At 36.7% G+C, this 57,671-nt stretch carries 46 protein-coding genes (2 of these 46 only partly in view); 34 read left to right on the forward strand and 12 right to left on the reverse strand.

All coding sequences use genetic code 11. The features are described from left to right. Positions 1-2,116: the 5' portion of a DNA cytosine methyltransferase gene (locus tag NDQ75_RS09315; protein ID WP_317191276.1), read on the reverse strand. The gene continues 137 nt to the left of window position 1, outside the view; only the first 2,116 of its 2,253 coding nucleotides appear in the window; the start codon lies at positions 2,114-2,116; its stop codon lies off the left edge, out of view. A 332-nt stretch (positions 2,117-2,448) separates the two neighbouring features. Here NDQ75_RS09315 and NDQ75_RS09320 point away from each other — a divergent pair, with 332 nt between their 5' ends. The 11 genes from NDQ75_RS09320 (at position 2,449) to NDQ75_RS09370 (ending at position 17,678) form a co-directional block, all read left to right on the forward strand. Continuing rightward, positions 2,449-2,994: an RNA polymerase sigma factor gene (locus tag NDQ75_RS09320; RefSeq protein WP_202027205.1), complete on the forward strand. Its 546-nt coding sequence runs from the start codon at positions 2,449-2,451 to the stop codon at positions 2,992-2,994. A gap of 130 nt (positions 2,995-3,124) precedes the next feature. Further along, positions 3,125-4,282, forward strand: a complete 1,158-nt coding sequence (locus tag NDQ75_RS09325) for a FecR family protein (protein ID WP_202027206.1) — start codon at positions 3,125-3,127, stop codon at positions 4,280-4,282. Between the two features lie 169 nt (positions 4,283-4,451). Next, positions 4,452-7,820 carry a TonB-dependent receptor gene (locus tag NDQ75_RS09330; protein WP_202027207.1) on the forward strand — a complete coding sequence of 1,123 codons (3,369 nt, stop codon included), beginning with the start codon at positions 4,452-4,454 and terminating at the stop codon, positions 7,818-7,820. A gap of 12 nt (positions 7,821-7,832) precedes the next feature. Further along, positions 7,833-9,299 (forward strand): RagB/SusD family nutrient uptake outer membrane protein, encoded by a 1,467-nt coding sequence (locus NDQ75_RS09335; RefSeq protein ID WP_202027208.1) that lies wholly within the window; start codon positions 7,833-7,835, stop codon positions 9,297-9,299. Between the two features lie 425 nt (positions 9,300-9,724). Continuing rightward, positions 9,725-10,645, forward strand: a complete 921-nt coding sequence (locus tag NDQ75_RS09340) for a hypothetical protein (RefSeq protein WP_202027209.1) — start codon at positions 9,725-9,727, stop codon at positions 10,643-10,645. Then, positions 10,642-11,595 (forward strand): hypothetical protein, encoded by a 954-nt coding sequence (locus NDQ75_RS09345; RefSeq protein ID WP_202027210.1) that lies wholly within the window; start codon positions 10,642-10,644, stop codon positions 11,593-11,595. The genes NDQ75_RS09340 and NDQ75_RS09345 overlap by 4 nt, the downstream gene beginning before the upstream one ends. Before the next feature lie 4 nt (positions 11,596-11,599). Continuing rightward, on the forward strand, positions 11,600-12,862 hold the full coding sequence (locus NDQ75_RS09350) for a mandelate racemase/muconate lactonizing enzyme family protein (RefSeq protein WP_202027211.1): 1,263 nt from the start codon (positions 11,600-11,602) through the stop codon (positions 12,860-12,862). Between the two features lie 53 nt (positions 12,863-12,915). Further along, entirely contained in the window at positions 12,916-14,058 is a 1,143-nt protein-coding gene (locus NDQ75_RS09355; protein WP_202027212.1) for a CapA family protein, read from the forward strand. A 19-nt stretch (positions 14,059-14,077) separates the two neighbouring features. Then, complete coding sequence (locus tag NDQ75_RS09360; RefSeq protein WP_202027213.1) at positions 14,078-15,178, forward strand: WD40 repeat domain-containing protein; 1,101 nt, start codon at positions 14,078-14,080, stop codon at positions 15,176-15,178. 25 nt (positions 15,179-15,203) lie between these two features. Next, positions 15,204-16,208, forward strand: a complete 1,005-nt coding sequence (locus NDQ75_RS09365; RefSeq protein ID WP_202027214.1) for a peptidyl-alpha-hydroxyglycine alpha-amidating lyase family protein — start codon at positions 15,204-15,206, stop codon at positions 16,206-16,208. 36 nt (positions 16,209-16,244) lie between these two features. After that, positions 16,245-17,678 carry an SLC13 family permease gene (locus NDQ75_RS09370; RefSeq protein ID WP_202027215.1) on the forward strand — a complete coding sequence of 478 codons (1,434 nt, stop codon included), beginning with the start codon at positions 16,245-16,247 and terminating at the stop codon, positions 17,676-17,678. A gap of 57 nt (positions 17,679-17,735) precedes the next feature. On the opposite strand, the gene NDQ75_RS09375 is transcribed toward NDQ75_RS09370, so the two are convergent. Continuing rightward, positions 17,736-20,036 carry a hypothetical protein gene (locus tag NDQ75_RS09375; RefSeq protein ID WP_202027216.1) on the reverse strand — a complete coding sequence of 767 codons (2,301 nt, stop codon included), beginning with the start codon at positions 20,034-20,036 and terminating at the stop codon, positions 17,736-17,738. 354 nt (positions 20,037-20,390) lie between these two features. Here NDQ75_RS09375 and NDQ75_RS09380 point away from each other — a divergent pair, with 354 nt between their 5' ends. The 4 genes from NDQ75_RS09380 to NDQ75_RS09395 all read left to right on the forward strand — a co-directional run bounded on the left by NDQ75_RS09380 (position 20,391) and on the right by NDQ75_RS09395 (position 23,233). Then, positions 20,391-20,945, forward strand: coding sequence for a glutathione peroxidase (locus tag NDQ75_RS09380; RefSeq protein WP_202027217.1), 555 nt, complete (start codon positions 20,391-20,393; stop codon positions 20,943-20,945). A gap of 5 nt (positions 20,946-20,950) precedes the next feature. After that, positions 20,951-21,532 (forward strand): YdeI/OmpD-associated family protein, encoded by a 582-nt coding sequence (locus NDQ75_RS09385; RefSeq protein WP_202027218.1) that lies wholly within the window; start codon positions 20,951-20,953, stop codon positions 21,530-21,532. A gap of 49 nt (positions 21,533-21,581) precedes the next feature. Then, positions 21,582-21,764, forward strand: coding sequence for an adenylosuccinate synthetase (locus NDQ75_RS09390; RefSeq protein WP_202027219.1), 183 nt, complete (start codon positions 21,582-21,584; stop codon positions 21,762-21,764). Between the two features lie 128 nt (positions 21,765-21,892). Next, positions 21,893-23,233 (forward strand): fibronectin type III domain-containing protein, encoded by a 1,341-nt coding sequence (locus tag NDQ75_RS09395; protein ID WP_202027220.1) that lies wholly within the window; start codon positions 21,893-21,895, stop codon positions 23,231-23,233. Positions 23,234-23,250: 17 nt separating this feature from the next. On the opposite strand, the gene NDQ75_RS09400 is transcribed toward NDQ75_RS09395, so the two are convergent. The 5 genes from NDQ75_RS09400 to tsaE all read right to left on the reverse strand — a co-directional run bounded on the left by NDQ75_RS09400 (position 23,251) and on the right by tsaE (position 26,210). Then, positions 23,251-23,643 carry a DUF4258 domain-containing protein gene (locus NDQ75_RS09400; RefSeq protein WP_202027221.1) on the reverse strand — a complete coding sequence of 131 codons (393 nt, stop codon included), beginning with the start codon at positions 23,641-23,643 and terminating at the stop codon, positions 23,251-23,253. Between the two features lie 7 nt (positions 23,644-23,650). After that, positions 23,651-24,850 (reverse strand): alanine dehydrogenase, encoded by a 1,200-nt coding sequence (locus tag NDQ75_RS09405; protein WP_202027222.1) that lies wholly within the window; start codon positions 24,848-24,850, stop codon positions 23,651-23,653. 42 nt (positions 24,851-24,892) lie between these two features. Next, the gene (locus tag NDQ75_RS09410) at positions 24,893-25,135 is read right to left on the reverse strand and encodes a hypothetical protein (protein ID WP_242513612.1); all 243 of its coding nucleotides are present in this window, start codon (positions 25,133-25,135) and stop codon (positions 24,893-24,895) included. A gap of 365 nt (positions 25,136-25,500) precedes the next feature. Beyond that, a complete protein-coding gene (locus NDQ75_RS09415; protein WP_202027224.1) occupies positions 25,501-25,662 on the reverse strand; it encodes a hypothetical protein in 162 nt (53 codons plus the stop codon). Positions 25,663-25,805: 143 nt separating this feature from the next. Continuing rightward, positions 25,806-26,210 (reverse strand): tRNA (adenosine(37)-N6)-threonylcarbamoyltransferase complex ATPase subunit type 1 TsaE, encoded by a 405-nt coding sequence (gene tsaE, locus NDQ75_RS09420; protein ID WP_202027225.1) that lies wholly within the window; start codon positions 26,208-26,210, stop codon positions 25,806-25,808. A 474-nt stretch (positions 26,211-26,684) separates the two neighbouring features. Between tsaE and NDQ75_RS09425 the strand changes: the two genes are divergently transcribed. The 3 genes from NDQ75_RS09425 (at position 26,685) to NDQ75_RS09435 (ending at position 30,324) form a co-directional block, all read left to right on the forward strand. Next, complete coding sequence (locus NDQ75_RS09425) at positions 26,685-27,566, forward strand: hypothetical protein (RefSeq protein ID WP_202027226.1); 882 nt, start codon at positions 26,685-26,687, stop codon at positions 27,564-27,566. A gap of 207 nt (positions 27,567-27,773) precedes the next feature. Next, the gene (locus NDQ75_RS09430) at positions 27,774-29,006 is read left to right on the forward strand and encodes a hypothetical protein (RefSeq protein ID WP_202027227.1); all 1,233 of its coding nucleotides are present in this window, start codon (positions 27,774-27,776) and stop codon (positions 29,004-29,006) included. Positions 29,007-29,517: 511 nt separating this feature from the next. Continuing rightward, complete coding sequence (locus NDQ75_RS09435) at positions 29,518-30,324, forward strand: hypothetical protein (protein WP_202027228.1); 807 nt, start codon at positions 29,518-29,520, stop codon at positions 30,322-30,324. A 103-nt stretch (positions 30,325-30,427) separates the two neighbouring features. On the opposite strand, the gene NDQ75_RS09440 is transcribed toward NDQ75_RS09435, so the two are convergent. Both NDQ75_RS09440 and porX read right to left on the reverse strand, forming a co-directional pair. Then, positions 30,428-30,814 (reverse strand): hypothetical protein, encoded by a 387-nt coding sequence (locus tag NDQ75_RS09440; protein WP_202027229.1) that lies wholly within the window; start codon positions 30,812-30,814, stop codon positions 30,428-30,430. A gap of 165 nt (positions 30,815-30,979) precedes the next feature. Continuing rightward, positions 30,980-32,527, reverse strand: coding sequence for a T9SS response regulator signal transducer PorX (porX, locus tag NDQ75_RS09445; RefSeq protein ID WP_202027230.1), 1,548 nt, complete (start codon positions 32,525-32,527; stop codon positions 30,980-30,982). A gap of 44 nt (positions 32,528-32,571) precedes the next feature. Between porX and NDQ75_RS09450 the strand changes: the two genes are divergently transcribed. The 14 genes from NDQ75_RS09450 (at position 32,572) to NDQ75_RS09515 (ending at position 46,253) form a co-directional block, all read left to right on the forward strand. After that, entirely contained in the window at positions 32,572-33,795 is a 1,224-nt protein-coding gene (locus NDQ75_RS09450; protein WP_202027231.1) for an HD domain-containing protein, read from the forward strand. A 182-nt stretch (positions 33,796-33,977) separates the two neighbouring features. Continuing rightward, a complete protein-coding gene (lpxD, locus tag NDQ75_RS09455; protein ID WP_202027232.1) occupies positions 33,978-34,991 on the forward strand; it encodes a UDP-3-O-(3-hydroxymyristoyl)glucosamine N-acyltransferase in 1,014 nt (337 codons plus the stop codon). A 9-nt stretch (positions 34,992-35,000) separates the two neighbouring features. After that, positions 35,001-36,416, forward strand: a complete 1,416-nt coding sequence (locus NDQ75_RS09460; RefSeq protein ID WP_202027233.1) for a bifunctional UDP-3-O-[3-hydroxymyristoyl] N-acetylglucosamine deacetylase/3-hydroxyacyl-ACP dehydratase — start codon at positions 35,001-35,003, stop codon at positions 36,414-36,416. Then, positions 36,413-37,207 (forward strand): acyl-ACP--UDP-N-acetylglucosamine O-acyltransferase, encoded by a 795-nt coding sequence (gene lpxA, locus NDQ75_RS09465; protein ID WP_202027234.1) that lies wholly within the window; start codon positions 36,413-36,415, stop codon positions 37,205-37,207. The genes NDQ75_RS09460 and lpxA overlap by 4 nt, the downstream gene beginning before the upstream one ends. Before the next feature lie 7 nt (positions 37,208-37,214). After that, entirely contained in the window at positions 37,215-37,781 is a 567-nt protein-coding gene (gene efp, locus NDQ75_RS09470; protein ID WP_202027235.1) for an elongation factor P, read from the forward strand. Between the two features lie 51 nt (positions 37,782-37,832). Further along, positions 37,833-38,762 carry a UDP-3-O-(3-hydroxymyristoyl)glucosamine N-acyltransferase gene (locus NDQ75_RS09475; protein WP_202027236.1) on the forward strand — a complete coding sequence of 310 codons (930 nt, stop codon included), beginning with the start codon at positions 37,833-37,835 and terminating at the stop codon, positions 38,760-38,762. Between the two features lies 1 nt (position 38,763). Then, on the forward strand, positions 38,764-39,183 hold the full coding sequence (locus tag NDQ75_RS09480; protein ID WP_202027237.1) for a nuclear transport factor 2 family protein: 420 nt from the start codon (positions 38,764-38,766) through the stop codon (positions 39,181-39,183). A gap of 94 nt (positions 39,184-39,277) precedes the next feature. Beyond that, entirely contained in the window at positions 39,278-40,150 is an 873-nt protein-coding gene (gene sucD, locus NDQ75_RS09485; protein ID WP_202027238.1) for a succinate--CoA ligase subunit alpha, read from the forward strand. 126 nt (positions 40,151-40,276) lie between these two features. Then, entirely contained in the window at positions 40,277-41,023 is a 747-nt protein-coding gene (fabG, locus tag NDQ75_RS09490; protein WP_202027239.1) for a 3-oxoacyl-[acyl-carrier-protein] reductase, read from the forward strand. 125 nt (positions 41,024-41,148) lie between these two features. Continuing rightward, on the forward strand, positions 41,149-43,179 hold the full coding sequence (locus NDQ75_RS09495; RefSeq protein ID WP_202027240.1) for a vWA domain-containing protein: 2,031 nt from the start codon (positions 41,149-41,151) through the stop codon (positions 43,177-43,179). A 9-nt stretch (positions 43,180-43,188) separates the two neighbouring features. Further along, positions 43,189-43,989: an SDR family oxidoreductase gene (locus NDQ75_RS09500; RefSeq protein WP_202027241.1), complete on the forward strand. Its 801-nt coding sequence runs from the start codon at positions 43,189-43,191 to the stop codon at positions 43,987-43,989. 37 nt (positions 43,990-44,026) lie between these two features. Beyond that, positions 44,027-44,842 carry a prohibitin family protein gene (locus tag NDQ75_RS09505; RefSeq protein ID WP_202027242.1) on the forward strand — a complete coding sequence of 272 codons (816 nt, stop codon included), beginning with the start codon at positions 44,027-44,029 and terminating at the stop codon, positions 44,840-44,842. A gap of 132 nt (positions 44,843-44,974) precedes the next feature. Continuing rightward, positions 44,975-45,796, forward strand: a complete 822-nt coding sequence (locus tag NDQ75_RS09510) for a hypothetical protein (protein ID WP_202027243.1) — start codon at positions 44,975-44,977, stop codon at positions 45,794-45,796. 28 nt (positions 45,797-45,824) lie between these two features. Then, positions 45,825-46,253, forward strand: coding sequence for a MerC domain-containing protein (locus NDQ75_RS09515; RefSeq protein ID WP_207190414.1), 429 nt, complete (start codon positions 45,825-45,827; stop codon positions 46,251-46,253). A gap of 103 nt (positions 46,254-46,356) precedes the next feature. Here NDQ75_RS09515 and NDQ75_RS09520 read toward each other — a convergent pair whose 3' ends face one another. Beyond that, a complete protein-coding gene (locus NDQ75_RS09520) occupies positions 46,357-46,857 on the reverse strand; it encodes a hypothetical protein (RefSeq protein WP_202027244.1) in 501 nt (166 codons plus the stop codon). Positions 46,858-47,019: 162 nt separating this feature from the next. On the opposite strand from NDQ75_RS09520, the gene NDQ75_RS09525 reads away from it, so the two are divergent. Both NDQ75_RS09525 and NDQ75_RS09530 read left to right on the forward strand, forming a co-directional pair. Beyond that, positions 47,020-49,536, forward strand: coding sequence for a TonB-dependent receptor domain-containing protein (locus NDQ75_RS09525; protein WP_202027245.1), 2,517 nt, complete (start codon positions 47,020-47,022; stop codon positions 49,534-49,536). An 87-nt stretch (positions 49,537-49,623) separates the two neighbouring features. After that, positions 49,624-51,024 carry a hypothetical protein gene (locus NDQ75_RS09530; RefSeq protein ID WP_202027246.1) on the forward strand — a complete coding sequence of 467 codons (1,401 nt, stop codon included), beginning with the start codon at positions 49,624-49,626 and terminating at the stop codon, positions 51,022-51,024. Positions 51,025-51,204: 180 nt separating this feature from the next. Here the strand turns inward: NDQ75_RS09530 and NDQ75_RS09535 are convergent, their stop codons facing one another. Together NDQ75_RS09535 and NDQ75_RS09540 are read right to left on the reverse strand one after the other, a co-directional pair. After that, positions 51,205-52,062 carry an outer membrane beta-barrel protein gene (locus NDQ75_RS09535; RefSeq protein WP_202027247.1) on the reverse strand — a complete coding sequence of 286 codons (858 nt, stop codon included), beginning with the start codon at positions 52,060-52,062 and terminating at the stop codon, positions 51,205-51,207. Between the two features lie 27 nt (positions 52,063-52,089). Beyond that, positions 52,090-57,671: the 3' portion of an HYR domain-containing protein gene (locus NDQ75_RS09540; RefSeq protein ID WP_202027248.1), read on the reverse strand. Its footprint extends 4,576 nt past the window's final position; the window shows 5,582 of its 10,158 coding nt (coding positions 4,577-10,158); its start codon lies off the right edge, out of view — the gene reads right to left on this strand; the stop codon is at positions 52,090-52,092.

The raw sequence follows: 57,671 nt of genomic DNA on the forward strand, positions 1-57,671 counted from the left end.
AAGAGTCGTCAAAAGACTGTAAACGAGCCATTTCTCTAACAGTTAACGCTCTTGGTGTGTTATAATGAATATAATCATCAGGAATTGTCATAACTGTTGGACTTTGCTCATTGGGTTTCAAAACATTGTAGTTTCGTTTGTTGGAAGTTAAACCGCATTTATCCAATTCGCATTGGGCATCTTTATAACTGCCATTCTTCAGAATAACATCTAAACGCTTAATTACAGTTTCACTTTGATTGCTTGTTTTATGGTTATTCAGTAAGTCAAAGTATTTTTCTCCTGCTTCAAGTGCTTCTGAATTTTTTACGTAAAACGGTTTGGTTTGTGGTTGAAAACGCTCAATTAATCGACCATTTTTAGACCATTCTGAATAAGATTTTCCTCCTTTTGAAATCGGTTTGCCATCAACACTTCTTTTTTTGAGAAGACTCGCCATTTTTTTTGCTGTTCCGTTATATTGTTTTGAAATATCCACCAATTCATAACGGTGTGCTTCTTGGTTATTCCCTATAAAATCTAAATCGTAAAGTGCTTCAAAAATGGTTACTTTTTCATCTTCTGAAACTGTTGAGGGAATTTCTGAAATAAATTTTTGGTCTTTACGACAACCGATAAATAAAACACGTTCTCTGTTTTGAGGAACACCATAATTGGAAGCATTGGCTACAAAAGGCTTTTTTATTTTGTAGAGTCGAATTTTTTCTAAAATAGAATTCAATTCTTTTTTTTGAGAAACATTGGAACATGATTTTAAAACATTAATCGATTCATCAAAAGAGGTTGCGTAAATTTTTAATGCTGTAATAATGTCGTTGCAATCTTTTTTGAAAGTTGCTGGAATTTTTAATGATTTAAATGATGTTTCAATTTTTGAAATGATTGATTCAGGACTAATTTCGGTCAGAAAATCTGTAAAAGCATCCGCAAAATCATCACTATCAATGTTGCAATAGTCCTTTTCTTTGATGATGTCACGTTTTAATTTATCCCATTGTTTAGTTCTAGACAATAGTTTAAATCCGTGTCGAATGGTATTGATGTTTACATCAGTTTTACTCGTTTTGTAATCCGCAATTTTTGGCGTTATTTTTCTAAAACGATTATCAATAAAGTTTATGTATTCTTCTCTTCCAGAATCTTTGTCTTTTTCGAGCAACTTTTCAAGTTCCACCTTTTTAATTAAGCAATCGTATATAAACGAATTCGATTCTGTTCTGCTTTTCTTGATAAATGCGATTAAAAGAGGAATTTCATTAATATCAATGATTGAATTAATTTCATTAATTATTAACTCTTTTATTTTTCCGCCTTCTTTTGTTAGAATACCTTTCACGTTTTCCATTACAAAGTATTTTGGTTGCAATACTTTTATAACTTCTAAATAATGTGAAAACAGGTCGTCTTTTTTGTCAAATTTTTTACGCTTTCCAGCTAAACTGAAACTCTGACAAGGTGGACCACCACAGACAACATCAATAGTTTTTCCATCAATTTTTTCCAGTAAATTATCTAAAAAATCAGGTTCGGTGATATCTTGTGTTAAAAATTTAGCATCTAAACCTAATTGATGATTATACCTAACTATGTGAGTTAATTCACAATTTTCATTAATGTCATTTGCTACAATAAAATCGAAAAACTTGTTATTATGTTCTGCTTGTAAAAAGCCTTCACTAAAGCCTCCGGCTCCTGCAAATAAATCTACGAATGTAATTGGTTTTCCATACAGAGATATTTGCTCTTTGACCAAATTGACATTGTTGTTTTCTTTGTAGTTTTCTATATGCTCGTTTAAAAGAGCTTTTACTTCATTTTTATCAAATACTTTTTTATTTGAATGATGCAAAATTTCGTCTGCTCTTTCGTTTAGAAAGTTTAAGTAGTGATTTATTTCACGAGTTTCGTAGCTAGTTCCCGTTGCTCGTTGTTTGGTTTTATTGAAATTCTTTGATTTTATTTTTTGACCTGTCGCTAACTTTACTTGATTTCCATTGCAGTTAATTCTCAAATGGATAGGTGAAAGTCCTTTTTTGTCGGGTTTATCTAAATAGAAATTTATTGTTGCCATAATTTTAACGGACGTTTTTACGTACACGGACAAATTTACGGACATTTTTGAAAATTCCTAATTATTATCACCAAATTATTGATGGAAATAGGCAAGCTCTTTTCATTTCGTTAGTATGATCAATATAAAATGTGATTTAGTGTGCGGCTGATTTCAGTTTGCAGCTAGCTTTGAGTTGAAACATCTCAAATAGCTCTTAAAACCCAATTTTCTACCTAAACAAATTAATGGTTAGCATTTACTTTTTGATTACCGAAAGCAAAAACGTATTTGTAAATAGATAATTAATTAATATATTGCATGCATAATTATCAATAAAACACCATTTAAAAAGAGAAATAATCAATTATAATCTTTTTTAACTGCTATTATTCTAGATGACTTCAACCAACCAAGATAGAATAAAAAAGATTTTTGTTGCCAATTACCGGCAATGGTGCCTTTTGTCCTACAGTTATTTGGAGTGCATGCACGAAGCAGAAGATGCGGTGCAAGATGTGATGTATAAAATGCTACTTAAGGATAATTGGGATAAAATTTCGGACTTAGAAAGTTACATTTTTATAGCTGTTAAAAATACGAGCTTAAAAAGGCTTAAAAAGCTAGCCAAAACCAAACGGCTTCAGGAAAATCTCAAACAACCTGTTTTTGCAACACCATACTCTTCCGAAGAAAACAATACCCGTGTAATTGAAGAAAAAGCGTTACTTCAGGCTATTGACCAATTACCAGGACAGTGTAAAAAGGTTTTTGAACTTTGTGCACTAAACGGATTAAAATACGAAACGGCAGCAACTTCGCTCGATATTAGTACCAATACAGTTAAATATCACATGAAAAGCGCGTATCGCATTTTACGCAATTCATTATCAAATAAGGATTTTGGAATGCTAATAATTGTCATAAATTCTTTTTTTATCTGAAAAAAATAATTTTTTCTCATTTTAAGCCTACCCTATTTCATTTTTCAAGGTCTTTATCATAAATCCTCATATCAATTAATAAAATGATATCTATCTTTTTCTGATTTCTTTTGAGGACTAATGAAGATTTATGAGAACAATTTCTGAGACAAGAATTATCGTTAAAAGTTTACACACAGATCTTTCTGAAGAAGAACGAGTGATTTTAAATGCATGGCTATCCAAATCGTCAGATAATCAGTTTTTATACCAGCGGCTTTTGCAAATGAAGAAGAGAGGGGTAGCGATACCGGATTTAGAGGAAATTGATTCAGAAGAAGTTTGGGAAAAACTACTTACCAAAAAGAAAAATCACCAAAAATATACATTACGAAGAAAGCAAAGCCTTTTAGCCTATGCGGCGGTTTTTATAGGGGTCCTTTTTCTAGGAGGGACTTTGGTATTCCAAAACTTTGGAAAAGAGCAAAATGTAATTTCCAATCAGGATACCATTACGCTGGAATTGGATAACGGGGAAGTGAGAACCATTGTTAGCGGCCAATCTCAAGCGGTAAAAGATAAATCAGGAAAAGTGATTGGATTACAGCAGGGGCAATCAATCACCTATAAAAATGTAGAAGAGCCCAAGAAGCTTCTTTACAATACTTTACGGGTTCCATACGGTAAAAGGTTTGATGTAAAACTTTCAGACGGAACGGTGGTTCATTTAAATGCTGGAAGTAGTCTTAAATATCCAGTACAATTTCTAAAAGGCAAAAACCGACAGGTGTTTTTAACAGGGGAAGCTTTTTTTGATGTCACCACAAATAAAGAGAGTCCGTTTATCGTTACCAGTAAATCCATGGATGTACAAGTATTGGGGACAAAATTTAACGTAAATGCCTACGATGAGTTAACATCCATTCAGACCGTTTTGGTAGAGGGTTCTGTCAAGTTGACTTCCAAAGATGCTTCCTCCGGCGAAGGAGCGCTTTTGACTCCAGGGCACAAGGCATCTTGGAATACGGAGACTCATGAAGTAGGAATAGATAAAGTAGATACAAGCATTTATACCAGTTGGATAGACGGTAAATTAGTTTTCAAGCAAATGAAGTTTAAACATATAATGCTTCAATTGAAAAGACATTTTGATGTGGAAATTGAAAGTAATTATGAGCACTTAAACAATCAGGTTTTTACGGCAAGTTTCGATGAGGAAAGTTTAGAGGCAATTTTAAGTTCTTTTGCTTTGGAGACGCCGTTTGCTTTTGAGAGGAACAACAATAAAATTATAATTAATAACCCTTAAATTATATAGGTATGTAATACAGATCAAAAAAAAATCGGGAAATGCGGCAACATTTTCCCGATTGGGATTTAATCAACTAGACTCAGTTAACTAAAAACATTTCAAAATTATGAAAAAAACACCACGAATTAGCTTTTCGAGGCTTCTTTTATTCAAAACTAACCTAGCGATGAAATTGACCATAATTCTATTATTGGTTTCAATCTTTACAGTGCAGGCAAATTCATATTCACAGAAAACCAAGGTTACGTTAAACTTGGAGGATGTTAATCTGGAAAAGGCACTGGAGGAACTAGAATCACTTACCAAGTACAAGTTTTTGTACAATGTTAACAAGATCGATCCTTCCCAAAAAGTTACGATAAAGGCCAACAATACGCCTCTCGACAGGGTTTTGGATGGAATGTTTAAAAACACCAAGATTTATTATCAAGTAAAGTCTAAGCAAATTGTATTGCTTGTAAATGAAGAATTTAAGTCTTCTGCTATTGATAATATGAGTGGAATGCCAGCCAAAATGAGTTCCGTTCAACAAGTGGTAGAAGGAGTTGTAACAGACAACAAGAATGTTCCTTTACCTGGCGTAAGTGTTATTGAGAAAGGAACTACCAACGGAGTTGTTACCGATTTTGAAGGGAAGTACAGTATCACTTTAAAATCCGATAAAGCAACGCTTTCTTACAGTTATATTGGTTTTAGAACAAAGGATATTGTTGTAAATAATCAATCTACCATTAACGTTAAACTGGAAGAGGAAACTCAAAGTTTAGATGAAGTGATTGTGATTGGTTATGGTACTCAAAAACGTGGACAATTAACTACTTCCGTAGCGTCGGTAAGTGGTGATGATGTAAAGAATTTTCCGGTTACTTCTGCAGATGTATTGCTACAAGGACGTGCATCGGGGGTTCAGGTGGTTCAGAATTCAGGGGCTCCTGGAGCTGAAAACTATGTGAGAATTCGAGGAAATGGATCTTTATTGGGGCAAAATAGACCATTGTACATTGTAGATGGGGTACAAATGAATAATATCACAACCAACGTGTTGGATGCAGGTGGACAATTAACTACTTCTACCAGTGATTTAAACCCCAACGATATCGAGTCCATGGAAATTCTTAAAGATGCGGCAGCTACGGCAATTTACGGAGCTCGTGCATCCAACGGGGTGGTTCTAATTACTACCAAAAGAGGTAAAAGCGGAAAAACTAGATTTCAGTTGAATAGCTACACCGGACTTCAAGAAGTGCCAAACGAACTGGATTTGTTAAATGGAAGGCAATACGTAGATTTTATTAATGAATCCATTGCCAACGATAATGCCATTTTAAATACCAATACCCCAGTTCCAGATTTTATTGAATACACAGGCATAAATACCGATTGGCAGGATGAAGTCTTTCGTACTGCACCCATTACGGATGTTAATTTAAGTATGACGGCTGGGGGCGAAAAAACAAAATATTACGTTTCCCTAGGAATGTTCGACCAAAAAGGAACTATTAGAAATCAAGCGTACAACAGGGTAAATGCAAGGATTAATGTTGACCATCAGGCTACTACTAAGCTAAAAATTGGAAATAGCTTGACTTTGAGTTACTCAGACAACGATAGGGTTTTCACCGATTTCAATAGCTTAAATCCTTTAGCTTCCGCTTTGGTTTTTAATCCGAATTTCCCAGTTTATAACGAAGATGGATCTTATTTTCAAGATCCTAACAACTTAGATCCGGTAGGAAATCCAGTTCAACTAGCAGAAGAAATCACCTTCAACAGTAAACAGAAAAGAGTTTTAGGGAATTTTTATGCTGAATACAACATTTTACAAGGCTTGGATTTTAAAACAACCTTTGGAGTAGATTACCTTCAAGACCGCCAGCAACGATTCATTCCAAATACTATTGAAGGTTTTGGAGCAGGGGCGGAGGCTACTGGGGCAAACTTTGAACAAACATTATGGAGTTTTGAAAATACGCTTACCTACAATAAAATGTTTGGAGAAAAGCACAGTTTAAATGCCCTGTTAGGTTTCAGTATTTTAGAAAGAGAAGAATACCTTCTAAGAGCGGGTGGTTCCCTTGCTGGATCCAATATTGTGACCACGATTGCCATCTCTACGCCAACACCACCAAATAATTATATAACCAATTACGGATTGGTGTCTTATTTCAGTAGGGTAAATTACAGTTTTGATAACAAATACTTGTTGGGGGCGTCCCTAAGAGCCGATGGTTCTTCGCGTTTTGGTGAAGACAACCGCTTCGGTTATTTTCCATCGGCCTCTGTGGGATGGCGTATTTCAGAAGAAGGATTTATGGAGAATGCCAACTGGCTTACCGATTTAAAAATAAGAGGTAGTGTTGGGGTTACAGGTAATCAAGAAGGACTTTCCGGAGATTTCCCTTCATTGGCACTTTACGGAACAGGTCAGGATTATTTAAGTACATTCCCTGGAATTGCCCAAACAAGTATTGCCAACCCGAGTTTGACTTGGGAAGAAACAACGCAATACGACTTAGGTTTAGACCTCACTATGTTTAATGGAAGAGTGAACATTACAGCAGATGTTTATCACAAGTTTACTGATAAGTTATTATTCTTTAGACAGCTTCCATGGACATCCGGTTTTCAACAAGATAACGGTTCCAACATTGGTAAAATGGAGAATAAAGGACTGGAATTGGCTTTTTCTACTGTTAATATTGATGGCGATTTCCGTTGGACATCCGATTTTAATATCAGTTTTAATCAAAACGAAATTACCGAACTACCAGATTTTGATCCTAATGATCCAATTGGTTCTGACTTTTCCCAACAACAACCCGATGCCTTTGGAACGGATGGAACGCGTAGTGTTTTTAGGGTAGGAGAATCATTTGGTTCGTTCTACGGTTATAAAGTAGAAGGGGTAGATCCTGACAATGGAAACATTATTTATGAAAACCTTGACGGAAGTGTAGACGAAGATGGAAATCCAACTATCGGTATTAGTGATCGTCAAATTTTTGGGAATGCTTTGCCGATTCACACGGGCGGATTTACAAACAATTTTTCATATAAAAATTTAGAGTTAAGCATTTTTATGCAATGGTCTTATGGTAATGATATTTATAACCAAACAGCTGCTGTTTTGGAGAGCATGACCGGTTTTAGAAATCAAAGTACAGATATTTTGAATAGATGGCAGAGCCCAGGGGATATCACCAATATTCCGCAAGCTAGGTTTACCGATCCTACAGGACTCGCAGCAGTTGGTGCGAACAACCGGGAGATATCAGACCGTTTTCTAGAAGATGGATCTTACTTGCGTATTAAGGACATCCGTTTGAGCTACACTTTGCCTTTTAGTTCTTTTACTAATTTGGATTCAGGTTCTGTTAACTTGTATGTGGCGGTTAGAAATGCATTTTTGTTTACAGATTACTCGGGCTACGATCCAGAATCCCAGAACAATAGTGTGGTTACTGCAGTAGGAATTGATTACTTGGTACAACCGCAACCAAGAACGTTTTTAACTGGTTTTACTCTAGAATTTTAAAATAGTAGCAAAATGAAACTCAATATAAAAATATATATAGCATTAGTGGCAATAAGCATTGTTTCTTGTGATACATTGGAGCAGGAACCTATTAGTGTAATTGCCAGTGAAAACTTTTTTCAAAATGAAGAACAGGTAAACGCCGCATTGAGCGCCACTTACGATGTTTTACAATCCGGTGCAATAGGTAGAGATTTTAAAGCTTCAGCCACTGCGGCAAGCGATGAAAGTACTACAAGTAGTTCCGGAGGTAATAACAACAGGGCAAACGATCATGCAATTAATGCAGACCATGGTCCTGCAAGGGATTTATGGCGTGCTTTGTACCAAGGAATCCATCGAACAAATGATATCATTGAAAATCTACCAAATATTAGCGATCCTGCTTTAGATCTTGATAATCGCAGGGAGCAATACATGGGAGAAGCTCGGTTTTTAAGAGGATTCTTTTATTGGAATTTATTGAAATGGTACGGACCCGTACCTGTAATACTGAATACAACTCAATCTTCAGACCCTGCGGTTCTAAATGTAGAAAGGACTCCCTTACCACAAGTCTATGAGCAAGTAATTGAAGATTTGGAATACGGTGAACAGTTTTTACCAACGCAATATGCAAGTGAAGTTTTTACACGCGGAAGAGCGACTAAAGGAGCTGCTCAAGCGGTATTGTCTAAAGTATTCCTGCGCAGAGCGTACACTGATTTTGCCGATGGAGGCGATTTTCAAGCATCGGCAGATTATGCAAAGAAAGTAATAGATAACTCGGGACTGTACAGATTGGTTCCAGCGGATAACTATTTTACGATGTTTGAAGCGGGAGCGGGAAATACTAGCGAATCTATTTTTGAAATTCAAACGGAAACCATCGAGATAAACAGTAGCGATGATTTGTACAGGGAGTTTGAAGCTAGTGAAAATGGACCAAGAGCCCGTGCTCGGATAGTACCTAACCAAAAGCTAATTGATGCTTTTAACACTTTCCCTGGGGATATTCGAAAAGATGCCGTTTTAAAACCCATGGATCCAGAGCAAAATGCTGGTTTTAGTTTCTACATTAACAAACATAATGTTGGTGAAGGGCAATTAATTCCGAATTTAGTTTTAATACGCCTAGCAGACATTATGCTTGTGCGTGCCGAGGCCTTGAATGCACTGAACCAAACGGCGGATGCTATTGCTTTGCTGAATACGGTAAGAAACCGTGCACAGATTCCGCCCACTACGGCCACTTCCCCTGCAGATATTTTTCAAGCCATTCAAGATGAAAGATTTGTAGAATTGGCTTTTGAAGGACACAGATGGCACGACTTGTCCCGTTTCCCTGCCAACAATTACGAATGGGCGCGCATGGAATATGCAGAAACCGAAGAAAGGAGCCAAATGAGTGAAGACGAAACGTATCAATTACTTTGGCCAATTAACAACAGGGAATTGGACGTAAACGATAAGCTCGAACAAAACCCCGGTTACAACTAAGAAATTAGAAATGTCTATTAGCAATTCCGAAAGGTTTTGCTAATAAAACCACACTTAATTTGAATTGGTTAACAGTTGCTTTGGCAGACTGTTTAATAAGTAATGTTTAAAAAAAAAAATTCTTTTGTTACAAATGTAACTTTGTGTTTTCGCTTCTATTTACTGATTGTCAGCGTCTTATATTCAAGTTGTTATCGGTTATAAGAGTATTTATTACTTTTTAAGCAGTCTGCTTTTCAATAAATGAATTTCTTCATTTGTGAAACTCTTTTTTTGGAATTAATTTGCAACAAACCAGCATACCAAAACTGTATAATAAAATCAGTGTTAATTTTCTTGAAAACAATGAGGTAATAGTGAAGATCTATTGAATTTATTGTTTTTGTGAGAAGAATTTATGCACGATTTAATATGAAAACAATACCATGTCAGAACACATAACACACATAGCTGTTTATGAGGACTCGGTAAGGATGATCAGTAAGATGACTGGAATTCCTAAAGCCTTCAGTACAGCAGTAAAAAATCAACCAGATGCTGGACTAATATCCAGTGGAGCGAGAGGAAATCACCTTTTTGCAATTCCAATAATTGAAGAAGTTAGGGATCGCTGGGAAAACAGAAAACCTGGTGATGGTACCGAGGAAAAATTGGCAGCAGCCATTGGTTGGCTCAGTCACAGAGCGATCGATCTTCAAGTAAAACCAAACTACATTAAATCAGAAGATATTAAAGATCCTCATTTTTCAAGTTATGAAAACCAGATTTATTGCGATGCGATAACTTTCTCGAAGGTTTATAATCATGGAAAAGCAGCATCTATTTCCTCAAGGGTCGCATTCTCCGGTGCTACACTGGAAACTAATATGCAGTCTCATCCAGGAGCTACACTTTTACATCAACCGTATATCGAACATCTTTTGTGCAGTCTAACCCAACAACAATTAATCGGGATACGAAAATTTAATGAAACGGCTTCTAATATAGATGAATGGTTAGACGCTTTTCCTTCGGAATATCAAAAACTGAGTGAAAACTTGGAAGTGTATATTGAAGCGTATCAAAGTCCGGACCCAAAAAAAATGAAAAGGTACATAGACGACCTTAATTTTTATGATGATAAAGATGAAATTATTCAAATGGTTCGTGAAATACAGCAAAAAGGTTCATCAGGAATAAATGTTGAGCAAGCAGCTGAAAAAGGCCGAGCACAAAGTCATTACGCCCAAGGATTAGCTAGAAGCTATCGATTTATAAGTAGCGCCGCTGATTTTTTCAATAGGAAAATAAGCAAGGAACAAGTGTACGATCAAGTTGAAATTTTCACTAAATCCCACAGAATATGAAGCGAGTAGATAAGCAGATTTCAGAAAGCAAGTCATTTGTACAAAATAGGCGAGCATTTTTAAAAACAGGGGCAATTGCCACATCGGGAATGTTGTTACCTCGTTTTATGTGGGCTTCAGGAGCTTTTGATACTTCCGTAGTAAGTAGTTCTTCGGGAATTTATGTAACGCCAACTATTTTGTTGCATAAAACAGCTGTTTTGGTAGCAGGATCAGATTTTATAGGGAGCGACATTCAAAGGGCATTAGCCTCAGATATAAATAATTTGGCACCTGGGAATGCCTTTTTTTCAGGTTTGCACATGCCTTTTTCCCAAAAAGATAAATTGGCAGCATTACAAAGATTAAAAGAAAAGGTTACACTCGGGACAATGAGCAAACAGGAAAGCGAGCGGTTGGCTGTAATTTTAGGGGGATTGGCTGGCACAGCGGCTTTGGACGTCTTAAAAGAGGAAGGAAGTCAGGAGCAACAAATCGCGCATGATGCTGCTTTGCTAGATATTTTTTATTCCAAAGGAAAAAAAGCTTCTTCCAAAGATGATGAAGAAGTAGCTTCCTTGTTTAAGGAAATAACTCCTCGAACCTTTACACGTTTCCACACCATTAAACCTGATGAGAAGTTAGGACCAGAATGGGTGTTAAGAATGCAGTCGTATAGAGAAAGTACAGATGAATATTACAATTCGTTGGCAAAGAAATTTGTGGAATTTAATGGAAATTTAAATGCGTACCCTTCACCTTTTATTACTCCAGGCGATACTATTCTCGTAAAAGTTTCTACTCTTAGCGATATAGATGAAATTGACAGAAAAGAGGCCAATGGGTTAGTGCAAAATAATACTTCCATTGCCGGAAAAGCACTTGCCAAAAGCTATAACGCTATTATTGGAGTTAATGATTTTTGGAGAGGGGCACTAACAATCGACGAATTAGAAATGAAATTAAAATAAGTAAATGCAATCAAACAGAAGAAATTTTTTCACCACTTTAGCGGGTGGTGCCATCGGCGGAGCATTATTGCCTTCTTTTGGCATGCCCATTTCAGAGGAAGAAAATAGGCGTTATGAAAAGTTGGATAAAGTTTTAAAAGAGCCTGTTCTAAAGAAAGAGCTTTTCAGTACTCCCATAATTATAAAAGAAGTGAACCTTTTGGTGCACGAAGGGAATTTCATCTGTAAAGTACTTTCGGAGGATGGGCAAGTGGGGATTTCAGTAAGCAACAATATTAGAATGCATTACCTCTACCCAATATTAACTAAAAGGGTAGCGCCATTTTTTGTTGGAAAAGATGCTCGTGAGTTGGATAAGCTAATTGAAGAAGTTTACACCTACAAAAGCAATTATAAAATGCAGAGTTACGCGGTTTGGGTACCTGTAGCCACGGTAGAATTTGCCATTCTGGATCTTTTAGGGAGAATTGCCAATAAACCGATCACCCAATTAATCGGAGACACGCACAATAAAAAAGTAGGCGTTTATCAAGCCAATAATTTTAGAGGGAAATCTCCGGAAGAATCTTTAGAAGGAATTAAAAAGCAAGTAGAAGAAACGCAATCCAAGGCTTTAAAATTTAAAGTTGCGGGAAGGATGGGCGACAAGGATTTGCCTGAAGGTAGAAGCGAACAACTAATCCCAATGGTGAGAAAAGCTTTTGGAGACGAAATGGTTATTTATGCTGATGCCAACGGCGGTTATGATGTGAAAGAAGCGATTCGAATAGGGAAATTAATGCAAGAAAATAAATTCGATTTTTTTGAAGAACCGGTTCCATTTGATTGGTACGAAGAAACCAAACAGGTGAAGGATAAATTAAGTGTGCCAATAGCTGGTGGAGAACAGGAGGGAAGCATGCATAACTTTAGATGGTTGTTGGGAAATAACGGATTGGATATTGTACAACCCGATATATTTTATTTCGGCGGAATGATTCGATCGATGAAAGTGGCTAAAATGGCTCATGCGCTAGGAAAACCTTGCGTACCACATATATCAGGTTCGGGTCTGGGCTATTTGTACATGATGCATTTTGTTTCCGCATTACCAAATGCTGGTCCGTATCACGAGTTTAAAGGCTTTAACAATACCATTCCGTTTGAATGCAAGACGTCTGACCTAAAGGTGAAAGATGGAAAAATAGATGTTCCTACCGGACCAGGTTTGGCTATTGATATTGAACAATCGTATATTGACAAACATAAAAAAGTGACTACCTTATAAAAATGCATGATTCATGCTACTAACGAAGTAAAACTAACATAGAAAACCGATCAATGAAGTACGTATTTAAGTTGTTGCCATTCAGTGTGATTATGATGCCACTGATAATTTTTTCCCAAAGCAACAAACCATGGAATTTTAAAAGTAAATCTAAGAACACACAATCCATCATCCTTTTAGGGGATAATAATATTCAGCATCGCGAAAATCCTTCCGAAGCTTATAAATATCTTATCCCAACATTTAAAGAAACCGATTTTATATTCGTGAATTTAGAAGGCCCTTTTGCAGGAGGAACTTCAGATACCACTAAAACAGACATTCCGCATAAAAATTGGAGGTATTCCAATCCAGATCAAGTGGAAGCACTTAGTGCGGCGGGAATAGATGCGGTAGGAGTAGCCAATAACGTAACGTACCCATACCAAGCATTGATGAAAAGTTTAGGTGTGTTGGACAAAGCTGGGATAAAATATGCTGGTGGCGGAAAAAATATTAAAGAAGCACATCAACCTGTAATTATTGAGAAAAAAGGATTAAAGGTTGGGTTTATGCAATATGCGGCCACGGTGTTTCCTACAAATCATGCAGCTACAGAAAATCAGCCAGGAATTGCTCAAATAAAAGTACATACCGCTTATCAACCACCTAAAAATGTTGATAAACCTGGGCAGCCACCCATTGTTATTACTTGGATGGATGAAAATTCCAAAGCATTGATGGTAAATGATATTAAAGAGCTCCGAAAAAAAGTGGATGTGGTTATCGTATCCTATCACTGGGGCGTTTCAGATACTTACGAACCGGTATCCTACCAAAGTGACATAGGAAAAGCCGTTATCGATGCTGGTGCCGATGTTGTTTTTGGTCATGGTCCGCATCGATATCAAAAAGTGGAACTGCACCAAGGAAAACCTATTTTTCACAGTTTGGGGCAAGCAGCTTTTGATGATTTAAGAAGCAATAGATCCAGTAGATATAGAGAAGGACTAATGGTTCATATTTCGGTAGAAGACAAAAAACTGAAAGAAGTTTCTTTAGTTCCAACTTGGAGGGAGGATGATAATTTTTTGCGATTGTATGATCCAAACCAAGGAAAAGGAAAGGAATTGTTTGAGTACTTGCAATCAGTAAATGAAAGCGGCGCTCCGCTTATTGTAGAAGGTCAAGAAATTAAAGTAGAAGGAATTAAATAAAAAGTTACAAATTATTACCATGAAGAAATTAAGTATTCTTTTAACCATATTAGCCGGTATAAATCTTTTATCGGCACAACAATATTTAAATTATCAACTTAGGCTAGAGCCCGTTTGGTCTCGTGTAGCCGATGCTTTGGGAGAGCCTGGTTCTGTAGAAAGTGCTGAGTTTTCCCCTGACGGAAAATATATTGTTAGCGGTACAAAATATGATAATTCAGTAATAATGTGGCGTACTTCAGATGGTGCTGAACTCTGGAGAAACTATACCGCTGAAGAAGTGGAACGCGTTGGCTGGTCTGCCGATGGAAAATATGTAGCTGCCGCTAGTGAAGATTATTTAATTACCATTTATGAAAGTAAAACAGGTGAAGTCTTTAAAACCATAAAACTGAAGAAGGCCGTAGATGGCTTAACTTGGTCGCATAAAGGTGCTTTGCTGGCTGTGGGGGAAGAAAAAACCAAAGAAGGGGATGAACTTCAAGGATGGATTCATATTTACGATATGTCCACTGGAAAAGAAGTAAAGAAAATGGATTTTGGAAACACAGTGAACGAATTGTTTTTTACCCAAGACGATCAATATCTTTTGGCAGTGGGGCACGGTGCTGTAAAAATTTATAACGCCTCTAATTGGAAATTGGAGCAAACATTGAAACCAGAGTACCACACTATTTTTACTAGCGGTGTTTTCTCTCCAGACGCGAAATATGTATTTGCCGTTGGACAGGGAGGAACTTCAAGAGGAAACGCATACTTATGGGAATGGAAGACTGGAAAATTGGTGAAAATGTTTAACCATACTGGTAAAAAGATTGAGTCCGTTTCCTGGCATCCTGGTGGAAATTATATCGCTCACGCTGGGCATGACCCTTATATTTACGTTTATCGAGTTTTTGATATTATAAATAATGGTAACGATGCTATTCCAGTGGCACATAAAGTTTGGGCCAGCGACCATGCCGAGTATATCGATTTTAATGCTGATGGTAGCTTCTTGGTGAGTGCACACCAAAACGGACTTATAAAGCTTTGGGTTTGGATGGGCGAAGATTCATCAGTGAATTCCCGCAGACACGAATGGGTGCGAAAAAATCAAACTGACGCCGAAAACGAGTAGAAAAAAATCATTTATAACGAATTCTATGAAGCATCTCCAAACCTGTATCAAATCATTTTTTATTCTAGTGTTTTGTGTTGTTGAGGTTGGTTCGGCGCAACAAAATAATACGAGTGTCGATGTGTATGAGCTTGTTGAAAACTGGCCTAAATTTCCCAAAGGATTTTCCATTGGACAGCCTTCTGGATTGGGAATGGATAGCCAAGGAAATTTGATTGTTTTTCACCGTGCAAATGCTGTAGCTGGGGATACCACGCTCAATAAAATACAAGTAAATACACTTCTGAAAATAAATGCTGAAACCGGAGAGGTCATTAAAGAATGGGGCGCCAATCTTTTTTGCTGGCCACACGGTTTAACAGTAGATAAAGATGATAATATTTGGATAACCGATGTGCTTTTACATCAAGTTTTTAAGTTTGATGCTGAAGGAAACCTTTTGTTTACTTTAGGGGAGGAAGGTATTCCGGGAGCCGACAAAAATCATTTTAACAAACCAACGGATGTCGCTATTGCCGAAGACGGCTCATTTTATGTAGGAGATGGTTATGGAAATAGCAGAATTGTAAAATTTTCCGCTGCAGGAGATTATATCTTTGAATGGGGTGAAAAGGGTACAGGAAAAGGTCAGTTTAACACTCCACATTCCTTGGATATAGATAAAGACGGAAATGTTGTGGTTGCCGACCGTGATAACTTTCGTATTCAAATTTTTTCTGCGGAAGGTAAATTTTTAGAAGAAAAGAGAAATCTTGATGACGCACAAGTGCACGCCGTAAATGTTGACCAAAACAACAATGCTCTTTTTTCTGTTGATTACTTAAAGAAGGGGTCTCAGATTTTTGGGTCCAATATCAATAAGTTTAATAATGAATTGAAAATAGATCATCAATGGGGAAGAGATGGCGACTATAACGGACCTGTTTGCCGATATCACGATATTGAAATAGGTAGTGACGGAGCGATCTATGTGGTCGATTTATTGAATTATCATATTCAGAAATTTAAAAGAATTAATAATACCGATTAAAACTCATCAAGTAGTAATTAATCAACAACCGCCTACATGAAAACATCTAAAATAGGCCTTTTTCTAGGTCCGCTTTCGTTCGTATTATTATTTTTAATGAAAACGCCCGAAGGAATGAGCGTTGAGGCGCAAGCTGTTTTAGCTTGCACCAGTTGGATTGCTATTTGGTGGATGACAGAGGCTATTCCTATTGCAGCTACGGCGCTGTTACCACTTGTCATTTTCCCTTTAACGGGTGCAGTTTCAATGAAACTCACATCAGAAGCTTACGGACATCCGTATATTTTTCTTTTTGTAGGTGGGTTTATCATCGCAAAATCTATCGAGCGATGGAATTTACACAAACGAATAGCGCTTGGTATAATTTATATCATTGGATCTAATGTAAATTCTATTGTTTTAGGTTTTATGATTGCAACCGCTTTTTTATCCATGTGGATATCCAATACAGCTACCAGCGTCATGATGTTGCCAATTGGTTTGGCGATTATCAGCCAAGTAGAACGCTCTGGTGAGTTAACTTCGAAGCAACAGAACGTATTTGGAAAAGTGCTTATGCTCGCCATTGCATATTCAGCTTCAATTGGTGGAATTGCCACACTCATTGGAACACCACCCAATTTGGTCTTGGCAGGTATTCTTGAAGAAACATTTGCGATAGAAATTACCTTTGAGAGGTGGTTGGCCATTGGATTGCCCTTTTCAATAGTGATGCTTTTCATTTGTTGGTGGTATCTTACCCGTATTAGTTTCTCCGTGGACGGAATGAAATTGCCTGGAGGGAAAAAAGAAATTGCGGCTCAACTGAAAAAGTTAGGGAATATATCTTACGAAGAAAAAATGGTGGGAGTCGTTTTTGGAATAACGGCTTTTGCTTGGGTTACAAAATCTTTTGTACTGGAAAAGATATTTCCATCCATAAACGATACAATAATAGCGATGACAGGCGCTATAGTATTATTCCTCATTCCTAGTAAATCGAGAAAAGGAGGTTTAATTTACTGGAAAGAGGCGGTAGAATTACCGTGGGGAGTTTTAATGCTCTACGGAGGTGGTTTATCAATTGCAGCAGCATTTCAATCTAGTGGATTAGCCACTTGGATAGGTGAACAAATGAATGTGATAGAAGGGCTTTCGTTATTTCTAATGATTTTTATCATCGTAAGCTTGGTGAATTTTTTAACTGAACTTACTTCAAATTTAGCCACAACCGCAATGCTGTTGCCCATTTTGGCTTCCATGGCAGTGGCTCTGGATATAAATCCGTTTTATTTTATGGTAAGTGCAGCAATGGCAGCTTCCTGTGCATTCATGCTGCCTGTGGCCACGCCACCTAATGCAGTTGTGTTTGGTTCGGGAAAATTAAAAATGAAGGATATGATTGGCGCGGGCATTTGGATGAATATCATCTCCATTCTTATAATCAGTTTATTAATTTACTTTATACTTCCTATTTTGTGGGGCTTTTAGCTTTCTGCTATTTAATGAACTAGAAGTATTTTTTATAAGAATTTAATGCTGAAAATACTATTTCTGTACGGTTAAATTTACAGGTTGAACCATGGCACCGTTGGTGGCAACATCCCAGGCAGCGAAGCGTATCCATTTTTTCCCGGTGGCATCAAATGGAATCTCAAATCGTTTTTTACTGAAAGCTGGTAAATCCGTAGTAGAAATAATCTTTCTATCGATGCTTTCTCCATCGCCCCATACTAATTCAACAAAATCAAGAGGAAATGTCCATTCAACTTCGGCTACAATTGTTTTTGAATTGCCTGTTCCCAAGACTTCGTAATGCGGAATAAGTATTTCTCCGGAGGTTACGAAAAAGTCCCCTTTTTTTAGGGAGTTGATAATCGGACTCATATCGTCTACGGAAGGAACACTATTCAATTTTACATAACTCACAGGGGACATCCCATAGGTATCATCCTCACTTGGTTTTCCACGATCTCCCTTGTCTGACCGAGCTTCAGAAATGGCCAAAGCAAACTTCAAGGCATGTCCATTTTTTGTCATTTCGTTGTTGGTTTCGTCCCAAAGTTTTTGAAACCGATATTCTCCTAACCGTATTTCCGAAGCATCGATACCCATTCCCCAACGGTATCCCAATCCGAAATAATTTTTATGCTGAAAATGGGGCTCGTCCCAAATAGCCATTGGATATCCTGTGGATTTTTTAGTGTTGGGATGCGCCATGGAGATTAACGCATTTTCCTTTTCCGTCATCTTCATTAAATCTTCGGGTGTGCCAATATTATATACCGTTCCATAGTTGGGGTGGTTTTCAATTAATGGTTCTCCTTCCAAACGCTGAGGCCGCCAATACACCGGTTTAGATAACATTAAATCGTAGTGACCGCCCATAAAAGGACGGCGTCCATCAGTACTGTTTTCATCATTGGGCATTACCAAGAAGTTTTCATCAGACTGGCTTCTGGCGGCTTCATAATATTCGGCCAAATCTTTCAAAAACAATTCTCCTTTATCGTGTCTTCCAGGACCTCGAACCCCATCAATAATACTATAAATATCAACACCCACTTTTTTCATGGTTTCAATATCATTCACTTTTTTATCGAAACCTCCGAGCTTTTTTAAACGCTTCACAAGACCAACGTGATAATGCGACCCCATCACTTTGTATCCTTTTAGCGGTTTAAAAACATCATTGTGAGTAAAAGCTAAGGCTTTTTTTATAGCTTCCGTATGCGGTTTAGAACTTATATAAAAGAAAATTGGCATTCGTTGCCATTTATTAGGTCTTGCACTATACAATGCGAAATTGTGATAGAACTCCGGATCCTTTTCGCCATTCGCCTGACGAATTCCAAAACCGTAGGAGTTGTTCCCATTTTTTTGATACCATCCATAGCCGAGGTTTTGTTCTGACTCCCGAGCCCAATAAAAACTATGAGGCGGAGGAAACGCAGCGATACTTCCTTGGTTAAATTCAGCAGCAATTAAACGATTGTTTCCAACCACTATCTGTCTTTCATTATTTACAGTTTTTTCAATTTGATGCGTTTTCCAAACTTCTTCTAAATCGCGCCATCCAATTTGCGTTTTTGAGGTGAGCGAAAAACCATTCAGTTCTGCTTCATACTTAAAAGCGACCGAAGGCTTTTCAGTTTTAGCCACTACCATTTGCCGGATCAAATTCGAATGCTTAAAAATATCAAACTGAAGATATCCTGAGAAGAAGCCTATTTCTACTCCTTCAAAAACAATTTCCAACCGAGCTCCATTGGTGGTTACTTGGCAGGAAGTATTTTTAAATTGAAGTGTATGACTTTCAACTTCGGAAGGGTCTCTCGGCATACCCGGATGGTTTGCAAAAGGTTCTTTAGCCGGAATCGAGCCACCGTGGGAGCGTGGAGGTTCACTGGAAGTGTAGAGTGGAGCATCCCAAAAGGCATCCCATTTTATCTCATTTAATTTTTCTTCTGTTAGAGGGATTCCCAACCCCTCCAAAGGTTCGGTTTGTTGTTGGGTTACCCTACGTAAACCTGTTGTAACTTTATAATCTGAGATTACGTTGGATGCTAAAAGGATCCAATCACTATCTTTTTCTTTTATAGATAATTGGGTTATAGTGGGTGTATTTTCAACAATTTTAAATGCCATGCGAAGCTTACTGTCGTTTTCCCCAATCCAATTTATTGTAAGGGTATTATTGCTAACGGTAGCGTTTAGGCCTTCCTGGGCGGTGTAATTGTTTAAATTATACGCTGTAATCGATTGCGCATTACAAAACGAAGAAATTAGAATGGAGAAAGCCAAACAAAACTGAAAAAATAGAGATTGGTTAACTAGTGGTGTAGTCATTGTATTTAGCGGTTGGTTAGAAAGTAATTAACTACTAATTTACCTTTAATTTTAGTTTGTAGCAAGAAAACTGTTTTTAAATTTCTTCGGAAATAATAGTAAGGAATCATCGAAATAAACTTGGAAAATTGAAAGCAACTGGTAAGTGATTACCAAATAAATTTTGCTGCTTCATGATTATACAGATCGATAGGTTTGAAGTTTCTAGTTCTGTTCGAACAACGAATAAAGAACATGGAACAAATTTGTGACTCAATGACTTAACAAATCATTAATTCAACAATAGTAAATTCTCATTACCACGAAGGATTAACTGAATTGATATTTTTGTAACTTGAAAAAAAAATCTGAAAAATGAAAAATATACTTTTATGCAGCTTGTTATTGTTTTTGAACATAACATTTGCTCAAAATTCAACAGCCATGGATAACGAAACAATTTACCAATTTACAGTGGAAGATATAGCAGGGGAGACATTTCCGCTAAAAAAATTAAAAGGACAGAAAGTTATGATAGTGAATACCGCAAGTGAATGCGGACTTACTCCTCAGTATGAACAATTACAGGAACTCTACAACATGTATAAAGATGAAGGATTTGTGATTATTGGGTTTCCTGCAAATAATTTTGGCGGACAAGAACCAGGGGAGAACCAAGAGATTGCTCAATTTTGTAAAGCAAATTATGGAGTGACTTTCCCAATGATGGGCAAAATTTCTGTAAAAGGAAATGATATGCATCCACTCTACCAATTTTTAACTACTAAAAAACTTAATGGAGTGGAAGATTCGGAGGTAGCTTGGAATTTTCAAAAATATCTAATCGATGAGGAAGGACACGTTGCCAAAGTAGTTTCTCCTAGAACCCTTCCTACAGATAAGAGTGTAACGAATTGGATTGAAAACTAATTAAAATGAATCCCAAGGTCGCTTTTTTCTTTGAAAAAGATTCCCAGTGGCAAGAAGTTTATCAACAGCTACGGAAAATTATACTTGATTGTGGACTTCAAGAAGAACTTAAATGGGGTGTGCCATGCTATACCTATAAGAAAAAGAATATTGTTCTGATGCATGGGTTCAACGACTATTGTGCTTTGCTATTCCATAAAGGAGCTTTGTTGAAGGATTCTGAAAATATTTTAATTCAGCAAACGGAAAATGTACAATCAGCTAGACAGATTCGCTTTACTGGAATTAATGAGGTGAACAATTTGAAATCGCTTATTAAACAATATGTGTTTGAGGCTGTGGAAGTTGAAAAATTGGGTATAAAAGTACCCATGAAAAAAACATCTGAATTTGAGGTTCCAAATGAACTTCAAGAAAAATGGGATGCAGATAAAGACTTTAAAAAAGCTTTTGATGCTTTAACCCCGGGAAGACAACGTGGTTATCTATTGTATTTTTCAAAAGCCAAACAATCAAAAACACGCACTGACCGAATAGAGAAATGTATCCCTAAAATCTACGAAGGAAAGGGTTGGAACGAACAGTAGAAACTAGTTATCCGACCAATTCCATTCATTTAATTAAAATAAGAAAAACATGCTTTTATTACTTGCTTTTTTACAAGCACCACCAGAGGTTCCAAAGCCCGGAAATAACGATCCATTGGATTTACAATCATGGTCAGAAGTAATTATTTACATCTTATTGCCTGTACTTTTTATCATTCTATACTTTGTTTGGAGAAATCGAAAGAACAGAAACCGCAAGGGAAAAAGTTGATATTCCCGTTTTGCAGTCGTAAAATGTTAAATTTATGAATGTTAACATCTACGTTCTTCATTTTAACCGTACGTATTTAAATGAATTTGTATCCTCTTCCGAAGGAACAATTTTTAAAAACGTAATTGATGAAAAATGTAGGTGCTAAACTAAGTTGGACTTGTGTATTGTTATTCACTTTTTTATTTTCCTGTGATGATGATAGAGAAAAATTAGAAGAAATTTTAAGTGATAACGAAGCGCCAACGGAAGTGACCGGATTAAGTGCAAGTGAAATTAAAACAGAAAGCCTGCTTTTATCCTGGAACGCAGCAACTGATAATATTAAAGTCGCCAAATATGAAGTATTTCAAGATGGTGAGTCGATAGGATTTTCCAATACTACCAGTTTGGAAATTGCTGGATTACAATCCAATACCGAATATGGATTTTCTGTAAAAGCTATTGATGGCGAAGGAAATGAATCTTCTATGAGTGATATACTCACCGTTAGCACCGCAGAGGAAGAAGACACCGAAAAACCAACAGCACCAAGCAATGTTACATTTTCAAATCTCACGGCGTCATCCGTTACTATTTCTTGGTCTGCCGCAACTGATAATGAGGAGGTAGTTAATTATGAAGTATTCCAGGATGGCGTAAGTATAGGTAAGACGGAAGGCGAACTGAGTTTATCCGTTGCCGAATTAACGCCTGCAACGACCTACGAATTTTATGTTGTTGCCGAGGATATTGCTGGGAATGTTTCAGATAACAGTGAAACTATAGCAGTTACAACGGAAACAGAAGAGGACACAGAGGCTCCAACCACTCCTACAGGCCTAGAAGCAACCAATATTACAGGAACTTCCTTTACATTGTCATGGAGTGCTTCAACAGACAATAACGAGGTGGCCAATTATGAAATTTTTCAGAATAGCGTCAGCGTAGGAACTTCAACCGAACTTTCTTTTGAGGTTACAGGATTGGAGGCCGCTACCAGCTATCAATATACAGTTCAAGCCATTGATGCTTCTGGGAACACCTCTGAAATGAGTGAAATGCTAGAAGTTACCACTCTGGATGAAGAACCCACACAATCCATTCTTGAAATTATCATTGAAAGGGAAGATTTGTCTACATTACAAAGCACGTTGGAAAGCACCGGATTTAGTTCCACGTTGGAAGAAGACGGACCTTTTACGGTATTTGCTCCCAACAACAGTGCCTTTGAAGCCTACGGGACGTTACCATCAGGAATTTTACTTAATAGGTTGATAGCGAATCATGTAATAGGGGGAGATGTAGCGGCAGAAGAGTTGTTGACTTTAGGCACTGCCGAGACAGGTTTAGGTTCCACACTTACCTTTACGGAAGATGGAAATGGAGATATTATCGTTAATGGAGAAGCTAAGATTATTATCAAAAACATAAAGGCTACTAATGGAACCCTTCAAATTGTTGATGCCATTGTACCTATTGACGAGTAAGAAATAAGAATGAATTTCTATTTAATGTCTATGTCAAGAATTTCCGCTTTAAACCTACAGTTTTTTACCACTAATTCTGTAGGTTTATTGTTGATTTGACCATCGATATAATAGGTGCTGCATTTTTCTTCGGAAAGGCTTTGTGTTCTATCCACATCGCTTTTAGAGAAGTTTACTTCGCCGAAAGTAAGTAAGGAATCCAATTGTTCCTCGGAGATGGTATTATTATCCAATAATTGTTGAACAGAAGGTGAGAACTCAATTTTCTCCTGTGTTCGAATAGATTTTAGAGTTCTACAATTAGGAAGGTAGCAGAATTCAGCTCTTTTTTCCCTGAAGAAATACGCTAAAAAAATCAATCCTAAAGAAACACCCACTAGGTAGAAGCCAACTCGTTTTAATAAAGACATATAAAATTTAAAATATCAAAAGGTTTATATCTCGGTAAGACAGGTCGAACCATTCTGCAATGGCCCGGTTGGTTAAAATTCCGTGGTAAAAATAGAGTCCGTTGCGCAATCCTTTATCAAAGCGTAAGGACTGTTCTAGTCCACCATCTTCTCCAATTTTCAAAAGATAAGGCGTAAAAATATTACTCAAAGAAACCGAAGCAGTTCGGGCGTATCTCGCTGGAATATTTGGAACAGAATAATGAATTACCCCATGTTTGGTAAAAGTAGGGTTATCGTGGGTAGTTACCTCACTGGTCTCAATACAACCACCCATATCGATACTTACATCTATGATTACAGCACCTTTTTTCATGTTCTCTACCATGGTTTCCGTAACCACTACAGGAGCACGATTAATCCCTCGAACAGCACCAATAAGTACATCACAACGTTTAAGGGCTTTCAATAAATTTTTTGGCTGTAGGGTAGAGGTGTAGAGCATTCTACCCAAATTGTTTTGCATGCAGCGAAGTCGTGTAATGGAATTGTCGAAAACCTTTACACTAGCTCCAAGACCTATAGCAGATCGTGCTGCAAATTCTCCGACGGTACCGGCGCCAATAATCACAACATCCACGGGTGGTACTCCTGTTATGTTTCCAAACATGAGTCCGTTACCACTGTTGGCATTGGTCATTAATTCTGCTGCAATAAGGACCGAAGCTGTACCTGCAATTTCGCTTAATGCACGAACAGCAGGATAATTACCGTCGTCATCCTTTATGAATTCAAAGGCAAGAGCGGTTATTCGTTTGCTTGCTAGTATTTCAAAATATTTCTTACTACAGGTTTTGATCTGTAGTGCAGAAATCAAAATAGTTTGCGGATTAATAAGTTCCAACTCCTTAAAAGAAGGAGGTTCCACTTTAAGTATGATCGGACAAGAAAATACTTTTTTCGTATCTGTTGTAATTTCGGCACCCGCCTCGCTATACTCCGCATCGGTATAGTTTGCATCAATACCTGCTTTAGATTCAACAATTACACGGTGACCGTGGGCGGTAAGCGCATTAACGGCGTCTGGTGTAAGGCAAACCCTATTTTCTTGGTATGAAACCTCTTTAGGAATCCCAATAAACAATTCCCCCTTTTGCTTTAAAAGCTCCAAAGTTTCCTCTTGGGGAATAAGTTCTTGCTTTGTAAACGGCGTATTAGGATAATTCATTCCACTAACTTAAAAGTTCAAAGATAGCTAAACTATTTAAGTCTATAAGTATTTCCTGAACTTTTGATCTTTCTGACCTTTTTGCTCTTTTTCTTCGTATTCCTTTAATTCCGCATCAATTTTATCAAGATCGATACCATGAATATACTTGTCAAAAAGCTTTATTCTTATAAAATAAACCACAGGTACTACGACCATCATTACGGGAATTATGTAATAAATTTCGAACTCATCAATGTATTTTACATCGTCATTTATAACACTCAGTAACTGAAAAAAATACATGCTAAGTGGAATCAAAATTACATGGTACCACCAATGTTTACAGGTAAAAAACCAAATTGATAAAAGCAGTAAAGGAATGAATTTACTAAATAGAAACCAAGCATAGTGATATAAAGTTGGATATTTACTTGTTTCAAAAGTAATTAGTACGGTCTCCCATTTTTGTGTCCTAGGAAAGCTTTCATACAAATAAAATAGATATGGTGAAATAGCAATTATAAGAGCTATTAAAGAACCAAGACTAAGAAACCTATATCTTAGCTTTCTTTCTAAATTTTGCTTTTTTGTTTTAATGGTCAATCAGTTTTTTACTAAAACAAATCAAGTTAATTAAAATTAAAATAACAAGTTTTTCTTATTGATTTTTATCCCATTGTAGGAGGATCAACAGAATCTTTTTCAATACCTTGTTGCTCTAAATCATAAAGACTATCCTCATCGGCTACACTATTTGGTGAGCAAGAAACAAAAGAAGCAGATAATAAAGCGATAGCAAATACAGCGAAAATTAATTTTTTGAATGACATAATAGTTTGATATTTTTTGGTTTTTTGTTGAAACAAACGTACCAAAAAATAGGGTGCGGAGATGAAAAACCTTTGTCGTATATTCGTAAGTTTTTAATATACAGAAGGTTCAAGTAAAATAGTAAGTTTATAAATATACAGTTTTAAAGGATAGTCAATGTCCTTTCATCGTTTAAGTGTTTCTTTATCTCGACAACGGTACTGTTTTTGGGAAGTATTTCGTTTACTTTTTCTGGCCATTCAATTAAACACCAATGGCCGCTGTATAGGTAATCCTCCACACCAATTTGGTAGACCTCTTCCAAATCGTTAATACGATAAAAATCAAAATGGTATGCCAAACCATCTTTCAATTGATATTCATTAACTAACGAAAATGTAGGACTCGAAACTTGATCCTCGCTTCCCAACATTTTTACTATTTCTTTTATCAAGGTGGTTTTTCCTACGCCCATTTCACCCTTGAAGAGAACAGTTTTTGAAGAAGATGCCTGGATTACTTCTTTAGCAATGCTATTTAGTTCTGAGAGGCTATAGTTAAAAGTCATATTTCCTTTTGTTGGTAAAATTAACTTCTAAATGTAAATATTCCTGTTAAAAAATCTTTTGATTTCCTATTCTTTTCTGAAATCTAAAAAAGTGTTTTTTGAAAAATTCTTTTAAATGATATCTTTGAAAGGCCTTAAAGAAATTCATTGAGAAAGAAATTAGACGTAATAATAAGATCGGATTTATTTTTTATTGCTGTGATTGTGCTTGCTAGTATAATTACTTATGCACATCTATTATTTCCGTCCATACAAGAATTAGATCTACGGTTTTTCACATTTAAAATTTATGGATACGCAAGTTTAGAAGTTTACTTTCATCAATTTTTGTTGTTTTTCTCACACCTTACCTTCTACATAGTTTGGTATTTTACGTGTGAAGCCCGGTGGAAATTATTTCTATTAATACCTATTATTAATCAGTCCTATAAACTTTTCGAGCTAATTGACTTTAATTTAATGGAGAAATTTCAAATGGAAAAATTATCACTGTATGTTATTTCCGTGGTGTTTGGGGTTTTGATTTATCTTTTAGAAAAACAAATTAGATATCCTTTGAATGTCAAGCTTAGTAAGATTTCTTTATCCTCAGAATCAATTCTTTCTTATAAGTTTAAGAGTATTTTTCATTACAACAATTTCTTAGAAAAACTACAGGGATCAATTAGCAAGTTAGATACTTCGAATTCCAAAATGTTACTTTCTGAAGCAATTGAATTGACAACAGACTCAAAACCTTCGTTTCATTTAAAAATTTATAAATGGACTTGGTCTGAAATATTGATAGTTATTTATTTAATATCAATACCTCTTTTGGATAGAATCCATTTAATAGCGCCTGAAGAAAAAATATGGAATATTGGAGATTGGGTAATTTCGTCCGGATATTTTTCATCTGTTGTCATGTATCTATGGGTATTGTTTAACTTATATGGAACCACATTCATTAGTTTAAATATCTGGTTTTTATCATCGAAATATTGGTGGAAGTATTTTCTGCTAATTCCAATTGTACTTCATTTATATCAACTTTGGAACATAGTAGGTAAGGAAAGATATTTTCATGAGAATGAAATTTTTAACTCATTCCCCGTTCTGATTATGCTTGTCTCTTTTTTGATTCTTATTTCTTTAAAATGGAAAAATTATCATAGAATTGAACAAATAAAAGAGCGAATCAGATTGCTTTCCTTTGAGATAGTTCATGAACTTTCAGAAAAAGAGAAGGATAATAGTTATAAAAATGTAGAGGAAGAAATTCAAAATCTATTGGCCAATAAGGCTAGCTATAAGCCAGAAGAATATTTAATGAAATTAGAGTTTTATTACCAAAAACTGTATTCCACAAAAAAGTGATTTCCTATTCTCTTCGATATGTTCAATCATAATGTATATCGGAATGAACCCTCTAAAAATTTAAGTGAACGAGCTTTTGATTAATTCCCATTCCGTTATACACGAATAAGATTCGTATTTGTATTCTGACTATTCTGATAAATGGATAATGATTTCTATTTTTACAACTGTTTAAACGAAAGTTTGAAACTATTCAATTAGAAAAATATGCTATTTGATTTAAATCATAAAAAAGTAGGTTCATACGACCTAATAATTATTATTTGTTTGTTTTTTGCATCACTTATTACATTCATTCATCCCCATATGCCAGATATTCAAGAATGGGATATTGTAGTTTATAAATTTATACTTAAAGAATCATTTTCTTTTAAAATTGTGGTGTACCAAATTTCATTATTTTTTTCTCATTTTTTGTTTTACGGTTTATGGTATATAACATGTAGGTATTGGTGGAAACACTTTATATTGATTCCATTTGCAGGTTCAACTTATAAATTACTGATGTATATTTTTTTTAGTATTGATTTACCATTTTACCTTGAAATTTATGAGAACATTCTTTTGTCTTTATTGTGTTCATTAGCTCTTTTTTTATTCTCTAAAAGATTTAAATATCCATTGAGATATGAGCTTTCAAAATCTTCGATTAACGCAGAGAGTTTACTTTTCTACAAGTTTAAAAATGTACAGCAGTATAGGATTTTTCTCAATAATTTCATGGAAAGAGTTTCTACTTCAAGCATTAATGAACTACAAAATTATATCGCTAGTGCAGTCTTAATTTCCGAAAAAAAAGAAACTGGCGATAATACAAAGAACTCTGATAGTCCAATTACATTGAGGTCAAAAATAATAGGAGGATTAATTGGGTTGTTGTTGGTTTCTTTACTTTTTATAGACCGAATTTATTATATAGTGCCAGATGGAAATGAGTGGGATTTTGGTTGGTTTACTATTACAAATGAGAAGTTTCCAAGTCTTGTATCGTTCTTTTGGTTTTTTACTTATTGCTACTTGACTATGTTCATCAGTTTAAATGTATGGTTTTTTACTTCCAAGTATTGGTGGAAGTATTTTTTATTGGTGCCAATAGTACTGAATGCATACGAATTGTTTTCCGTGTTACATCCTAACATACGATACATACATGAGAATGAAATTATTCAGGCTGCTCCAATATTACTAATTCTCACTTTATTCTTAATTTGGATATCCTTGAAAATAAATAACTATTCGAAAGTCGAAAGATTAAAGGAAAAAATAAAAGTAGAAACCTTTCGATTGGTGGCTTTGTTGGCTGAAACTGAAAATCGAAATAAGGAAGTAAAGGAAGAAATTCATCGACTCATCGCAAATAAAGATAAATATGAGCCAAAAGAATATTTAAGTCATCTGGAATCTTTACAAGAGGAACTTTTGGCATTAAAAAGCAAATAATTTTAGTAGAATATGGTATTTTTAGTTACCATGTGCGCAGCAACGTAAAGGATTTATTCAGCTTTGCATTTGAATACACAAATTTGATGGTGTATCCTTAATTGATTTGATGAGAAAAGAATTTAAAATTTTTCCGATAGACTTTGTAGTAATAGGATTGCTAATTTTTGCTTCCTTCATTACTTATGGACATCTTTATTTTCCTTCGGAATCTTTTGCATACCAAAATGGTGATTTCTTTTTTGAAATTGATTCATCAATGATTCTATTTTCTTATCTCTTTCTACTTTTTTTTTCGCATAGCTTATTGTATGCAATATGGTTCTTAACCAGCGAAAGTTGGTGGAAATGGGGTATATTGATTCTTGTTTATTCGGAAAGTTACAAACTAACAAAAAATTGTTATTCTACGATTGAAAGCTCTTTTGATATACCAACGTATTTTGTATTTATCTTTCCTTTATTTGGAACCCTATTACTAGTGTTATTTGATATTTTTATAAAATATCCTTTGCGAAAAAGATATTATTCAGATGCTTTGGATGCAAATACTGTTCTTGGTTATAAATTTAAAAATGTTAAACAGTATCAATATTATTTGAATAGATTTAACGAAATCGTAAGCACCAAAGATATAATCAATTCAAAAGAAATACTTGCCAGTACTATTCTTTTGAATGAAGATAAAAATGAATCCGTTAACCTTGATGAACGCAAGTTTTACGATAACTATAAAGGAATAATTGTTCTTTCGGTTATTGTTTTATTGGTGGTAATGGATGTTAGTACTTTTTATATTCCGTCCTTTAAAGAATGGGATCTTTACTTTTTTACTTTAGGTTCTGGAAGATTTACAACAGTTCAATTATTTCTCTTTGTACTTTTTCGATATTATTTAACAGCTTTTATCGGTTTGAACGTTTGGTTTCTCACGTCTTCTTATTGGTGGAAATATTTCTTATTGATACCTATTGTTCTGGAAGCTTATCAAATAATTTCTGTAATCTTTCCTGAAGATGGGAGGTTTCATGAAAATGAAATCTGGAAATCTTTACCTATTCTTATAGTGTTAACTATCTTCCTAATTTGGATTTCCCTGAAAATAAATAACCATTCGAAAGTTGAAAGATTAAAGGAAAAAATAAAGGTAGAAACTTTTCGATTAGTGGCCTTATTGGCAGAAACTGAAAATCGAAACAAAGAGATTAAAAAGGAAATAAATCAGCTTATTGCAAATAAGGATAAGTATCAGCCAAAAGAATATTTAACGCGATTGGAAGCTTTACAAGCAGAATTGTTGAAATTAAAGAACGGATAGTGGTATGAGATTCTAAAAATTAGTGCTATTTAAAAAGTTGCAAAAAACAAAAAACATCCAGACTAAGCTGGATGTTTTTTGTTTAAACTTTAAAAACTGGTAATTAATTTCCAGCTTCTTGTTTAGCAGCCGTTATTTCACTTTTAATCTTGTTCATCAAGTTGTTTAGTTCATCTTCCTGATGCGCTTTGATTTTCTGCTCAATAATAGCTTCTACTTCTTTATACGTTAGCTTCCTTTCTGGAATAGCATGTTCAGCAGCACTTGTGTCTGCTCCAAACATAGTTCCTTGACCGGTAACTACCCAATTAATATTTACAAACGGATATTTCTCCACAATACGTTCAAGAATATCACTTCCAACGGAAGCATTGTTCTTTTTCATACGTAATGTATAACCGTTTGATGCGCCGATTGACATATCAAATTGTCTCGCGCTCATTCCAAGTGATTGGATAATAGAATAAATCCTATCGATTGCTTTTGCCATTAGTGTTAATTTTGAGGGTTTCTCAAAAATAGAAAAAAAACTCAACCTAAATAATGATATTTAGTTTTTTCACAAAAAATTAACATTTATTCGACTTTAATCCGCTGAATTTGACCGCTTGTCGGAATTTAAGGACGTTCTATATGAAATAAATTAAAAACATTACTATCGCGGATTTAGAACTACAAACGGTATAATCATCTCTTCGAGCGATATCCCGCCGTGCTGATAAGTGTTTTTATAGTAGCTTACATAATGATTATAATTGTTGGGATACGCAAAAAACAAATCGTTCTTAGCGAAAATAAAAGAACTACTCATGTTTATAGATGGCAAATGAATATTCTTTGGATTTCTAGCCGCATAAACTTCTTTTTCGATAAAGGATAAACTTCTACCGGTTTTGTAACGCAAATTTAAACTGGTATCCCTGTCACCAATAACTTTAGACGGAGCTTTTACATTAATAGTTCCATGATCTGTGGTGATAATGAGTTTAAAACCTAATTGTTGTGCTTGTTGAATTATATCTAACAACGGAGAGTTTTTAAACCAGCTTTCAGTTAAAGATCGGTATGCTTTGTCATTGGACGCAAGCTCTTTTACCACCTCCATTTCCGTTTTGGAATGGGAGAGCATGTCAACAAAATTATAGACAACAACGGTCAAGTCGTTTTCCTTTTGCGACTTAAAATTTTGAGCTAGTTGTTTACCCAGTTTTAAACTGGAAACTTTGTGGTATTCCCAAGTTATGTCTAGTCCTAATCTGCGAATCTGGTCTTTCAAAAAGTCTTCTTCATGAAGATTTTTCCCGCCATCATCGGTATCGTTTTTCCATAGGTTAGGATGTAAACGTTCCATTTCAGAAGGCATTAAACCAGAGAAAATTGCATTACGTGCGTATTGGGTAGCTGTTGGTAAAATACTAAAATATGGTTGCTCTTTCTCCTTTTTATAGTAATTGCTCACCGTACCTTCAAAGGCTTTCCATTGGTCGTACCTCAAATTATCAACAACTACCAACAGAGTAGGGGACTTTTTATCAATTTCTTTTACAATAAGATTCTTAAATAACGTGTGTGACATGGTAGGAGCTTCATCCCCATTAAACCAATGCTCATAATTTTTCTCAATAAATTTGGCAAATTGGGAGTTGGCTTCAACTTTCTGCGACTCCAAAATTTCTGTCATTCCCGTGTCCTCAATATTCTCTAACTCCAGTTCCCAGTAAATCAATTTTTTATAAAGGTCACACCACTCTTCAAAAGTGTTTACCATGGTGAGATCCATGGCTATTTTTCTAAATTCCTGTTGATAGTTGCTTGTAGTTTTTTCAGAAATTAACCTTGAATGGTCCAAATTCTTTTTTAAACTCAACAATATTTGGTTTGGGTTAACGGGTTTTATCAGGTAATCGGCAATTTTTGCGCCGATAGCCTCTTCCATAATGTTCTCCTCTTCACTTTTGGTAATCATTACCACGGGAAGCGTTGGTTTAAGCGCTTTTATTTCATTCAATGTTTCAAGACCGGAGAGTCCTGGCATATTTTCATCTAAAAAAACAATATCGAAAACATTTTCTTTTACTTCTTCCACGGCCTCAGTGCCGCTTTGGCAAGTAATCACTTTATAGTTTTTCTTTTCAAGGAAGAGAATATGTGGTTTTAAAAGTTCAATTTCATCATCTACCCAAAGTATCTTTATCTCATTCATTCTATTGATGTATATTTGTATGCAATTTTACAATTCTTATTAGTTTGAACACGGCCAACAAGCTCAAAATATTCAACGATCCAATTTACGGATTTATTACCATTCCCAATGAACTGATCTTTGATTTAATTGAACACAAATACTTTCAGCGATTGCGTAGAATTTCCCAAATGGGACTCTCTTATTTGGTGTATCCAGGAGCACATCATACGCGATTTCACCATGCCATCGGATGCATGTATTTAATGCAGAAAGCTGTGCAAGTGCTTCGTTTTAAAGGTGTTGATATTTCTGAAGAAGAGGAGAAGGCTTTGCTGGCTGCAATTTTGCTGCACGATATTGGCCACGGTCCGTTTTCCCATGCAATGGAGCATAGCATTGTAAATGGGGTTTCCCACGAGTATATTTCACTTCAATTTATGAAAGCCTTAAACGAGGAGTTTAACGGAAGTTTAACGCTGGCTATTCAAATTTTTAAGGGCGATTACCATCGTAAATTTATGTATCAGCTTATTTCCGGTCAGTTGGATATGGATCGAGTTGATTACTTGAAACGGGATAGTTTCTACACAGGTGTTTCTGAAGGAAATATCAATTCAGAAAGGATTATTTCTATGCTGAATGTGGTAGATGATAATTTGGTGGTGGAGGAGAAAGGAATTTACTCCGTTGAAAAATTCTTGGTGGCAAGACGTTTAATGTATTGGCAGGTGTTTTTACATAAAACAAGCCTCGCCGCTGAACAGTTATTGATTAGAATTTTAAAACGTGCCAAACAATTGCACCATAATGGAAAAACATTACATGCCAGCAGGGCATTGCAGTTTTTCTTGGATAATGAAATAGGGGTTGAAAGTTTTGATAATAAAATATTAGAAATTTTCTCCCGTTTAGATGATGTGGATATACTTTCAGCAATGAAAGAATGGCAATATCATGATGATTTTGTGCTATCCAATTTGTGCAAAATTTTATTGAATCGGGATCTTCTGAAGATTAAAATTAAAAAGAAGCCCGTTAAAGAAAAGAAAATAATCGAACATATAAATCAGTTTATAAACACACATAAGGTTACTGAAGAAGAGGCGCGATACTTCGTTTTTAGTGGTCTTATAGAAAATCAAGCGTACTATTTGGATAAACAGAATATTCATATTTTAATGAAGTCCGGAAAAATTATTGATGTAGCCAAAGCCTCCGATCAGCTTAACCTAAAGGCATTGTCAAAACCGGTGACCAAATATTATCTGTGTTATCCTAAAAAATAAAAGACAGTTGAAAATTTATTTTTGAAGTATTTTATGTAGTGAATTTTTCTCAGAAAAGTATTTTAAAGTGCATAGCATGAGCTTCGGACTTAAAATAAATACCTTAGAGGAAGCATAAAAGATAGAAAAGATAAAATCGAAGCAGTCCTAAAATAGTACTTTTTTTATACTTTTGCGTGGAAATGAAATTTACAGCAACTCAAATAGCAGGAATTTTAGAAGGAGAAATTGTAGGAAACCCAGAAGTGGAAGTTTCTAAACTTTCTAAGATTGAAGAAGGAACAGAAGGGTCCCTAACTTTTTTGGCGAACCCTAAATATACATCTTATATATATTCTACAAAAGCTTCTATTACCATAGTTAATAGGTCGTTCAAAGTAGAAAATGATATTAGCACAACACTAATTAAAGTGGAAGATGCATATAAATCATTTTCGAAATTACTGGAATATTATAATCAGGTTAAACTGAATAAAACAGGAATTGAGAAACCTGTTTTTTTATCTGAAACCGCTGAGTATGGCAAAGAACTTTATATGGGTGCTTTTACATACGTAGGTGACAATGTGAAAATAGGGGAGAATGTAAAAATTTATCCTAACGTTTATATTGGTGATAATGTAAGCATAGGCGATAACGTAATTGTGTTTGCCGGTGCTAAAATATATTCTGAATCCGTTGTGGGGAACAATTGTGTTATACACAGTGGCTGTGTTATTGGTGCCGATGGTTTTGGTTTTTCTCCTAATGAAAACGGGGAATTTCAAAAAGTTCCACAAACTGGTAATGTAATTTTAGAAGATTACGTAGATATTGGTGCTGGAACCACTATTGATAGGGCAACTCTAGGCTCTACAATTATTCGTAGAGGTGTTAAACTAGACAACCAGATACAGATAGCTCACAATGTAGAAATTGGAGAAAACACGGTTATTGCTGCCCAAACAGGTATTGCTGGTTCTACAAAAATCGGCAAGAATTGTATGATTGGCGGACAAGTAGGAATCGTAGGTCATATTACTATTGGAGACCGAGTACGCATACAAGCGCAATCCGGTATTGGAAGAAATATTAAGGATGATGAAGTTTTACAAGGCTCACCAGCTTTGAATTACGGTGATTACAACAAATCCTATGTTCATTTTAAGAATTTGCCTAAGGTAGTAGAAAGAATTAATCAACTAGAAAAAAAGTAAAATATAACAATGAGTGATCAGGTTATAAAACAAACCACCATCGCCAAAGAGGTATCTCTTAAAGGAGTGGGACTTCATACTGGTATGGAAGTTACGATGACGTTTAAACCAGCGCCCGAAAATCATGGTTACGCGTTTAAACGTGTCGACCTAGAAGGACAGCCCGTTATTGAGGCCGATGCCAACTACGTTGTAAATACACAACGTGGTACCAATCTGGAAAAAATGGGAGTTAAAATTCAAACCTCCGAGCATGTTTTGGCTGCTTTGGTAGGTTTGGAAATAGATAATGTACTTATCGAGCTTGACGCGCCAGAGCCACCCATTATGGACGGTTCTTCGAAGTATTTTATTGAAGCTATTAAAAAAGCAGGTGTTGTAGAACAGGATGCAGAGCGCGAAGAGTTTATTATTACTGATGTTATTTCGTATACCGATGAAGAGTCCGGTAGTGAAATAACGATTATCCCTTCGGACGAGTACCAAGTAACTACTATGGTAGATTTTGGAACCAAAGTACTGGGCACCCAAAATGCTACCTTAAAACATTTATCGGAGTTTGAAACTGAAATAGCCGATTCCAGAACGTTTAGTTTTCTTCATGAAATAGAAACCCTTTTGGAACACGGATTAATAAAAGGGGGCGACCTTAATAATGCCATAGTTTATGTAGATAAGGAATTGTCTAAAGAAACCATGGAAAAGCTAAGGGTAGCTTTTAACAAGGATAATATTTCGGTAAAACCGAACGGAATTTTAGATAATCTTACCCTTCATCATCCCAATGAAGCTGCTCGACACAAATTGTTAGACGTAATAGGGGATTTAGCATTAATCGGAACACGGGTTCGTGGAAAAGTTATCGCCAATAAACCAGGACATTATGTAAACACCCAGTTCGCTAAAAAGCTGTCTAAAATCATAAAGCTTGAAAAGCGCAATAAAGTGCCAAAAGTTGACTTAAATCAGCCACCGCTGATGGATATCAACAAAATTATGCAGATGTTGCCGCATAGGCCTCCATTTCTATTGGTTGACCGAATTTTGGAATTATCCGATAGTCATGTGGTAGGAATGAAAAACGTAACCATGAATGAACCATTCTTTGTTGGGCATTTTCCAGGCGCACCTATTATGCCTGGAGTACTCCAAGTGGAAGCTATGGCTCAGACGGGTGGTATTTTGGTACTTAGTACAGTTCCTGATCCGGAGAATTACCTTACCTATTTTATGAAAATAGATAATGTAAAGTTTAAACAGCAAGTTCAGCCAGGAGATACGCTTATTTTTAAAATGGAATTAATTTCACCTATTAGAAGGGGAATTTGCCATATGCAAGCGTATGCTTATGCCAATGGAAAACTTGCCACAGAAGCAGAGCTAATGGCTCAAATAGTTAAAGTTAAAGAATCAGAAGAGAAATGAATCAGCCGCTAGCATATGTACATCCAGGCGCAAAAATCGCCAAGAATGTAGTAATAGAACCTTTTGCTACCATAAATAACAATGTGGTTATAGGAGAGGGAACATGGATAGGAAGTAACGTAACCATCATGGAAGGCGCACGTATCGGCAAGAATTGTAATATCTTTCCAGGGGCTGTTATCTCAGCCATTCCGCAGGATTTAAAATACAACGACGAAGATACCACCGCAGAAATAGGAGACAACACGACCATACGTGAATGTGTTACCATAAATAGAGGTACTACCGATAGAATGAAAACCGTTATTGGAAAAAATTGTTGGATAATGGCCTATAGCCATATTGCGCACGATTGTTTTGTGGGCGACCATTGTATTTTTTCAAATAACAGTACACTGGCGGGACATATTACCGTAGGAGATTATGTGGTATTGGCGGGAATGACAGCTGTGCATCAGTTTTGTTCGATTGGAAACCATGCTTTCGTAACGGGTGGTTCTTTGGTTAGAAAAGATGTGCCTCCATATGCAAAAGCTGCTCGTGAGCCATTATCTTACGTTGGCATTAATTCAGTAGGTTTGCGTAGAAGAGGTTTTTCAACCGAAAAAATTAGAGAGATACAGGACATCTACCGTATTTTATACCAAAAAAATTATAACAATTCCCAAGCTGTGGAAATTATAGAAGCTGAAATGGAAGCCACCCCAGAGCGCGATGAAATCCTTCAGTTTATTAAAGATTCACAACGGGGGATTATGAAAGGTTATTTTAGTTCAAGTTCAAATCAATAAAAATACTATGGCATCTACATCAGATATAAGAAAAGGATTGTGTATTCGTTACAATCACGATATTTATAAAATTATTGAATTCTTACACGTAAAACCAGGAAAAGGACCTGCTTTTGTAAGAACAAAACTGAAAAGTGTGACTACTGGAAAAGTGCTTGATAATACTTTTTCTGCGGGTCACAAAATAGATGATGTTCGTGTGGAAACACGTTCGTATCAGTTTTTGTATGCTGAAGGAGATACCTATCACTTCATGAATACAGATGATTATAATCAAATTATGCTTCAGAAAAGCGCATTGGATACGCCCGACCTTTTAAAAGAAGGCGAAGTGGTAACTATTTTGTTTAATACAGAAGATAGTATGCCTCTTTCCGTAGATATGCCTGCGCATGTTACACTAGAAGTTACGCATACTGAACCAGGAGTAAAAGGAAACACAGCAACCAATGCCACAAAACCTGCGACGGTAGAAACAGGTGCTACGATAAACGTTCCTCTTTTTATTAATGAAGGAGACCGTATTAAAATAGACACTGAAAAAAGTGCCTACATGGAGCGTGCTAAAGAATAATTTTCTTCGCTTAGTTTTTAATGATATAATTCAATCAGTGATTTTCTTACTATGAAGTTTCCACAAGAATACAGTTTAAAGCAAATTGCAACCATACTTAATTGCGAGTATGTTGGGGATGATGATTTTCCAATTCTTGGTATGAATGAAATTCATGTAGTAAATCCAGGTGATATCGTTTTTGTAGACCATCCAAAGTATTACGATAAAGCGTTGAATTCACTAGCAACAGTGGTGCTGATTAATAAAGAAGTTGACTGTCCGGAAGGGAAAGCGCTTTTAATTTCCGATGATCCTTTTCGCGATTTTAACACGCTTACTAACTTTTTCAAACCATTTGAAAAAGCTGTTGCGAATATAGCCCCTTCAGCAAAAATAGGGGAGGGAACTGTTATTCAGCCAGGTGTTTTTATTGGCAATAATGTAACCATTGGTAAAAACTGTTATATCCATTCCAACGTAAGCATTTACGACCATTGTATTATTGGTGATAATGTAACCATCCATGCTGGAACCGTTTTGGGTGCTGATGCTTTTTATTACAAAAAGCGCCCCGAAGGTTTTGATAAGTTGCTGTCTGGTGGGCGAGTAGTGATTGAGGACAATGTTGATTTAGGAGCTCTTTGTACTATCGATAGAGGAGTAACTGGCGACACGTTGATTAAAAAAGGCACTAAAATAGATAACCAAGTACATATTGGTCACGATACCTTTATTGGAGAAAAGTGTTTGATAGCTTCTCAGGTAGGTATTGCAGGTTGTGTTATTATTGAAGATGAAGTGACCATTTGGGGACAAGTAGGATTGGCAAGCGCGATTACCATCGGAACAAAAGCAGTTTTATTAGCACAATCGGGTGTAAGCAAATCGTTAGATGCAAATAAAACCTATTTTGGTTATCCCGCGGAAGAAGCACGAAAAAAATACAAAGAACTCGCTTCCATCCGTCAAATTCCGACTATCATTGAAAAATTAGGATAATATGGCAAACTCAATCAAAAAAATTGCAAAGGATTTTTACGAACTGGAACCTATTAAAAATAGGGAAGTCCTTAAAGATTATCTACATGATGATTGCGAGCTTTACTGGAACAGTAGCAAAGGTTTTACGAAACTGAATAAAACCGATTTAATAGCGTTAGCCGAGAATATGGCGGAAGCTTATCATTCAGTAAGAACGGAAATCAGCCACCTAATTAAAGAAGGAAATGCGGTGTCGGTGCGATATACTTATCACGTTAAAACCATTGAAAATATTGATGAAGAGCAGCCTTTGGCCCACTTTATTACAATTTGGGAGTTTAAAGACAATAAGCTTTACAAAGGCTACGAGATAAGTCAGCTTGCCGATGACAATCCGGTAAATTTAAATTCTTTTATCCCATCCAAAAACAAAAAATAACAGATAAAAAATAAAAAATTATTTTTTTGAGTAGATTTCATTAATCGTATTCAAAAAACTATTTTTGTAAAGCTTTAAATAAAATTATACCCTAATGAGTGTATTAGTAAACAAAGATTCAAAAATAATAGTACAAGGATTTACAGGTAGTGAAGGAACATTTCACGCAGAACAAATGATTGAATACGGAACCAACGTGGTTGGTGGTGTTACTCCAGGAAAAGGAGGTCAAAAGCATTTGGATAAACCTGTATTTAACACCGTTAAAGAAGCGGTAGAAAAAGTAGGTGCAGATGTATCTATTATTTTTGTGCCACCAGCTTTTGCTGCAGATGCCATTATGGAAGCTGCCGATGCAGGAATTAAAGTAATTATTACGATCACGGAAGGAATTCCTGTTGCAGATATGATTAAAGCTGCAGATTACATAAAAGATAAAGATTGTAGATTGATCGGTCCTAACTGTCCAGGTGTTATTACTCCAGGTGAAGCCAAAGTAGGTATTATGCCAGGTTTTGTTTTCAAAAAAGGAAAAGTAGGGATTGTTTCAAAATCAGGAACACTTACGTATGAAGCAGCCGACCAAGTTGTAAAACAAGGATTAGGAATTACAACCGCTATTGGTATTGGTGGAGACCCAATTATTGGAACAACTACAAAAGAGGCTGTTGAATTATTAATGAACGATCCTGAAACGGAATGTATCGTCATGATTGGTGAAATTGGTGGTCAACTGGAAGCAGATGCTGCCAACTGGGTTAAGGAAAACGGAAACAAAAAGCCGGTAGTAGGATTTATCGCTGGTGAAACTGCTCCAAAAGGAAGAACAATGGGGCACGCTGGTGCTATTGTTGGTGGTGCTGATGATACTGCTGAAGCTAAAAAACGAATTATGGCAGAATGTGGTATCCACGTTGTAGATTCTCCTGCTGAAATCGGTAAAAAAGTTGCTGAAGTGATTGGATAAATATCCCGTTACAACAACATATATTATTAAAACCCTGCAATTTTGCAGGGTTTTTAGTTTTGGGGAGCGCTGTATTTGCTATATTTGATATAACGATAACAAACAATTAAAATCTAAATATTAAAGATGAAACTTTTAGAAGGTAAAACAGCCATCATCACGGGTGCTAGCCGTGGAATTGGTAAGGGAATTGCAGAAGTTTTTGCAAAACAAGGTGCCGATGTGGCTTTTACATACAGTTCCTCTGAAGGACCCGCTAAAGAATTGGAAAAAGAATTAATAGCATTAGGAGTGAAGGCGAAAGCTTATAAAAGTAATGCCGCTAGCTTTACCGAATCCCAAGAATTAGTGGATGAAGTGATAAAAGAGTTTGGTGCTATCGATGTTTTAGTAAACAATGCTGGTATCACAAAAGATAACCTCTTAATGCGTATTTCCGAAGAGGACTTTGATAAGGTAATTGAAGTGAACCTTAAATCGGTTTTCAATATGACCAAAGCGGTGCAACGCACCATGCTAAAACAACGCAAAGGATCAATTATTAATATGAGTTCGGTAGTTGGTGTAAAAGGAAACGCCGGACAAACGAATTACGCCGCTTCTAAAGCCGGAATTATTGGTTTTTCTAAATCGGTAGCATTAGAATTGGGGTCTAGGAACATTAGAAGCAATGTAGTGGCACCCGGATTCATTGAAACTGAAATGACAGGTGCTTTAGATGAAAAAGTTGTTCAAGGTTGGAGAGATGCTATTCCATTGAAACGAGGCGGTCAACCAGAAGATATTGCCAATGCTTGCGTGTTTCTAGCCTCCGATATGTCAAACTATATCACTGGGCAAGTTCTCCAAGTTGACGGTGGAATGCTTACCTAAAAGCGAAGAAGCCAAGATTTTTATAAGTCCTAAATGGTAAATGAAAGTTTATAAAGTTGCTTATCTGGTAAAAAGTTAAGAGCTTTATAAACTTTCGGTTTTTAAGCGCCAAATCATCAAAATTAATGTTGGAAACGAATCCGCTCATTTCGCTAATCCTGGCAGCAGCTGTTTCATTACTGCTCACCTATTTTTTTTACCGAAAGAAATCGGTAACTAAAATGTATATAATTACGGGTGCGTTGCGATTTGTAACCATTTTCACGGTGCTTTTGCTTCTATTGGCTCCGGAAATAAGCAACAAAACTGTATTTACTGAGAGACCTTCTTTAAATTTACTGCTGGATAATTCATCGTCTATTAGGAAATTTGGGTTTGATTCTGTTTCTCAAAGTATTCATGATAACATTGTTAATGATGATGAGCTAAGGGAAAAATTTTCAATCAACACATTTACTTTTGATGAAAAATTGAATACTTCCGATTCAGTTACATTTAAAGGAAAACAAACCAATATCGCCGCCTCCCTAAAAGGTCTGAAACGTATTCAGAAACAATCCAATTCTGCCGTAGTACTACTTTCCGATGGTAATCAAACTTTTGGAGAAGATTATCAATATTTCACCAAAGAATATCAAAATCCTATTTATCCGATTGTGTTGGGAGACACTACGAGATTTAGTGATTTAAAGATTACGCAACTCAACGTAAACAAATATGCATACCTAAAGAATAAGTTTCCGGTAGAGGCATTTTTGAGTTACGAAGGTGATAGTGAAGTGACTTCAGATTTCAGAATTATAAAAGGAAATCAAGTTGTGTTTTCAAAAAAGGTTTCTTTTAATACTGAGAATAGGTCAGAAGTTATCCAAACCGAATTATTGGCCGATAAGACTGGCGTACAGCAATTAAAAGCGGAAATAGTGCCGCTTTCAGAAGAAAAAAATAAAACCAATAACACCAAACTTTTCGCCATTGAAGTAATCGATGAAAAAAACAATATCGCTATTGTTACCGATGTTTTGCACCCTGATATTGGCGCTTTAAAAAAGATCATTGAGAGTAATGAGTTCAGAAAAGCTTCCATTATTCGCGTAGAGGAAATGAACAAGATTGAAAACGATTTTCAACTCTACATTTTGTACCAACCCAACGTTGCTTTTAAAAGAGTATTGGAAGAAATTAAAGCCTCTAACCAAAATTATTGGATAATTGACGGGACAGATACTAATTGGAGTTTTCTGAATACAATGGATTTAGGGTTACAGCAAACCGTAAGTCCTTCAGAAGAGGATTTTTTACCCGTTCTAAATCCGAATTTCGGTCCTTTCCAAGTGGAAAACATAGATTTCTCTGATTTTCCACCACTTTTATCAAGTATGGGAAATGCAAGTTTTTTAAGTTCGAATGAAATCTTGCTTTACAAAAAGATAGGCGCTATTGAAACTTCAGAACCTTTATTGGCAACCTTTGGGGATAACAACCAAAAAGCCGCTATTTTATTTGGGGAAGGGATTTGGAAATGGCGATCCGCGAGTTATAGGGAAATGGAAAGCACGGAAACTTTTGACAACTTTTTTGGTAAACTGATACAGTATTTGGCATCCAATAAGAAAAGAAGCCGATTAACGGTTGAAAATGAATCCTTTTACTACGGAAATGCTTCGATTACGATAAAGGCGTCCTATTACGATAAAAATTTTGTATTCGACCCAAATGCTTCGTTGGAAATTGAAGTAAAAAATCAGGATACCAATGAATCAGTTACCTTTCCGATGCTTTTCAAAGGCACATTTTATCAAGTGGATGTAAGTTCTTTGCCAGCTGGAAATTATGATTTTACAGTTAGGGAAACTTCAGAAAAAATAGCACAAGCTGGTAGCTTTACTATTTTGGAGTATGATGTAGAAAAACAATTTGTGAATCCAGATATAAAAAGACTTACCGAACTGGCAAATACAACGGAAGGAAAAGTATTTTACAGCAAAGATTTTGAGATACTTAAAGAAGAATTATTAACAAATTCTCGGTATTTGGCCGTTCAAAAAAGTAAAGAAAATATTGTACCTTTAATTGAGTGGCAATGGTTGTTAATTTTACTTTCAATAACCCTAGCTGCTGAATGGTTTTTAAGAAAATACTACGGACTCATTTAAAAAAGCAAAATGGCATTATTGAAAAATCAAGTGGCATTGGTTACGGGAGCGAGCTCCGGCATTGGTAAATCGGTAGCGATTTATTTGGCAAAAGAAGGTGCTAGCGTGGCGGTGAATTATCATTCTGATGAAGAAGGCGCCAAAGAAGTGGTGGAAACAATTAAAAATAGTGGAGGAAAGGCTTTCGCAGTTCAGGCCGATGTGGGGAACGAAGAAGAAGTTTTAAAAATGTTTGAAGCCGTTTACGATGAATATGACAATTTGGACATTCTTGTGAGCAATGCAGGGATACAAAAAGACGCTCCTTTTGATGAAATGACATTGGAACAGTGGAACGCTGTAATCCGCACGAATTTAACAGGAGCATTTCTCTGTGCCAAGCAAGCGGTGAAGTTTTTCCTAAAACGGGGCTTGGTAGAAGAAATTAGTAAATCTGCTGGAAAAATTATATTTATGAGTTCGGTGCATCAGGAAATTCCTTGGGCCGGACATGTTAATTATTCAGCATCTAAAGGCGGACTTACAGAATTGATGCGGTCCATATCCCAAGAAACTGCAAATAAGTGCATTCGGGTGAACAGTATTGCTCCTGGCGCCATTAAAACTCCGATTAATGAAGATGTTTGGAAAGATGAAGAGAAACATAAACATTTATTGAAATTAATTCCGTATAATAGGCTTGGTGAGCCAGAAGATGTAGCCGAAGCCGCTGTTTGGTTAGCTTCCGATAAATCGGAATACGTGAATGGAACTACACTTTTTGTAGACGGAGGAATGACGCTCTACCCGGGCTTTATCAATAATGGATAATTGAAATTAGAAATCATAAAAACTGTTATATTTTAAAATGGATAAATTACCTAAAATTGGAATACCTATTATAATTGTAGTAATTGCTTTAATCATTTTTGTAGCAAAATCCACCATTACCATCGATTCGGGTGAGGCTGGTGTTTTGTTCGAAACCTTTGGGGATGGTGTGGTAACCGATGAGCCTCCCTTATCAGAAGGATTTCATTTGGTAGCGCCTTGGAATAAAGTTTTTGTTTATGAGGTAAGACAACAGGAAGTTTCTGAAAAAATGCAGGTGCTTTCTTCAAACGGACTGGAGATTAAGTTGGATGCTTCCGTTTGGTTTCAACCACAATATGATAAATTGGGCTCTTTGCATCAAGAAAAAGGTATAGACTACGTTTCTCGTGTTTTGCAACCGGCCATACGATCTGCTACAAGAAGTGTTGTCGGCAGATATACACCAGAACAATTGTATTCTTCAAAAAGGGATGCAATTCAGGAAGAGGTTTTTGATGAATCCAAAGAAATTCTAAAAGATCAGTTTGTTCAATTAAATGAAGTGTTAGTAAGGGATATTACCCTCCCACCAACCATTAAAGAAGCTATTGAACGTAAGTTGCGTCAAGAACAAGAATCGCTGGAATACGAATTTAGAATAGAAAAGGCTGAAAAAGAAGCCGAAAAGCAGCGTATTGAAGCGCAGGGTAAAGCGGATGCGAACCAAATTTTGAGTGCATCGTTAACTGATAAAATTTTAAGAGATAAAGGTATTGAAGCTACCATAAAATTATCGGAATCGCCTAATTCTAAAGTTATTGTAATTGGTAGTGGCGACGAAGGAATGCCTATAATTTTAGGAAATCAATAAATTTAGTAATATAATGGCTCTCTTCTTAAACCTAATAAACTAGGAAATTTATCAATCGAAAATAAAGGAAAAGCATCCGTTTGGGACTTTTCCAACATCTATAATTAAAAATAACCCTTAAAAATTTAAGTTATGAAAAGAAGTAAATTATATGTATTTGCAACCGTATTGGCAGTAGCTTCTTGCTTTACGGCTTGTAAAGAGGAGAAGAAAAGTGAAAAAAATGAGGCTATTGAAACCGAAAACCAAATGGTTGAGAAGAAAGAAACTAAAATTACCCTTCAAAAACTGGAAGACTCTCCAGCCTATGCAGACGCTGTTCTATCGATGGACAAGCCTAAAAGCGGAAAAATTAATAAAAGTGGTGAAGTAGATTTTTCATTTACGGTGAAGAATTACGAGTTGGGAGCGCAAACAGAGAGCTCCAACGCAGACTTATTAGCCAATTCCGGTAAGGGTCAGCATATTCATTTTATAGTAAACAACCAACCATATTCGGCTCATTACGAATCAAGTTTCAAAAAGGAAATTCCTGATGGCGTACATCATTTGGTTGCTTTTTTAAGTCGGTCGTACCATGAGTCTGTAAAAAATGATAATTCTGTGGTAGTTGAGAAGTTGGTGGTAGGAAACAATCCAACAGATTCATTAGAAATGGATATGGACGCGCCAACTTTAATTTACAGCCGTCCAAAAGGGGAATATAGCGGAAAAGACACCAAAAACTTGATGTTAGACTTTTTTGTGTTGAACACAGAACTTTCTGAAGACGGTAATAAAGTGCGGGCAACTATTAACGGAGAGGAGTTTATCTTAACAGAGTGGGTGCCTTACGTGATTAAAGGATTGCCAAAAGGTGAAGTTACGGTAAGCTTAGAACTCATCGATAGCGACGGAAATTTAATTCCTGGTCCTTTTAATAAAGTTACTCGCAATGTAACCCTTAAAGACTAATTATAATTTTTATTTCATACAAACTTAAATGCGTACAAGAAGTATCAAAGAGTCGAGATTTCAATTAAGCTCTTTTTCAAACGCCATAGGGATATCGGTAGCAGGATTGTGTTTAGTACATTGCCTTGCAACTCCCTTAATTTTTATTGCCCAAGCTAATGTTCAAGCGCAGGAATCAACTCATTTTATTTGGTCGATTTTAGATATTGTGTTTCTTTCAATTTCTTTGGTCGCTATATTTTGGTCGGCGAAAAGCACTTCCAAACAATGGATGAGAATTGCATTATGGACAAATTGGATTTTAATTGCATTGTTTATCTTCAATGAAAAATTAGCTTTATTTCCTTTACCGGAAATTCTAATGTACGCGCTAACTTCCATACTGATAATACTTCATATAGTTAATGTGAAGTACTGTAAATGCGATGATGATACATGCTGTATACATCCAAAATAGCTATCAGCAGTGGAATAGTAGTTATAAGTATTTTAGGAATAAAAAAACGCCGCAAAAGTTTAATTTTGCGGCGTTTCTTTTTTTAAGTATTGATAAAGGAAAATTATTCCTCTTCCATTTCTCCTTCTTTAGCAGCTATTTTTTGCATCATAGCTTCATGTTCTTCCATCATCATGTCGTGCTCATCCTCCATGGAGGTGTGCTCCGAATGAATTTTATCAAAGTCTTTCTTAATTTGATTGATTTCGGCTTCCATTTCCGGTTCGGTTAGGTTTTCGAAATTATCTTCCAAAGACTCGTGCCCTTCAATTAGCTTTTCATGACTCGCTATAATGGCATCATGTCGCTTTAGAATTACACCATGCTTGGCAACATCAGCCAAAATAGTGGAATCCTGTAATTCCATGCCCTGTAATTCTTGGGTAAACTTTTTATGTTCATCTGCCATTTCGTTGTGTACTTCCACAAATTTTTCATGTACCGTCTCAACGCTATCGCATTGCTTCATCAGGTCCTTATATTTTGCTGTAAGATCTTTCTTTTTGGTATCGCAGCCTACTATTGCAAAGCCTACTGCTACCATTAAAATGATTAATTTTTTCATATATTTTTCTTTTTCGGTTAAACTAAAACTACAAATAATTCATTTAAAAATAAAGAATTAACGCATAAATTAAATTATAACATTCTATAGATAAGGTAATTATGTTGTCTTTTATGCGAGTATTTTATATATTTAGAAGAGGTTAAAATATACCTCTTAGCTATGAAATACTGCTTCCGTACTATTCAACTTACTTTTTATCTATTCAGCTTATCTCTTCAGGCTCAAAATAGCAATGAGTATCATGTTCGAGACAACGATATTACTTCCGTAGAAATAACCAACATACTTTCCAACGATTTCATTGGCAAGGTGGGAGGAAGTGCTACAGGGCTTCTTAAAAGGGTTTCTGGGGTAAGTTTTGAAGCTGGTAATTTGGTTTCCTTTAGAGGGTTGAGTCCGCGGTACACTTCTATAACGGTAGACGGATTGGCGGCGCCCATTTCTGAACAAAAAGTAAAAGCTTTTGCTTTAGGATTAATTCCGAGTAGTGCATTTCAAGAACTGGATATTTTTAAATCGGGTAGTTATGTAAATAACGGAGAGTGGGGCGGTGCTACTTTAAATATCAAAACAACCGCCAATGTGAACGAAAACTTTACCAACTTAAGTGTTAATGTGGGATATCAACATAATATAACCTTTCAACAAATGGTTAGAAATGAGGATTATGGAGATTTCTTCGGAGATTATTTTGGGTTTGGTTCCAACAATCGGGATTTGGCGAATGACATCGCATCTGCTGCAGAAATTCAAAATATGACAAGAAGTGAAAGGGAAGCGGAAGGTGCCAAACTACCCAATAGATGGGGCATTGAAGCTGTAAATGTAGCTCCTTCTTTTGATATTGGTTTCGCCTTTGGACGCAAATTATTTGAAAATGACGATAAAAAATTGAGTACCATAAATTCACTTCATTATGAAAATGCTACCACGGGAGCACATTATCAAAGGGCAAGGTATTCCAATTACGAAAGGGCGGAAGGAGAGGGAACTGCTGTGACGTCTAGTGAATTGAGAAACTATATGACAGATGGTGCATGGAGTACCGAAACGTCTTTAATGCTTAATTCTGCCTGGTTTTTTCAACTGAATGATGATAATCATTTTAATTTGGACATTTCCTATACCAATCAAGGTGATAATCAAGCCATGTCTCGGTATTTTATTAGTCCGCTAAGCGATAAAGAATTATACTACACTCAATTTGGTTTGGTACAAAAAACCATGCTCTTAACCCGATTATTGGGGAATCATGAATTTGGCAAAGATACCGATATAGAATGGTCTCTTGGGTTTCAAGATTTTAATAGAAGAGAACCCGATTTAAGAAGGGCGGCGGCTCAACGAAATTTAGGTACGGAGGATCCTTATTTTTTAGTAATTCCAGAAAGTTCCAAAGCAGACCAAGGAGCTCGCTTCCGAAGTGATTTAAAAGATTATACTGTTTCCGGAAGATTAGATTTGGATCATGATTTTATAGATGATGTTTTTGAAATAAAAACAGGTTTTCTTGCCGAAGTGTACAACCGAACCTTTGGCGCCCGACTACTTACCAATGTAAAAGATGATTTTACGAGTCCGGAATTACGATTTGTACCTTTCAACCAATTGGGAACTGTTTTTTCTTCGGAAAACTTTGGACCCGAAGGTTATTTTTTAAATGATGGGACTACTTCTTTTGACGCCTACGACGCTCAAAACACACTAATAGCTAGTTATTTAGGTTTTGATAATTCTTGGATTGATGGAAAATTAAAAACGGCCATTGGCTTTCGATATGAAATCTTTCGGCAGGATTTAGCAACAGGGGGATTGGACATTAACACGAATATAGATAGTTATTTGCCGTATTTTAACGTGGCATACCGTGTTAGCGAAAAGGCAACGGTAAAAGCTAATTTTAGTAAGTCTGTTAATCGTCCGGCTTTTCGGGAACTTTCACCATTTCAATTCTTCGATTTTGATTTTCGTGCCAATATTCAAGGGAATCCCGACTTGCAAACTGCCACGTTATCGCATCTCGATATTAGTTTTTTATATGCATTCGGCAATAACGAGTATTTTTCTTTGACCCCTTTCTACAAAAAAATAAAGAATCCCATAGAGATGATTTATGTGATACAGGCTGATAATCCCGCGTTTAGTTTTGATAACACTCAGTCCGCAGAAATTGGCGGTGTGGAAGTTGAGTTTGCTAAATTTCTATCCAACAACAGCAATCTGGTTTTTAGTCGGTTACTCTTTACAGGAAACCTCACTTATACCAATTCTGTAATCGATTTGGGAGAAGATTCCAACGAATTTTCAACGTCCAGACCCTTACAGGGACAGGTTCCGCTTATGGCAAATGCGGGACTTACTTACGGACTGAAAAATGATAAAGGACAATTTACCGTGGATTTTGCCTATAAAGGAAGTGCGCTGTATTCCGTTGGAGACGGACAAGAAACGTTTCCGTGGTACACCAACGAACGGGGTTTTTTAAATGCTGGCGGAGCATTGAATATTTCAGAAAAAATGAGGCTTACTTTTACGGCGCTAAACCTTTTAAATACGGAGCTGAACATTATTGAAGACGCCAATACCGATGGAAATTTAGGCGCAGAAGTGGATAAAATAGTGCAGCGCGGATTAACCTATCAATCGTATCGCGTGGGAGTAAATTATACGTTTTAGGAAGTTATTCCAAAGGAATGAACATAGAATCAAAAATGAATAGGATAATGCGGGTCTTCCTGAAAGATAATTTTAAATGGAGTTAAAATGAAAAAACAATTTTATACTATATCAATCAGTTTATTCCTCTTAGGAAACATATTTCAAGCTTGTGAATCCATTGAAATTCTACCACCGCCAGATCAAGGAGAAGTAGAAAAAACGGGGAGTGGCGATTCCGATGTTCGCGGAATTCTCTTTTTAAAGAACGATACCACTACGGTTTTTATAGATCCAGCCTCTACGGAAACTCATGTAGTTTCCAACATCACGTTGGATTTCTTTATAAACGATGAATTTGGAAAACCCACCAACCCCTCTGATGCCAATGCTATTGAATTGGAAAAACTACCTATTCCCATTGCAAATAACTTAGTCCCAATACAGCCAAACCGCTCGAGTGGAGTAGGAGTAAACCAAATGGAAACCGCTGCGTTTTCCGGTGCTTTTTCTGCCGATGGCGCCAACTTAGGAGCCACAGGTTGGAATACAGATTCAGAATGGTTTCAATTGAATACCCAAAATAAAGAATATCCCATGAATAATATTGTGGAAGTTACTGGTAGGATCACCACTAACACCGCGTGGACAAAAGACACACAGTACTTATTAAAAGGACAGGTATTTGTGACCGCTGGCGTAACCCTTACCATAGAAGCGGGAACGGTAATTTATGGAGAAGAGGCGGTTGGCGTTCAATCGGGAGTATTAGTGTTCAATCGAGGTTCCCTCGTGGATGCCGTGGGAACACCCGAGGAACCTATCGTTTTTACCACCAACGCACCGGCTGGAACCCGAACGAGAGGAAAATGGGGTGGTGTTGTTTTCTGCGGAAATGGCCCAAGTAATAAAGGGGTGGATATTGCTATTGAAGGTATACAGGGAGAAAACGAAGAAGATGGTTTGTATGGAGGAAACGATCCTTCTTACAACGCAGGAGATTTGGCGTATTGGCGAGTAGAATATGCTGGTATAGCCGTTTCTGCCGGGAATGAACTAAATAGTATTACTTTTGGCGGAATTGGTTACGATACCAACGCCCACCACTTACTGATAAACTACGCTGGCGATGATGCCATTGAGTGGTTTGGTGGAAATATAAACCTAAAATACATTGCTGTTTACAATTGTTTGGATGATGATTTGGATATGGACCAAGGTTTTAGTGGCGATATTCAATATGTATATCTTGTGCGCAATCCCTATTCCGCAGACGAGTCTGGATCGGCTTGTATGGAAGTTTCCAGTTCCAAATCGGTGGGCACGATGCCCAGAACCATGGCGAATGTAGCTAATGTAACTTTGGTAGGCCCGGTGTACCAATTGGAAGGCACTGGTTTATTGGCAGACCCCAAGTACCAAGGCGGACTATCTTCTAAAGACGACGCCAATGTAGTAGTAACCAACTCCTTTTTTATCGGATGCCCTACAGGAGCACAGAATCCTTGAGAATAATAATACTTACTTCCGGACGCAATGTCTAACTTTCTTAATTTTACACGTATTTATGACGTTTTGGTTACAGCTTTCTCTTTTTTGGTGTAAAGTTTTAAAGAAAGCTTAGGTCTTGTTTCCAAGGAATCAATTTTAGTAATATCAAAATGAGATTGGTAAAATCATTCTGTTAATTTACTTATTCAGAAATGCAAACCTTATTTTTAAGCCGAAAGTAGAAAATCTTATCTTTTCTGAAAATTTAGACTGAGTAATAGAATTGTATTCTAGTACTACTGGATATTCGTCTGTAGGGTAAGTAACAACTTCTTGTTGTTGTTGTTCTTGATCGATTATGGAGTTGAGACCGGAATCGAAAAATATCCCAATGTAAACTGCATTTTTGTTGTTTAGGTAGTGTTTTATTCCTGCTTCAAGAGTAGTGAACCAGGCCATTCCGGTATTCAAATCCTCTTCAGAAGTATTAATATCATTAAAGGTACCAAATCCAATAAATTCGGGGTCATTTAATATTGCATTATATTGAGCGTAATATCCGCTCGTTTTAATGCTTGTAATGTTGGTTTGGTAACTACTGTTTAAAACAAAACCTGCTTTTATTCCAGCAAGTGCATAAAACCTTGTTCTTGTTCCAGATGTTTCGTATTGTACAGTTAAGGGAAAATTTAGATTTTCAATTTTTAGACTTTCATTATAATTATTCGCAGTGTATCTGAACTCGAAAAGATCTCCATCAAAATCTATTGTGTTGTAACTATCTTCAATACTTTCCAATGCTATACTAGATCGGTATGATTGATAGTCAACTCCAATTCCAATACTCCAATTATCATTAAAATAAAAAGAATATGAAAGACCGACAATGTTTCCATATTTACTTTTGGTATCCTCGTTGCTTATTCCATGGGAAATTAAGTTAATGGTGCTACCCAGATGTATAGAAAGTTCCTTTTTTGATTGTTGCGCATTAATTGTAGTATGCCCCAATAAAAAAGAAATAGACACAATTACATATTTTATATACTTATTCATTCTCATTTTGTATAACAACTATTAAACTTATTTCTGGTAAACAATCAACTTAAGAGTTTTACTAAATTTTGGAGTGTTAACCCGTACTAAATATGTTGCTGAAGACAGTTGAAATGGCACCGTTATTTTTGTATCTCTAGTGGTACTCTTCACCTCTTTTACAAGTTCTCCAGAAAGGGTATAAATTCCAATCTTCATATTTTTTAAATCTTCATCTGGTACATCTACCTTTACAGTAAAAGTTCTTCCTTTAAGCGTTGGGTTGGGGAAGAGGGAAATGTTATGAGAATATTTTAAATCGATATCAATATCACATGTTCGAAGAATTTCCCCTGATCTTGTAGTCATTACTGCGTAGTACTCCGCAGAAGTATCCAGAATGTCATTCACATTTTGTCCGGCAGAATAATATTGCTCAGTACCTACAAGTTGTCCATTTTTATACCATTCGTAAGAAACAAAATCATAACCACCATTGGTACCACTATTATTATTGATTAATAAAACGTTGTCAAATTTTTGAATGACAATATCAGAAAACTCAAAGCGTTTCTCAATAGTTATAGTGTAAGTTTTTGAATTGCTTTGGTCTTGAGAAGTAATTATAACTTCCTGAGTGTATATGCCTGGTCTAGGCGTATCGATAGTGAAATTATCGTTAGGTGAAACCGTTGCATTCTGTTCTGTTACTATAGAAACATCTACACTTTGTACATTGTTATTACAGTCTATTAAGTAGAATAAATCTTCTTGTGGATCTATATAGTTTTGATTGCCTATCGTTATAACATCAACAGGTTCAGGCTCATCCTCAATTTCAATAATAGCATCTTGTGTTTGTGTAGTGGCATTTCCACTTCCATCATTATAAACCCACGTGATCGTATATGTTCCGGCCGTATTATATATGAGAGGATCTGTGGTTGTAGCTGTGATAGAACCCGCACAATTATCGGTGGCTGTTGGCGGAGTAACAGAAAGAGGAATGCCAATGTTACCAGTAATATCAGGAAGCGTATTTACATCTGGAGAAGGAGCTTCTACATCGTTTACGGTGATGGTGAAACTACAACTGCTAGTGTTTCCACTTGAATCGGTAATGGTCCAAGTAATATTAGTTCCATTTGGAATTTGAGCCCCGTTTAATGTATTTAAGCCGTTAAAGTTGTTAATAACTGAAGACACAGTACAATTATCACTTAAAAGTGTAGGATCAAATTCGCTGCCAACTACGGTATAGAAACAATTTCCATTGTCAGCATTTCTACTTTGGTTACCTATACAATTAATAATTGGTGAACCATTTTCTTCAACAGTTACCGTCGCCGTTGCGGTAGAAGTATTTCCACTGGCATCGGTTACGGAAAGGGTAACGGTATTTGCCCCGATATTGGAACAATCAAAAGTATCGATGTCCAAGGTTCTGTTTGTAACACCACAGTTATCCGTACTGCCGTTATCAACTTGATCTGGGGTTATGGACACATTCCCGGATGCATCGAGCTGGACGGTGATGTTCTGTGCTGTTACGGTAGGAGGTACGTTATCTTCAACAGTTACCGTCGCCGTTGCAGTGGCAGTGTTTCCATTTGCATCGGTTACGGAAAGGGTAACGGTATTGGCCCCGATATTGGAACAGTCAAAAGTATCGATGTCCAAGGTTCTGTTGGCAACACTACAATTATCCGTACTGCCGTTATCAACTTGATCGGGAGTGATGGACACATTCCCGGATGCATCGAGCTGCACGGTAATATCCTGTGCGGTTACGGTAGGGGGTACGTTATCTTCTACGGTTACTGTCGCCGTTGCAGTGGCAGTGTTTCCATTTGCATCGGTTACGGAAAGGGTAACGGTATTGGCCCCGATATTGGAGCAATCAAAAGTAGCGATGTCCAAGGTTCGGTTGGCAACACTACAATTATCCGTACTGCCGTTATCAACTTGGTCCGGAGTTATGGACACATTCCCGGATGCATCGAGCTGGACGGTGATGTTCTGTGCTGTTACGGTAGGAGGTACGTTATCTTCAACAGTTACCGTCGCCGTTGCAGTGGCAGTGTTTCCATTTGCATCGGTTACGGAAAGGGTAACGGTATTGGCCCCGATATTGGAACAGTCAAAAGTATCGATGTCCAAGGTTCTGTTGGCAACACTACAATTATCCGTACTGCCGTTATCAACTTGATCGGGAGTGATGGATACATTCCCGGATGCATCGAGCTGCACGGTAATATCCTGTGCGGTTACGGTAGGGGGTACGTTATCTTCTACGGTTACTGTCGCCGTTGCAGTGGCAGTGTTTCCATTTGCATCGGTTACGGAAAGGGTAACGGTATTGGCCCCGATATTGGAGCAATCAAAAGTAGCGATGTCCAATGTTCGGTTGGCAACACTGCAATTATCCGTACTTCCGTTATCAACTTGATCTGGCGTTATGGACACATTCCCAGAGGCATCGAGCTGTACGGTGATGTCCTGCGTTGTTACGGTAGGAGGTACGTTATCTTCCACGGTTACTGTCGCCGTTGCAGTGGAGGTGTTTCCATTTGCATCGGTTACGGAAAGGGTAACGGTATTGGCCCCTATATTGGAACAGTCAAAAGTATCGATGTCCAAGGTTCGGTTGGCAACACTACAATTATCCGTACTGCCGTTATCAACTTGATCCGGGGTTATGGACACATTCCCAGAGGCATCGAGCTGCACGGTAATGTCCTGCGTTGTTGCGGTAGGGAGTACGCTATCTACAACAGTTACTGTTGCCGTTGCGGTAACCGTGTTTCCACTTGCGTCGGCTACGGTAAGCGTTACGGTATTGGCCCCGATATTGGAACAGTCAAAAGTATCGATGTCCAAGGTTCTGTTTGTAACACTGCAATTATCCGTACTGCCGTTATCAACTTGGTCCGGAGTTATGGACACATTCCCAGAGGCATCGAGCTGGACGGTGATGTCCTGTGCTGTTGCGGTAGGGAGAACGTTATCTTCTACGGCTACTGTCGCCGTTGTGGTGGCCGTGTTTCCACTTGCATCGGATACGGTAAGCGTTACGGTATTGTCCCCGATATTGGAGCAATCAAAAGTAGAAATGTCCAAAGTCCTGTTTACAATATTACAATTATCCGTGCTGCCGTTATCAACTTGATCTGGCGTTATGGAGACATTCCCGGAGGCATCGAGCTGCACGGTAATGTCCTGCGCTGTTGCGGTAGGGAGTAAGCTATCTGCAACAGTTACGGTGGCCGTTGCGGTGGCACTGTTTCCACTGGCATCGGTTACAGTAAGCGTTACGGTATTGTCCCCGATATTGGAACAGTCAAAAGTATTGATGTCCAAGGTTCTGTTTGCAATATTACAATCCGTACTGTTATCATCAACTTGATCTGGCGTTATGGACACATTCCCAGAGGCATCGAGCTGTACGGTAATGTCCTGAGTTATTACTATTGGAGCTTCCGTATCGAGATTTGTCACAAAAGTAAAAACTGCATCGTTAGCTAAAGTTACATTGTTAAAGCTTACTGTTTGAGCCGTAAGACTTGATGCGTCAATAATGTTTGCATTCGAAAGGTCTCCATCACCATCCGTATCAATGATCATTTTAAATTGATTAGCAGCGGTACCTCCAACAGTTATTCCAGAAATGTCAAACGTTAGGTCTATCGTGCCTATATCATTAGTATGTTGCACTTTCCATTCTCGAGGGATTCTTTGGGCACACGCATCGGTAAGCGTTGAAGGCAAATCGGTAGTAGTTATTTGCGGTGTTAACGCTGCGGCATCGTTACCAATTAATAAAAAGTCTAAATTATCTAAAGCACTTGGATTGGAAATAACAATATTTCCCAACCCGTTTTGGCCCGTTCCATCACCACTACCAGTGTTTATACTATTGGAAGTGTTTTGTAATAAACCACTGCTGATATCTTGCCCAATACCAAACACATCATTCCAATAAGTTGTATTATTCCAAAGGACATTTCCATCACTATCAATATAATTGCTTACGGAAGGATCTAATGTTATACCATATTTTATAGCTAAATAGGATTCAACTTCTAGACGATCCGCAGGCGGTAGTGTTGATGGGTATACTATAATTTCAGCTACCTCACCATCAAAAGGATGGAATCCATTTATATTACCATTGTTATTGGTTCCGCCAATAATTGGTGTCAAAGCGATACTATTAAAATCCGTAGTATTAAGTGTTAAGTTACCTTCCAACCCATTTAGCGTATAAGTTCCCGGACTTTCGCCGATATTCATATAAACAAGGGTATAATTGTTCGGATTTGGATTGTTGAAGCTTTTTATTTCATTCGTTGTTCCTGTTGAAGCACTAAGATTGTTGTTACCATCATAGCCAAACCAAGCGGGACCAAAATTGGTTCCAGCTACGCTACTTCCTAATAAGGTAGAAGTATTTGAATTACTACTCATTACAACGAATGCTGATTCACCCGTTATTTCGGTACTTCCTTCAATATAATTAGTGGGTAATACATCCGGATCATTCGTGTTATTGAAACTAACAGCACCATTGAAGTTAATTGCTGAGTCAATATAAGTTGGAGCCCCAGTAACTGTAAATAAATTAATTGCTGTTTGATCTGCCCAAGCCGTAACATTAGTTCCATTTCCTGTGTTACCAACACCAGCGTTCCCTTCTAACCATAGTACCTCGTTTGTAACGCCACCAGGAGAAGGTGCTTCAGTAACCAATATCATAGCTCTTTCACTATTACTTGGTATATCTATGCCTTTAAAAGTTATTATTTCACCTGTATAATTATCGGCTTGGTAGATAATCGGTTGTCCCGTTGTTACATCTCCATCCCCGTCGCTGTCTAAGATTAAGCGAAAATCGTCAGCAGTTGATCCTGTGACGTCAATATCATTAAGATCAAAAGACATTTCTACAGCGCCAACATCGCCTGTATGTTTTATAAACCATTCTCTTTCTAACCTTAAAACTCCAGCCAAATTTCCAGGTATTTCATTGGGTTTTTCGTTTAAGGGTGCGTTGTTATGACCAATAAGCATAAATTCTCCGTCGTCTAAGTCATCTGGATTACGAAGTACCAGGTTCCCACTTCCAGTTTGTCCTGTTCCATCACCAGAGCCTGTATTTATGCTGTTAGATTGGGTTTGGTTCAATCCAATTGTATCATCTTTTCCTATACCAAACACATCCTGATGGTAGGTGGCATTGGCAGTAGCGTTCCAAACAACAGTGCCATTGAAATCAATATAATCGCCTGCCTTATGTATGCCGTATTTGATGGCGAAATAGGACTCGACTTTGTTTTTATCGCTTGCACTTAAACTTATTGGGAATAGGATCACCTCTGCCACATCTCCCCTCATATGTCCCCAGCCATTGGTATCTAAATTATTATCTCCACCTCCTATCATTGGAGTGAAAACAATACTTCCGTAATCCCCTCCGTTTCCTGGTATCAAGCTCTGCGCCACTCCATTCAACCTACCCGTTGCAAAGGGAGATGCTGACAAACTCACATCAATGTTTACCAGGTTAAACTGGTTATCTAAACCAGGAGCAGAGAAGTGTGAATAGGTAAGATTTGAGCCATTTCCCACCC

Origin of the sequence: Galbibacter mesophilus (assembly GCF_023721415.1) — a bacterium.
Lineage (GTDB): Bacteria > Bacteroidota > Bacteroidia > Flavobacteriales > Flavobacteriaceae > Galbibacter > Galbibacter mesophilus.

Coding starts and splice junctions, on each gene's coding strand:
- NDQ75_RS09320 (WP_202027205.1), top strand. CDS start 2,449: ATGACTTCAACCAACCAAGATAGAATAAAAAAGATTTTTGTTGCCAAT.
- NDQ75_RS09325 (WP_202027206.1), top strand. CDS start 3,125: ATGAGAACAATTTCTGAGACAAGAATTATCGTTAAAAGTTTACACACA.
- NDQ75_RS09330 (WP_202027207.1), top strand. CDS start 4,452: ATGAAATTGACCATAATTCTATTATTGGTTTCAATCTTTACAGTGCAG.
- NDQ75_RS09335 (WP_202027208.1), top strand. CDS start 7,833: ATGAAACTCAATATAAAAATATATATAGCATTAGTGGCAATAAGCATT.
- NDQ75_RS09340 (WP_202027209.1), top strand. CDS start 9,725: ATGTCAGAACACATAACACACATAGCTGTTTATGAGGACTCGGTAAGG.
- NDQ75_RS09345 (WP_202027210.1), top strand. CDS start 10,642: ATGAAGCGAGTAGATAAGCAGATTTCAGAAAGCAAGTCATTTGTACAA.
- NDQ75_RS09350 (WP_202027211.1), top strand. CDS start 11,600: ATGCAATCAAACAGAAGAAATTTTTTCACCACTTTAGCGGGTGGTGCC.
- NDQ75_RS09355 (WP_202027212.1), top strand. CDS start 12,916: ATGAAGTACGTATTTAAGTTGTTGCCATTCAGTGTGATTATGATGCCA.
- NDQ75_RS09360 (WP_202027213.1), top strand. CDS start 14,078: ATGAAGAAATTAAGTATTCTTTTAACCATATTAGCCGGTATAAATCTT.
- NDQ75_RS09365 (WP_202027214.1), top strand. CDS start 15,204: ATGAAGCATCTCCAAACCTGTATCAAATCATTTTTTATTCTAGTGTTT.
- NDQ75_RS09370 (WP_202027215.1), top strand. CDS start 16,245: ATGAAAACATCTAAAATAGGCCTTTTTCTAGGTCCGCTTTCGTTCGTA.
- NDQ75_RS09375 (WP_202027216.1), bottom strand. CDS start 20,036: ATGACTACACCACTAGTTAACCAATCTCTATTTTTTCAGTTTTGTTTG.
- NDQ75_RS09380 (WP_202027217.1), top strand. CDS start 20,391: ATGAAAAATATACTTTTATGCAGCTTGTTATTGTTTTTGAACATAACA.
- NDQ75_RS09385 (WP_202027218.1), top strand. CDS start 20,951: ATGAATCCCAAGGTCGCTTTTTTCTTTGAAAAAGATTCCCAGTGGCAA.
- NDQ75_RS09390 (WP_202027219.1), top strand. CDS start 21,582: ATGCTTTTATTACTTGCTTTTTTACAAGCACCACCAGAGGTTCCAAAG.
- NDQ75_RS09395 (WP_202027220.1), top strand. CDS start 21,893: ATGAAAAATGTAGGTGCTAAACTAAGTTGGACTTGTGTATTGTTATTC.
- NDQ75_RS09400 (WP_202027221.1), bottom strand. CDS start 23,643: ATGTCTTTATTAAAACGAGTTGGCTTCTACCTAGTGGGTGTTTCTTTA.
- NDQ75_RS09405 (WP_202027222.1), bottom strand. CDS start 24,850: ATGAATTATCCTAATACGCCGTTTACAAAGCAAGAACTTATTCCCCAA.
- NDQ75_RS09410 (WP_242513612.1), bottom strand. CDS start 25,135: ATGTATTTTTTTCAGTTACTGAGTGTTATAAATGACGATGTAAAATAC.
- NDQ75_RS09415 (WP_202027224.1), bottom strand. CDS start 25,662: ATGTCATTCAAAAAATTAATTTTCGCTGTATTTGCTATCGCTTTATTA.
- tsaE (WP_202027225.1), bottom strand. CDS start 26,210: ATGACTTTTAACTATAGCCTCTCAGAACTAAATAGCATTGCTAAAGAA.
- NDQ75_RS09425 (WP_202027226.1), top strand. CDS start 26,685: ATGGAAAAATTATCACTGTATGTTATTTCCGTGGTGTTTGGGGTTTTG.
- NDQ75_RS09430 (WP_202027227.1), top strand. CDS start 27,774: ATGCTATTTGATTTAAATCATAAAAAAGTAGGTTCATACGACCTAATA.
- NDQ75_RS09440 (WP_202027229.1), bottom strand. CDS start 30,814: ATGGCAAAAGCAATCGATAGGATTTATTCTATTATCCAATCACTTGGA.
- porX (WP_202027230.1), bottom strand. CDS start 32,527: ATGAATGAGATAAAGATACTTTGGGTAGATGATGAAATTGAACTTTTA.
- lpxD (WP_202027232.1), top strand. CDS start 33,978: ATGAAATTTACAGCAACTCAAATAGCAGGAATTTTAGAAGGAGAAATT.
- NDQ75_RS09460 (WP_202027233.1), top strand. CDS start 35,001: ATGAGTGATCAGGTTATAAAACAAACCACCATCGCCAAAGAGGTATCT.
- lpxA (WP_202027234.1), top strand. CDS start 36,413: ATGAATCAGCCGCTAGCATATGTACATCCAGGCGCAAAAATCGCCAAG.
- efp (WP_202027235.1), top strand. CDS start 37,215: ATGGCATCTACATCAGATATAAGAAAAGGATTGTGTATTCGTTACAAT.
- NDQ75_RS09475 (WP_202027236.1), top strand. CDS start 37,833: ATGAAGTTTCCACAAGAATACAGTTTAAAGCAAATTGCAACCATACTT.
- NDQ75_RS09480 (WP_202027237.1), top strand. CDS start 38,764: ATGGCAAACTCAATCAAAAAAATTGCAAAGGATTTTTACGAACTGGAA.
- sucD (WP_202027238.1), top strand. CDS start 39,278: ATGAGTGTATTAGTAAACAAAGATTCAAAAATAATAGTACAAGGATTT.
- fabG (WP_202027239.1), top strand. CDS start 40,277: ATGAAACTTTTAGAAGGTAAAACAGCCATCATCACGGGTGCTAGCCGT.
- NDQ75_RS09495 (WP_202027240.1), top strand. CDS start 41,149: ATGTTGGAAACGAATCCGCTCATTTCGCTAATCCTGGCAGCAGCTGTT.
- NDQ75_RS09500 (WP_202027241.1), top strand. CDS start 43,189: ATGGCATTATTGAAAAATCAAGTGGCATTGGTTACGGGAGCGAGCTCC.
- NDQ75_RS09505 (WP_202027242.1), top strand. CDS start 44,027: ATGGATAAATTACCTAAAATTGGAATACCTATTATAATTGTAGTAATT.
- NDQ75_RS09510 (WP_202027243.1), top strand. CDS start 44,975: ATGAAAAGAAGTAAATTATATGTATTTGCAACCGTATTGGCAGTAGCT.
- NDQ75_RS09515 (WP_207190414.1), top strand. CDS start 45,825: ATGCGTACAAGAAGTATCAAAGAGTCGAGATTTCAATTAAGCTCTTTT.
- NDQ75_RS09520 (WP_202027244.1), bottom strand. CDS start 46,857: ATGAAAAAATTAATCATTTTAATGGTAGCAGTAGGCTTTGCAATAGTA.
- NDQ75_RS09525 (WP_202027245.1), top strand. CDS start 47,020: ATGAAATACTGCTTCCGTACTATTCAACTTACTTTTTATCTATTCAGC.
- NDQ75_RS09530 (WP_202027246.1), top strand. CDS start 49,624: ATGAAAAAACAATTTTATACTATATCAATCAGTTTATTCCTCTTAGGA.
- NDQ75_RS09535 (WP_202027247.1), bottom strand. CDS start 52,062: ATGAATAAGTATATAAAATATGTAATTGTGTCTATTTCTTTTTTATTG.